Genomic DNA, 57,671 nt, shown 5'->3' with positions numbered 1-57,671 from the left:
ATCGTGCCTATCCGCCACCGTTGGAAAATGCCCGCCTTGTTTCGCAGGAACTGGTGGATGCCGATGGCAATCTCCTGCGCGCCTTCGCTACGCCGGACGGATACTGGCGACTGCAGACCACTGCCTCAGAGGTCGATCCGCAATTTATCAAGATGCTGATCGCCTATGAGGATCAGCGGTTTTACGACCACCACGGCGTCGATATCCAGGCGCTGGCACGCTCCGCGTGGCAGTTGCTGACCAATGGCCGCATCGTTTCCGGCGCGTCTACGCTCTCGATGCAGGTGGCACGGCTGATCGAGCCACGCGCCGATCGTTCTTTCAGCGCCAAATTCCGCCAGATGCTGCGCGCCATGCAGATCGAGCGCCGTTTAAGCAAGGATGAAATCCTCGAACTCTATCTCAACATCGCGCCCTATGGCGGCAATATCGAAGGCGTTCGCGCAGCAAGTCTCGCCTGGTTCGGCAAGGAGCCACGGCGGCTCGATACGGCAGAGGCGGCGCTTCTGGTGTCGCTACCGCAACTTCCCGAAAAGCGAAGACCGGATCGTTTTCCAGATGCTGCCAAAGAGGCTCGCGAGCGCGTGCTGCAAAGGCTCGCTGTCGCTCGCATTGTTGGGGAAGGAGAAGCCGAGCGTGCATCCGCCACAGCTGTTCCCAGGGATCGTTTGGCGCTGCCTGCCTTGGCTCCGCATTTGGCGCAGGCTGCGCGGACAAAGTTTTCAAGCCAGCATGTCATCGGCTCCACCTTGCGGCGCGGCATCCAGAACGAACTCGAAGCCTTGGCGCGACATGCAGCAGACAGGATTAACGACAAGGTGTCGGTCGCCATCGTCATGGCCGATAGCAGCAACGGTGAAATTCTTGCAGAAGTCGGCTCCGCCGGTTTTCTAGATAGCGACCGTCGTGGCTGGGTGGAGATGAGCCGCGCCATCCGCTCACCGGGCTCGACGCTGAAGCCCTTCATCTACGGGCTTGCTTTTGAAAATGGCCTCGTCTCGCAGGAGACGATCATCGAGGACCGCCCGGCGGATTTCTCCGGCTATCGACCGCGCAACTTCGATATGCAGTATCAGGGCGATGTCAGTATCCGCCAAGCCCTGCAATTGTCTCTCAACGTGCCCGCGGTCAAGCTTCTGGATGCCGTCAGCCCAGCCGCGTTGATGGTGCGCTTCAGGCGCGCTTCCGTCAATCTCACGCTTCCCAAGACCGAGCCACCAGGCCTTGCTATCGCGCTTGGCGGTGCGGGTTTGTCGTTGGTGGATCTCGTTCAGCTCTATGCGAGCCTTGCCAACCAGGGTCAGCCGGTCAAGCTTGGCGATGGCGTGAGAAACAGGCCAGAGGTTCTCGACGTCGAACCGATCTTTTCACGCAGCGCCATCTGGAACATTAGCGATACGCTATCCGGCGTTCTGCCGCCACTTGGCATGAAGCAGCGCGGCATCGCTTATAAGACCGGTACGAGCTACGGCTATCGCGACGCCTGGTCGGTCGGTTACGATGGCCGATATGTGATTGGGGTCTGGGTGGGACGCGCCGATAACGGGTCCGTTCCCGGCATTGCCGGTTACGCGACTGCAGCCCCTATACTTTTCGATGCCTTTGCCAAGTCCGCCGTGGCGAACACGCCTTTTGCACCCGCACCAAGCGGCGTTTTAAGGCTGAGCTACGGCGACCTTCCTGCCAATCAGCGCCGCTTCACCACAACATCCAGCGGACTTCTCTCGTCATCCAGGCGCGAGTCTTCGCCTTTGATCGTCTATCCGCCGGAGGGTGCGCGGGTCGAATTGTCAGATAGCACAGGCACAATTTCGCCGCTGGTCCTCAAACTTCAGGGTGGCCGTGCGCCGTTCCGCTGGCTTGCAAATGGAAAGCCGCTGCCGGATCTCACGCGCAAACGCAGCAACGAGTGGCAGCCGGAAGGTCAAGGCTTTTCCACGCTAACCGTCATCGACGCCGATGGCCGGGCGTCGAGTGTGCGCATTTTCGTTCAATAGAGCGGATTGCCGCCTCAGAGCGACGGCGCTTTTGCCGGGAAAACTCGGTTCTTGACGCTGTAGGCAAGGGCGAGCGCCATCGGAAAGGGCCTGCGAAGGAAAGCGACCTTGCGAACATAGGTGTCCACGCGCCACGTGGCCCACGTCCCAGCTTTGAAGTAGGCAACATCACCCGCATGGAGATGATGTACCGACCCATCGGCCGCCGTTACATGCACATCTCCCTCGATGATATGAACGGTCTCATCCCACATGAAGAACCAACGGAACGTCCCCGCCGTGCAATCCCACAGCGCGGTATAGGCAGCCCGGTCACCACTGCGAGAATGGTCCGCCATGCGCGCTTGTGGGTCACCAGATATAATCCACTCCGGATTGATCGGAGCTGGCTTCATCTCCATGTGTCCGGATGAAGCCGAAATCACCGGCGCTGTTCGTCTGCGCCCCATCGAAATCGGCATCAGTGGCATTGTCCGCGACGCCATCGCAATGGCACTCGCTATCATCATCTTTACAACCATCGTCGGTCCCCCACCTTGATCGGCTCGATTTTAGCAATGACGGGTGAGCGAAAACTTCACAAATTACGTCGAATTCGACTTATTCTCGGTGACAGATTGTCGGCGCGCCTTGACCATCAGCCCGAACACTAAGGAAAGTCGCCACACTTTTAAGTTCGTTTCAATTCAAAACTGGGTGTTGACTTCAGGCGCTCTAGACCTCTCCGCCATGCCGATCGGAGTGTTTTCCAAAACTCTCGTAAGAGCAGAACCCAGTCAACGCCGCGCGACACTTTTACCGCATAACCGAGATCAGCTTTTTGTCTCTTTTGCTGTGGGTCACTCCAGAGTTATTGCTGGACGCTTCGGTACGACTGGCTGATCTTGCCAACAAAAAGAATTTTTCACGTCATTTATCAAAGCCGTGGCAGTGAAACCGTCCGGTAAACAAATCAAGCCGCAGCAGAAAGCCTCTCACCGGCGATGCGGTAAGAAATAGCCTCCGCCAGATGCAGTCGCCCGACGACAGCCTTATCGTCCAGATCGGCGAGCGTCCTCGCAACCTTGAGGATGCGGTGATATCCGCGAGCGGAGAATTTCAGCTTCTCGGCGGCGTCGCGCAAAAGCTGAAGACCGGCTGCGTCGGGCTGGGCGTATTTTTCGATCAGTGCCGTGGTGCAGCGTGCATTGGTGCGAATGCCCTGAAAGCCTGCGGCTGCAAAGCGTTCCTCCTGCATCTGACGGGCACGCGCGACACGGCGGGCGACATCGGCGCTCGCCTCTGCTGCCATGGGGCGGATCAGGTCGGCTGCGGAGACGGCAGGAACTTCGATACGGATATCGATGCGGTCCATCAGCGGACCGGAAATGCGCGCTTGGTAATCGGAAACGCATCTTGGGCCGCGTGCGCAGATGAAGCCGGGTTCACCGGCCATGCCGCATTTGCAGGGGTTCATGGCTGCCACCAGCTGGATCTCGGCGGGATAGCTGACGCGGTGATTGGCGCGGGCGATGATGCATTCACCGGTTTCGAGCGGTTGGCGCAACGCATCCAGCACCTGCGGCGAGAATTCTGGAAATTCGTCGAGAAACAGCACCCCGTGGTGGGCGAGCGAGGCCTCGCCCGGCTTGGCGCGCAACCCTCCGCCGACAAGGGCGGCCATAGTCGCCGAGTGGTGCGGTGTTCTAAACGGGCGTCGATCGGAGAGTTTACCGCCGGAAAGTTGGCCTGCGATCGAATGTACCATCGAGACTTCGAGAAGTTCAGAAGCCGAAAGCGGTGGCAGAATTGAAGGCAGACGGGAGGCCAGCATGGATTTGCCGGAGCCGGGCGGGCCAACCATCAGGAGATTGTGACCACCGGCTGCCGCAACCTCGAGCGCGCGTTTCGCGCTCTCCTGGCCTTTGATGTCTGCCAGGTCCGGCAGATTATCCGGGTTGGCGCGAATGGCGGGAACCGGTCTTGAGAGAAGTTGCGTGCCGCGAAAATGGTTGGCGATGGCAATCAGGCTGCGCGGCGCAAGGATGTCGATATCGGCACCCGCCCATGCTGCTTCGGGTCCGCTATCGGCGGGGCAGATCAGACCCTTGTCTTGCGTGTTGGCGGCAATCGCCGCTGGAAGAGCACCTGCCACCGCACCGATCGTGCCGTCCAGATTAAGTTCTCCCAACACGACGAAGCGGTTGAGCGCCTCTGCCGGAATGGCGCCAAGTGCGGCCATAAGGCCAAGCGCGATTGGGAGGTCAAAATGCGAGCCTTCCTTGGGAAGATCGGCAGGGGCGAGATTGACCGTGACCCGCTTGGCGGGCATGGCGAGGCCGGATGCGTGAAGTGCCGCCTGGACACGTTCGCGGCTTTCGGCGACAGCCTTATCCGGCAGGCCGACGATCTGCATTCCGACTTTGCCAGGTGCGACCATGACCTGAACTTCGACAGGGACGCCCTCGATACCCTGAAACGCAATTGTATTGACGCGCGCTACCATGAATGGCCCCCACAGCCGTATTCGCCGTCCGCACGGCTCTACCCTATCGTGCAGTTAACTTGGCATGGGAAGGAGAATAAAACAAGAACATAAGGGTCAGATTCGATGTTCTTACGCCGGGTGGCGTTTGAGATCGTTCACGGCCACGGCTGGTAACCTGTATGACAACTAGACCGACCACATTATCTGCGCTGCGGCGTGCGCAAACTTGTCGGCAAAAACCCGATAAACCTGCCAGGCGGCGGCTATGTTTGCGCTTGACAGAAAAGACAAACCTCCTAATAGCTTTCGCACGAAAAGGAGCGCAACGTCATGCGACATGTTCAGCACATGACCGTCATGCAAAGCCCGGCGGGTTCAGCCGGCGATCCTGCGCGCCTTTCCTATTCCATCCGAATTACGGCCAAAACGACGATTAAAACCGTCTGACGTCTCTGGCCCGCCGCTCTCTCCCCGGTTTGGCCGGGGAAAGGAAGCCGCGGTTTGGCGGCTCCCCCTCACCAAAAAGAGGAGAGGCAGAAAGAGAGCTTGATCATGGGTTTCAAAGTTGCAATCGCAGGCGCCACCGGCAATGTCGGGCGCGAAATGCTGAATATTCTGGCGGAACGTGGGTTCCCGGCAGACGAAGTCGTTCCACTGGCCTCTGCCCGTAGCCAGGGCACGGAAGTGTCTTACGGCGACCGTACGCTGAAGGTTTCCAATCTCGAAAACTACGATTTCTCCGATACCGACATCTGCCTGATGTCTGCTGGCGGCGATGTGTCTAAGAAGTGGTCCCCGAAGATCGGAGCGCAGGGTTGCGTCGTTATCGATAACTCCTCTGCCTGGCGCTACGATCAGGACGTTCCGCTGATCGTGCCGGAAGTCAACGCCGACGCCGTCGAGGGCTTCAAGAAGAAGAACATCATTGCCAACCCGAATTGCTCGACGGCGCAACTCGTCGTGGCGCTGAAGCCGCTGCACGATGCTGCCAAGATCAAGCGCGTAGTTGTCTCCACGTACCAGTCCGTCTCTGGCGCTGGCAAGGAAGGCATGGACGAGCTGTTCCAGCAGACTCGTGCGGTCTTCGTGGCTGACCCTGTTGAAACCAAGAAGTTCACCAAGCGCATTGCCTTCAACGTCATTCCGCATATCGATGTCTTCATGGAAGACGGTTACACGAAGGAAGAGTGGAAGGTTCTGGCAGAAACCAAGAAGATGCTGGACCCGAAGATCAAGGTGACCTGCACGGCCGTGCGCGTGCCTGTCTTCATCGGCCATTCGGAATCGGTCAATATCGAGTTCGAAAACGAAATCACTGCCGATCAGGCGCGCGACATCCTTCGCGAAGCGCCCGGTTGCCTCGTCATCGACAAGCATGAAAACGGCGGCTACGTCACCCCGGTCGAGTGCGCAGGAGAAGATGCGACATATATTTCGCGCATTCGTGAAGATGCAACCGTTGAAAACGGTCTCAACATTTGGGTCGTTTCCGACAACCTGCGCAAGGGTGCGGCCCTGAACGCCGTTCAGATTGCCGAACTCCTGATCAACCGCGGTCTCATCAAGCCGCGCAAAGCCGCTGCGTGATACGTTTTTTTAACAACTATTAACTATAACCCGTCCGTTACTTTCGAGAATGGACGGGTTTTCAATTTTCGTGCCTATCACGGCCAGTTTATTTGCTGGTCATGAAGACGGTAGGCAATTTGTACCTCTTCAATTCTCGCTAGCAAGGCGAACATGGCGAGGGGCCATCCCTCGCCTTATCAAAGGCAGATACGGATGCGGGCAATAACGGCTTTTTCCCTTGGTGCAACGGTCGTTGCGATGCTGGCGGCGACGCCGCTGCAGGCAGCGCAATGTGGTAACACCTCGGCTGGTTTCGGCAACTGGGTGCAATCCTTCAAGCAGGAAGCGGCTGGCCGCGGCGTCAGCCAGTCGGTGCTTGATCGCGCTTTCTCGAACGTCACCTATAATCAGGCAACGATCCGCGCCGATCGCGGTCAGCACAGCTTCAAGCTTTCCTTCGATCAGTTCATGCAAAAGCGCGGTGGCCAGGCCATCATCTCGCGCGGCAAGGCGATGAAGAAGAATAACGCGGCGCTGTTTGCCAATATCGAGCGCGCTTACGGCGTTCCAGCCGGCCCGCTTCTGGCGATTTGGGGCATGGAAACCGGCTTTGGCGGTTTCATGGGCAACCAGCACACGCTGTCTGCCGTTGCGACGCTGTCTTACGATTGCCGCCGGTCCGATTACTTCACCGAGCAGCTTTACGCAGCTTTGAAGCTAGTGGGCAACGGTTCGCTCAACATCAACGCCAAGGGTGCTGCTCATGGCGAAATCGGGCAGACGCAGTTTCTGCCGCTAAACGTTGTGCGCTACGGCGTCGATTTCGACCGCGATGGCCGGATCGATCTCGTGGGTTCACGCGCCGATGCCCTGGCGTCGACTGCCAATTTCCTCGCCGGTCATGGCTGGCAGCGTGGGGCAGGGTATCAACCGGGTCAGCCGAGCTTTGCTGCGATTCAGGGCTGGAACGCGGCGACCGTGTACCAGCAGGCGATTGCCCATATCGGCAAGGCTATTGACGGGCAATAATCGCCACCGCGGCCCTTCGAAGACCTTTTGATACGATAGCATCCCCCGGTTTGTGCCGGGGGTCACACGTCGGGACGACGAAAATCGCCGGTCTTGCTGTCCATTACCCACAACTCGCCGGTTGAAATATCGAACCAGGCGCCATGCAGCTTTACCTTGCCGGCGTTTTCCTGCTCCTTGAGGAAGGGGAAGCCGCGCAGATTGCGGATGGAGTTTCTGATGGAGACGCGTTCGAGCGCTGTCTGACGTTCGCCAGACGTCATCACGTCATTGCTCTGGATCTGCTCCGCAGCGGATTTGACGAGATTCATCCATTTGCCGATAAAATCACCTGGCGAGAGGGATTCGAAATTCGGGTCAAGTGCCGCCTGAATGCCACCGCAGCGGCCGTGACCCATAACAACGATGTCCTTCACCTTCAGAACCATAACGGCATATTCTATGGCTGCCGAGGTCGCGTGATATTGTCCGTCGGGCTCGAAAGGCGGCACCATGTTGGCCACATTGCGCACGACGAAAAGCTCTCCCGGGCCACAATCGAAAATCGTTTCGGGTGCCGACCGGGAGTCGCAACAGGCAATGACCAAGGTCTGCGGTCTTTGTCCCGTATCGGCTAGAACGCGGTATCGGTCGCGTTCACCGGCGTAACGGCCGCTCATGAAGTTCTTGTAGCCGTTTAGAAGATAGTCTGGAAAATCTTTCATTCGATCTCGCAGTGCCGTTATTCGCTACCGGGAACGCCTTCTCATAAGGCGCATGAATTCGTCCGCTATTTGCCCTTGCCGCGAGCAGGATGCAAGAGATGCCGCATCTGAACCATCGCCATGGGTGTGGACAGGCTGGATGAGTCGGTCTCGAGGGTCAGCTCGTTGGCGCCACGCTTCATGGTGCGGGCCAGAATTTCGAAGACGCTGGCGGTTGCCAGCTGTAACGCCTTTTCGTCATCCACGCCCTGAAGCATGCGGGCGAGAAAGACTGCGGCAAGCAGGTCGCCAAGTCCGTTCGGCACATTATCGATGGCGCGGTGTTCGGCAAGCAGCGCATGGCGGCCGCTGAGAAACAGATTGCCAATGCCGTTTGCCATCATCGGAACGGCGGAGGTGACGAGCATCTTTGGCGGACCAAGCGCTAAGGCCGCATCCATGATTTCGGTATTGGTGTCGAGCGCAGCGCCACTCATCCAGGCCAGCTCATAGCGATTGGGTGTGGAAACAGTTGCAAGCGGTACAAGCTCGTCGCGGATGGCTTCTGCTGTTTCGATGGGAACATAGAGCCCGCCCTTGTCTCCCATGACAGGGTCGCAGACGTAGATCAGATCGGGATTGTTCTCTCTCAATTTTCGGATCAGACGAGCAACGGAACGCACCTGATCGACGCTGCCGAAATAGCCGGTCAGAACCGCCTTGACTTCGCCGCGCCATTTCGATGCAGCCAGATCGCCCATGGCTGCGTCGAAGGCCTCGCCATCAAAACGCAGGCGGGTGGACGGTCCTTGCCCTGGGTGCCATGGCATGACGATTGTGGGAACGGCCCAGACAGGAAAACCAAGCGTCTCCAGACCGAAAACGGCCGCTCGATTGCCGACCGAGCCGCGCATGACATGGCTGGAAACGACGATGACGGAGCCGCTGATATTGTCTTGCACGAAGGTCATTCCATATTGGAAGAGCAGGAGAGGACATTCCTCTTCTGCTTTAAACAGAGGTCTAGAAGCTTCAAGGGTTTTAAAGGGCGCGACACGCGCGCGCAAGATCAGGCGTCGTTCTGTGATTTTCATTCGCGGAGCCAGCCGCCAGACATCTCACTGAAGTCCTGCTTGCCAGTGGCGCTTAGTGAAAAAGCCCCGGAGGATCAATCCGGGGCTTTCTTGAGAGACTATTGGTTGGCTGTCACGGTGACGCCGAGAACGCTCGGGATGGTGTTCGGGGCGCCCATTGCCGCACCCATAATCATCGGGAATGGAACGGGCTTCGACGGTGCCGCCGAAATCGTGAAGTTCTTCGGATCGTCAACATAGGTGTTCACGGCTGCAGAAACTGCATTCTGCAATTCCGGAATGTTGAGCTGCGCGACCATCAGCGGGGCCATGCCCTTGATCATCTGCGAAAGCTGCTCGCTCGTCGTGTTCTGCTCCTTGGCGGCGTAATCGATGCCGCGCTTGGTGATGCCGGCATCATCGAAGCTGATCTTGGCATTATTGAATGTCAGCTGCTGCATGAGACCAAGCATTGCAAGACCGAAAGCCTGATCGGCCTGTTCCTTGTTGGGGTTGGCCTCTTTCGCGTTTACGGCGTCTTGCATCGACTTGAGGAAAGCCAGCGTATAGCCGGAGATGCTGAAGCTCATATCCAGGCGACCGACATTCTCGAGGTCGATGGCATATTGGTCGACATTGATCGTTCCGGGTGCCACTTCCCAGGAGCCGCTCATGGTAAAAACGCCACTGAGCGAGTTCAGCTGCAGCGCGTCGATCGCTTCTTTCGTTTTCGGATCCTTGGCGCCGCTCAGATCGCCCTTGAAGCCCTCTGCCGTGAGATCGAAGCTGAGCGTGCCGCCATCTTCGCTCTTGGTCAGCGTAACATTGCTCTCGGCGATCGAGAACGCTTCCTTGCCGTCGATCTTGATCGAGGCCGGGCCGGTATGGGCCTCGTCGTAAAACAGCATGCCATCAATTGTATTTGCCGTCGCCTCAGCTGGAGCCACGACGCCGGTCATGTAGATGTCGTCAACGGTGATCGCTAACTTTTCTTTGGCATAGTTGACGTTCTCGAAACCCATCTTCTCAATGGTGTAACCGCCATTGTTTTCTTCGACGCCTTCGAGCGTGATGTTGCCGATCGGAAGCTGCTGCGCCGGGCCTGCGGCGTTGCCGATGATGACGCCCGATAGTGTGACATTGTCACCGTTTGTGGCGATGGACTTGGCGGTGATTTCCGCGCCCTGCATGCGATAGGCAGCATTTATTTTCTTCAGCACATCGGCGCCGTCCAGGGCAAAAGCCGGGGACGCAAATGCCAGTACGGCCGCGCTGGCAAACAGAAAATTCCGTGTCGTTTCAAGTCTCATTCTGTTTCTTCCCTTAAGGTGCGAACATCCGCAACAACAATAGCCACACCACGTGTCCATAGCTGCAGCACGAGCGCGATTGACCGAAGTGGTACTGCGCAACGAATGGCTGAATTGCGGCACAAAAACAAGATTGTATGGAAATATAGGCTTAACGCTTGTCATCCACAGCGCAGAAAGCCCGGATTTCTTGCCCGGAGCGCCTATTTCCGATAGGCAGACGCCATGGGAAAAAATTCTGTTCCGCCATCAGGCGGGGATGACGATCATATTGTGCCGGTCGATTTGAAGGCGGCGCTCGAAGAGCGCTACCTTGCCTATGCGCTATCGACCATCATGCATCGCGCACTTCCGGATGTTCGTGACGGCTTGAAGCCCGTTCATCGACGCATCGTCCATGCCATGAGCGAAATGGGCATCCGTCCCAATTCCGCGTTCAAGAAATGCGCTCGTATCGTTGGCGATGTCATGGGTAAGTTCCACCCTCATGGCGATGCGTCGATCTACGACGCTCTCGTGCGGCTGTCTCAGGATTTTGCCATTCGTTACCCACTGGTCGATGGCCAGGGGAACTTCGGCAATATCGACGGCGATGGCGCGGCTGCCATGCGTTACACCGAAGCGCGGATGACAGACGTCGCGGCCCTGCTCCTGGAAGGGATCGAGCAGGACGCAGTCGATTTTCGCCCGACCTATAACGAGGAAGACGAAGAGCCGGTCGTTATGCCTGGCGCCTTCCCGAACCTTTTGGCAAACGGTTCCTCCGGCATCGCGGTGGGTATGGCGACATCCATTCCGCCGCACAATGCCCATGAAATCTGTGATGCGGCCCTTCATCTGATCAAGCATCCGGATGCGAGCGTCGAGACGCTGCTGGAATTCATCCCCGGTCCCGATCTGCCGACGGGCGGCATCATCATCGAGAGCCGCGAAAACATTCTCGAAGCCTACAAGACAGGTCGCGGCGGTTTCCGCGTTCGTGCCAAGTGGGAAACGGAAGATCTGGGGCGTGGCGGTTACCAGATCGTCATCACCGAAATTCCCTTTCAGGTACAGAAATCCCGCCTGATCGAAAAGATAGCCGAGCTGCTGCTTGCCCGCAAGCTGCCGCTTCTGGAAGACGTGCGCGACGAATCCGCCGAAGATGTTCGTATCGTCCTGGTGCCAAAGAACCGTACCGTGGACGCGACGCTGCTGATGGAATCGCTGTTCCGTCTGTCCGATCTGGAAAGCCGCATTCCGCTGAATATGAACGTGCTGTCGCTTGGCCGTGTGCCGAAGGTGATGGCATTGAACGAGGTGCTCACCGAGTGGCTGGCGCATCGCAAGGACGTGCTTGTTCGCCGCTCAAGATTCCGACTGGCAGCCATCGACCGTCGACTGGAAATTCTCGGCGGCCTGCTGATCGCCTATCTCAATATCGATGAGATCATCCGCATCATCCGCGAAGAGGATGAGCCGAAGCCTGTCATGATGGCGCGGTTCGGGCTGACGGATAATCAGGCCGAAGCCATTCTCAATATGCGCCTTCGCTCTCTGCGCAAGCTGGAAGAATTCGAGATCCGCACGGAGTTCGACGAACTCACCAAGGAGAAGGGCGAGATCGAGTCTCTCCTGGCATCCGATGAGAAGCAGTGGCAGGCGGTCTCCTGGGAGATCGGCGAGGTCAAGAAGAAATACGCCAAAGCAACCGAACTTGGCCGCCGCCGCACGCAGTTCGCCGATGCCCCGAACGCCGATGTCGAAGCCATTCAGCAGGCGATGATCGAGAAGGAACCGGTCACGATCGTCATCTCGCAGAAGGGCTGGATCAGAGCGTTGAAGGGTCACATGTCGGACACGTCAAGCCTGACCTTCAAGGAAGGCGACGGGCCGAAGCTCGCCTTCCCGGCGCAGACGACCGACAAGTTGCTGCTCGTGACCACCGGCGGCAAGGTCTATACGCTGGGCGCTGACAAGCTGCCTGGCGGCCGCGGCCACGGAGAGCCGGTACGCATCATGGTGGATATGGAGAATGATCAGGATATCCTGACCGCCTTCGTCCACGATGCATCCCGCAAGCTGCTGATCGTCTCGACCGGCGGAAATGGCTTTGTCATCCCGGAAACGGAAATGGTCGCCAACACCCGCAAGGGCAAGCAGATCATGAACGTTTCTATGCCGGATGAAACCAAGCTCGTGGTGCCCGTCATCGGCGATCACGTCGCTGTAGTGGGCGAGAACCGTAAGATGCTAACCTTCCCATTGTCGCAAGTGCCGGAAATGTCGCGCGGCAAGGGTGTCCGCCTGCAGCGTTACAAGGATGGTGGCGTCTCGGATGTGAAGTGCTTCACGATCGCCACCGGTCTGTCCTGGGAAGACAGCGCTGGGCGCTCCTTCTCCAAGGTCGGGGACGAGCTGCTTGAATGGATGGGTGATCGCGCCGGTGTCGGCCGCAGCGTTCCGAAGGGCTTTCCGCGCAGTGGGAAGTTCGGCGGCTAAAGGACGTCGCAAAACCGTATAGCGGTTTTGCGACGGCACAGGTCATCAGATGCTTGTCAGTGGGATAACGTGGTCTTTTAGGAAGCGTGTTGTCCCCTCTTCGTCAATTTCGCCTGCCGCCACAGCCATGACAAACGCGTAAAGCTTGGCGTCATCCGTTTCCAACATGAAGCCGTTTTCCATCAAGAAAACGCCGGTCGTCACGATCACGATTCTCTTGTTGCCATCAACAAAAGGGTGATTCCTCGCAGGGCCAAATAGATAGGCTGCCGCGAGTTCGCAGACATCGTTGCATCCGTAGCCAGCTTTGTTGATAGGCCTATTGAGCGCAGAATCGAGCAATGCACCGTCCCTAAGCCCGTGGCTTCCGCCGAAGTGCTCGATTTGCATGTGGTGCAGTTGCTCAACAAGTTTGCCGTCGAGAAAAACGAAATCCGTCATTCTGCCAGCTTCTTCAAAGCGACCTTATATTTGTCCATGAAGATCCGCGCGTGCTCTAACTGCCGCGTAAAGGCCTCATCTGCTGGCCGGATGTGCCATTCACCTTCTTTTCTTTCGAGGCTTATAGCATCGCCAGCCTTTACTCCAAGGCTTTCCAGAACCTCTTTCGGGATGATGATCCCTTCCGAATTGCCAATCTTGCGAACCGTCACGTTCATCTCGAACACTCCGTTATAACGTTGTTATAACATGGTGTGACAGATGTGGCAATTGCAGGGTCACACGGTTTCTGGCGTGTATAATTCCCAGCCGCGCGGCGTTAGATGCTCTTGGGGATGGTAGCGTGTCTTATATCCCATCTTGTCCGAGCCATCGACCCAATAGCCCAAGTACACATGGGGCAGGCCAAGCGTGCGGGTGCGGGCAATGTGATCCAGAATCATGAAGGTGCCGAGCGAGCGTTTCTCAAGTTCGGGATTGAAGAAGGAATAGACCATGGAGAGGCCATCGCCCATCAGGTCGGTAAGAGCGACAGCGATCAGTTCTCCGCGCTTGCTGTCGTCGATACCCGCGCCCGGCTCTCGCTTTCGGTACTCGATGATGCGCGTATTGACGTGGGTGTCTTCCACCATCACCGCATAATCCAGAGCCGACATGTCCGACATCCCACCCGATGTGTGACGGTGATCGAGATAGCGGCGGAAGAGCGAGAATTGTTCGGTTGATGGTTCGGCTCGATGGACTGTTGCCACGAGATCGCTGTTGGTCGCCAAGATGCGCCGCATCGATTTCGTTGGACTGAAGCCGTCAGCAAGAATTCTGACGGATACACAGGCGCGACAATTCTCGCAGGCCGGGCGGTAGGCGATGTTTTGAGAACGACGGAAGCCGCCCTGAGTCAAGAGATCGTTCATTTCCGGAGCACGTGGACCCACCAGATGTGTGAAAACCTTCCGCTCCAACTGGTTCGGAAGATAGGGGCAGGTTGCCGGTGCGGTGAGGTAGAATTGCGGCGAAGGCGTCGTCTGCGTGTTCATCGAACCCAATCGCTCCCTTCGCAAATCAGCCTTCTCGGTCAGAATGACAAAAAGGCGGAAAACGTCAACTCTCGAAGAGATCTGTCAATAAAATTGAAGCCGCCTAAGCGGCCTCAGCCTATCGTCATCGTGTTCTGACCGTGACCGTTCCGAGAAGAAAGTCGTGGACCAGTCTGGATCGCTCGGTGAAGAGCCCTGCCAGAAGAATGAACGGCGTCAGAATTGAATTGATCACCCAGAAGAGCACAATATGGGCGGTCGAAATCAGGAAGTCGATCCGGCCGCCGTCAAGCCGCGCCATCTGAATGCCTGCCATCCGCATACCAGGCGTGGCCTGCGCCGAACTGCCAAGCGTCATCCCGAAATACAGGATCGCCACGATAAAGAACAACGCCGGAAAGAGCATCCAGACTAAGCCAAGTGTAATGACACCCAGAAAGAACACGATCACCGCTGCCGGAATGCACAGAAGGAGCACCATAATGTAGTCGATGATGAATGCAACGACTCGGCGGCTCAGGACGCCGCTATAGGCGCGCCAGTCCTCTGTCGGCACATAAGTCGGGTCCGGGTTGAAGCTCATGGGCGGTTTCTCCTTTTCAACAAAGATATGGGTTGGACCACCGCAAATACAATGAGCTCGCCCCTCAGCCTTTTGCGAGCTTTTTCGCCACGTCGACGGCGAAGTAGGTGAGAATCCCATCGCATCCGGCCCGCTTGAAGCAGAGCAGCGTTTCCATCATCACCCGGTCGCCGTCGATCCAGCCATTCATCGCCGCTGCCTTCACCTGCGAATATTCGCCCGACACCTGATAGGCGAAGGTCGGGAGGCCGAACGCTTCTTTGAGGCGCCAGCAGATGTCGAGGTAGGGAAGACCGGGCTTTACCATGAGCATGTCTGCGCCTTCTTCAACGTCAAGCGCCGCGTCGCGCATCGCTTCGGTGCCATTGGCCGGGCTGATATAATAACTGTTCTTGTCGCCCTTCAGAAGGCCGCTTGTAGAGATAGCCTCGCGATAGGGCCCATAAAAACCGGAAGAGAATTTCGTCGCATAGGACATGATGCCGACACTCTGGTGGCCTGCCGCATCCAGCCCACGACGAATGGCACCGATCCGTCCGTCCATCATCTCGGAGGGGGCGATGATATCCGCCCCCGCATCCGCCTGCATGATGGCCGCTCTCACCACCTGATCGACGGTCTCATCGTTGACGATATCGTCGCCGCGCAAAATTCCGTCATGGCCGTGACTGGTAAAGGGATCGAGCGCCACATCGGTAATAACGCCGATATTGGGAACCGCCTTCTTGATTGCAGCCGTTGCCTGGTTGATCAGGTTATTGGCTTCCAGCACCTGCGAGCCTGTTTCGTCGCGAAGGTCCATTTCGATATTGGGGAAAGTCGCTATGGCGGGAATACCGAGGTCGGCTGCTTCCTTCACCGCCTCCACGAGTTTATCGACGCTCATGCGATTGACGCCCGGCATGGCTGGAATTGGATCGATGATATTCGTGCCGGGAACAACGAAGACCGGCCAGATCAGATCGTCCGCCGTCAACTGGTTCTCGCGAACGAGCCTGCGCGTCCAGTCCGCCCTGCGGATGCGGCGCATGCGGCGGTGGCCAGTGATGTGATCTACCAAATGGGTTTTGTCGGTCATGTCTTTTCCTTTGGAGTCTGTCCGGCGTACAAAGTCCACCGACCCGGCTCTCTTATGGTCTTTACGTCTGAATGGTTGAAGCCAGGCGTCTAGCCTGCTGTGATCGAATGCCAGAATGTGCTTAGGGCATACCATAAGGGAAACAGGAAGCGAATGCGACGCTGTGACCCACAGCGTGGCCGAAAATCCTGGGCGCTGCTCTATCGCGATGACGTTTCGTGTCCAGGCATTGCGGCGGCGCAGGAAAGGTTGAACTCCCCCTCGCTGAAGAGGGCTGTGGCCTTGCGCATTTATCGATTGGCAGATTGGGCCCGGCAAACGTATCTTCGCGACATGGAACCTGATTCTCCAACCTCGCCTAAAATGCCGCTGACCGAAATCCTCTATCTCGTCTTTCTCAGACTGGTGGCGGCCTCGTGTTTCTGGTTCGGGCTGCAGTACTGGGCAATGCTGACCGGCTATTCGCTAAGCGGTCATGCCCGTTTCGACATGCTCAATCTGCCCTGGCGTGTCGCAGGCACGGGCCTCGCCGTCGTCTTTCCTGTTGCAGCGCTTGGTCTTTGGCTCGGTGTGTCCTGGGGTGCGGTTATCTGGGTTATCGGCGCCGGTGCGCAGATCGCCATGTATAAGGTCTGGCCCAATATCTTCGGCAGCAACACTCTGGTTCCCGTCATGCACTGTGTTGTAGCAACCATTTATATACTATTCCAGATCGCTTTCTGGCTGGATGCGCGTCAAAATGACGAGCGCGCAAGAATTGATTCACCATAATAATAAAGCTGTTTCGGCGCGATTTTCACGTTTTTATCGGCGCAAGTGATTGAATTTGTTGGAAATCGAAAATCCGTCTCTATTCCTCTGGTGCATCGGGTTCCAGGCGCTGGTGTACGGTAACCACTCGTTAATGATGCATTTTAAGTAGAATTTTATGCGCATTGCTTAGGTTTGTTCTCAAGGCGGGAAACAAAATCAACACCGCCAAACAAACAGTGAGGCAGTCATGATCAATAGTAAAGCAAAGCCACAGGCAGTTGTAACCGACGTACAGGAAGAAGCCATCCGTTCGCTCTACATGGAGTCTCTCCACCTGGTCGAACGCCTGCACCGCCGCCTTCTCGATGTCATCAAGGACGAGTTCGACCGTCAGGGCCGTGATGACGTCAACGCCGTTCAGGCGCTGCTCCTCTTCAACATCGGCACCTCCGAACTGACCGCCGGCGAGCTTCGTTCGCGCGGTTACTATCTCGGCTCCAACGTTTCCTACAACGTCAAGAAGCTGGTCGACCTCGGCTTCATCAACCACCAGCGCTCGCGCATCGACCGCCGCTCGGTTCGTATCTCTCTCACCGATAAGGGCCAGGACATCGCCGAAACGGTTGCCCGTCTCTATGAGCGCCACATCGGCTCGATCGAAAAGGTCGGCGGCATCGGCACCGGTGAATTCGCCGAAATGAACAAGCTGCTGCAGCGCCTGGATCGCTTCTGGAACGACTCGATCGCATATCGCCTCTAAGAGCAGCGCCATCCATATTTGCAAAGCCGGATGCCAAAACGCGTCCGGCTTGTTGCATTTTTGTGCGGTTCACGTTGAAAAGGCCTGGCGACACAGCTTCGTGAGCAGTGTCAAGGTGACACGAATTGGCCATATTGGTATGGGACCGCCAAAGCGAGGGAGCCGGCGGTCTCTTCCATCATCGCATGATGCGTCAGTTTTGATTTCGCATGAAGTATTTCCTGCCGGCAGGCGTCCGAAAACGTTTGTTAATCATGTTGTTCTAGGCATCCATAAGGTTGCCTGACGAAATGGCTGGTAGGTAGAATGACTAAGAAATCCGTGCCCGAATTGCTCTCTCGCCGCGCCATGCTGCGCTCCGCCGTTTCGCTCGGCGCTGTCGCGCTGGCAGCACCTGCGCTGGCGCAGGACGCGTTCAACGATCTGATCGGATCGTCGCGCCGCGGCAACTGGGACGATCAGTTCGATGCGAACTCCTCGCGCTCGGCCGTTGGCGTCGTTTCCAACAATCCGGTTCTTGGCCCCGAGGCGCCCGCCTACATGCAACAGGCGATCATGCAGTATCAGCAGATCGTCTCCAATGGTGGCTGGCCGGAAGTGCCGTCAAGCCAGCAGCGTCTGCAGATCGGCGTCAGCGATCCGTCCGTCCAGGCGCTTCGCCAGCGTTTGATGGTTTCGGGTGACTTGCCGCGCGAAGCGGGTATTTCCAGCGCCTTCGATTCTTACGTCGATGGTGCGCTCAAGCGGTTCCAGGCGCGCCACGGCCTTCCGGCAGACGGCGTGATCGGCGAATATACGCTTAAGGCGCTGAACGTTTCTGCGCAGCTGCGCATGGCGCAGTTGCAGACCAACCTTATCCGCATTCAGACGATGGCTGGCGACCTCGGCCAGCGCCACGTGATGGTGAATATCCCGGCTGCCTCGATCGAAGCTGTCGAGAACAATCGCGTGGTTCTGCGCAATACGGCAGTCGTCGGCCGCGCCAGCCGCCCGACGCACATTATCAACTCCAAGATTTACGAGATTATTCTCAATCCATACTGGACGGCTCCGCGCTCGATCGTCGAGAAAGACATCGTTCCGCTGATGCAGAAGGACCCGACCTATCTGGAGCGCAACAACATCCGTCTTTTGGATGGTCGTGGCCAGGAAGTGTCTCCGCAGACGGTCGACTGGTTTGCGCCCAAGGCTCCGAACCTGATGTTCCGTCAGGACCCCGGCAAAAACAACGCTATGTCCTCGACCAAGATCAACTTCCACAACCCGAACAACGAATACATGCACGACACGCCGCAGCAGGGCCTGTTCAACAAGCTGATGCGCTTCGAATCCTCCGGTTGCGTGCGTGTGCAGAACGTGCGCGACCTGACGAGTTGGATGCTGCGTGACACGCCCGGCTGGTCGCGTCAGGAAATCGAGCGCGTCATTGCAAGCCGCGTCAACACGCCGATCAAACTCTCCACCGAAATCCCGGTCTACTTTGTCTACATCACCGCATGGTCGGCAAAGGATGGCGTGGTGCAGTTCCGTGACGATATCTACGGCAATGACGGCAATGCCGAACTAGCGCTCAATACGACCAACACGCAGGAGCAGCCATCCGGCTCCATCGGCGAGGATCTATTGCCGCGCAACTGATCGCTGTTCAGAAAGACAAGAAAGCCGCGCCCAATCGGACGCGGCTTTTTTCTTTGTGCATGTCGCGCATTTTGCATTTTTTTCGCGCGACGTCGCAGTTTGACGGTCAAATCTCGCTGCGCTTATTGCTCTTATACGGGTGGGGCGCTAAGACGCCATCGCATTACTGTTTCAGGAGCCTTCATCATGTCGAACACAGATGCCTTCTTCTCCAAGCCGCTTGCCGAAATCGATCCGGATATCTTTGGCGCGATCGAGAAGGAGCTGGGTCGCCAGCGTCACGAGATCGAGCTGATTGCCTCGGAAAACATCGTGTCCCGCGCCGTGCTCGAAGCCCAGGGCTCGATCATGACCAACAAGTACGCTGAAGGCTATCCGGGCAAGCGCTATTATGGTGGCTGCCAGTTCGTCGATATTGCCGAAGAGCTTGCCATCGACCGCGCAAAGAAGCTGTTCGGCGTCAACTTTGCCAACGTTCAGCCAAACTCCGGTTCGCAGATGAACCAGGCCGTTTTCCTCGCGCTGTTGCAGCCGGGCGATACCTTCATGGGTCTCGACCTGAATTCGGGAGGTCACTTGACCCACGGTTCGCCGGTCAACATGTCCGGCAAGTGGTTCAACGTCGTCTCCTATGGCGTTCGTGAAGGCGACAACCTGCTCGACATGGACGAAGTGGAACGCAAGGCTAAGGAAACCAAGCCGAAGCTCATTCTGGCTGGCGGCACTGCCTACTCCCGCGTTTGGGACTGGAAGCGCTTCCGCGAGATCGCAGACGAAGTCGGCGCTTATCTCATGGTCGACATGGCGCATATTGCAGGCCTCGTTGCCGGTGGCCAACATCCCTCACCATTCCCGCATGCGCATGTGGCAACCACCACCACGCACAAGTCTCTGCGCGGCCCGCGCGGCGGCATGATCCTGACCAACGACGAAGATCTTGCCAAGAAGTTCAACTCGGCAGTCTTCCCAGGCCTCCAGGGTGGCCCGCTGATGCATGTCATCGCCGCCAAGGCCGTTGCCTTCGGTGAAGCGCTGAAGCCGGAATTCAAAGATTACGCAGCCCAGATCGTCAAGAACGCCAAGGCGCTGTCCGAAACGCTCATCGAAGGCGGCGTTGACGTCGTTTCCGGCGGCACGGATAACCACCTGATGCTGGTCGATCTTCGCAAGAAAAACGCCACTGGCAAACGTGCGGAAGCAGCACTGGGCCGCGCCTACATTACTTGCAACAAGAACGGCATTCCTTTCGACCCGGAAAAGCCTTTCGTCACCTCCGGTATTCGCCTTGGCACGCCGGCTGGTACGACCCGTGGCTTCAAGGAAGCCGAGTTCCGCGAAATCGGTAAGTTGATCGTCGAAGTTCTCGACGGTTTGAAGGTTGCCAATTCCGACGAAGGCAATGCCGCTGTGGAAGCGACTGTACGCGAGAAGGTCGTTGCACTGACCGATCGTTTCCCGATGTACCCTTACATGTAAGAAAGCAACTGGATGCGCTGCCCTTTCTGCGGTTCTGAAGACACTCAGGTCAAGGACTCACGTCCGGCGGAGGATAACACCTCCATCCGCCGGCGGCGCATCTGCCCGGATTGCGGCGGCCGTTTCACCACCTATGAGCGCGTTCAGTTGCGCGAGTTGATGGTTATAAAGAAGAGCGGCCGCAAGCTGGCATTCGACCGGGAGAAGCTTGTACGATCTTTCGAGATCGCACTTCGCAAGCGCCCGGTCGATCGCGACCGTATCGAGCGCGCCGTTTCCGGCATCGTTCGGCGGCTGGAAAGCTCTGGCGAAACCGAAATCTCGTCGGAAGAAATCGGTCTCCAGGTGCTGGAAGCCCTCAAAAGCCTGGATGATGTGGCGTTCGTTCGCTACGCCTCGGTGTACCGCGATTTCTCTCACGCCGAGGATTTCGAAAACGTGATTGCGGAAATCAACGCCAAGATCGCCCGCGATACAGATTCCGGGACCTGATACTGTGGCTCCCCGGGCCGAAGACGAAAGATTCATGGCGCACGCCATTGAAATTTCGCGTCAGAACACTGGCTTCACCGATACCAATCCTTCCGTTGGCTGCGTTCTCGTCAAGGATGGCGTGATCGTCGCCGAAGGCATTACCTCCGTTGGCGGCAGACCGCATGCGGAGCGCAACGCGCTGGATATGGCAGGCGACGCAGCCCGAGGCGCGACAGCCTATGTCACGCTCGAGCCCTGCGCCCATTGGGGAAAGACGCCCCCTTGCGCCAATGCCCTGGTCGACAGAGGCATTGCACGTGTCGTCGTCGCCGTGGATGACCCTGATGAGCGCGTTGCGGGACGCGGCTATCGCATCCTGCGCAATGCCGGTATCGATGTCGAGACGGGGGTGCTGCGCGAGGAGGGCGAGAGGGCGCTTGCAGCCTATCTCACACGCAAGATCAGGCGACGCGCTCACGTCGTGCTGAAACTTGCTGTTTCCGCTGACGGCATGATCGGTCGCCAGGGTGAGGGCCAGATCGCTATCACAGGTCCGGAGTCGCGCCATGCCGTGCATGAGTTGCGCGCGCGTTGCGACGCCATTCTTGTCGGCATCCGAACTGCGATCGCCGACGATCCGGAACTGACGGTTCGCATTCCAGGCCTTGAGGATCGCTCGCCTGTGCGTCTGGTGCTCGACAAGCGGCTTGAACTGCCCCTGACCTCAAAGCTGGTAAAAACCGCGCGGCAGGTAAAGACCATCGTCGTAACGGACCTTCCCTACGACTATACTCACCGAAAGCTCCAGGGGCATCTGCTGGAAGCGGAAGGCGTGGAAATACTCGAGGCCTCCAGTCTCGACGCACTTTTGCGCGCGCTTGCTGAGCGGGGAATGTCGGAGCTTCTTGTAGAGGGCGGGGCCGTTGCCGCCCGCGCGTTTCTGGATGCCGGGTTCGTGGATCGGATCCTGCTGTTCGAAAGCCCGGTCGTCATCGGTGCTGATGGTATTGAAACACCGGTCCGGCGCGCCGATATCCCACAGGACTATTTCCTTGCCAGCGAGACCGTCTATGGTCGCGATCGCTGTTTCGATTATGAAAGGCCGCTTTGATGTTTACCGGGATCGTCACCGACGTCGGAACCGTGTCCGAGCTTCACCCGCTTGCTGAGGGCGTGCGCTTGCGCGTCGCAACCAACTACGATCCGAAAACCATCGATATGGGCGCGTCCATTTCCCATGGCGGCGTCTGCCTGACGGTGACGAAGTTGCCGGAAGAGGGGAGCAACGAACGGTGGTATGAAGTCGAGGCCTGGGAAGAGGCGCTTCGCCTTACCACGATCTCCGCTTGGGCGAAGGGAACCCGCATCAATCTCGAACGCGCCTTGAAGATAGGCGATGAGCTTGGCGGCCATATCGTTTCCGGTCACGTCGACGGCAAGGCGGAGATATTGTCCGTCGAGTCGGAAGGGGAGGCTGTGCGCATCCGTCTGCGCGCGCCGGAGCATCTGGCGAAGTTCGTCGCACCGAAGGGCTCGGTTGCGCTGGATGGAACATCGCTCACCGTGAACGCTGTAGAAGGACCGGATTTCGATGTTCTGTTGATCCGACACACCTTGACTGTGACCACCTGGGGCGACCGCAAGCCTGGCGATTTCGTCAATTTCGAAGTCGATACCATGGCGCGCTATGCGGCACGGCTTGCGGAATTTCCGTCGAAATAGGACGCTCATTAAATTGCAAGGGGCGTCGTTTGAGCGCCAAACCCTGCGGAGCTCACAATGGCGTCTTATGAACTGCTTGCGGCATTCCTGGTTACGACGGCTCTGTTTGCCTATGTGCCGGGACCCGCTATGCTCTATACAATCGCACAGACCATGGCGCGTGGCCGCGCTGCCGGCTTGATGGCCGTGCTCGGCGTTCATCTTGGCTGCTACATCCACATTGTTGCTGCGGTTGCCGGACTTTCGATGCTCTTTCAGGCGGTGCCTTGGCTTTATATTGCGGTCAAGTTCGGCGGCGCTTGCTATCTCATCTGGCTTGGCTTTTCCATGCTGAGAGTCCGGCTCAGTGAAGACACGACCGGCAGTTTCACGATTGGCCAAAAGTCTTCCAAGCGGGCCTTTATCGATAGCGTCGTCGTCGAAATGCTGAACCCGAAGACGGCTTTGTTCTTCCTTGCCTTTCTGCCGCAATTCGTCGATCCGGCCGCGGCATTCCCCGTCTGGCTCCAGTTCCTGATCCTCGGCGTCGCGGTGAACATCATTTTCACCTCTGCTGACTTCGTTGTTGTCATGGTGGCCGGACTGGCCGCGGGGCGGCTGAAGCGGTCGGCTTTCGCCCAGGGAGTTGCCGGCGTGCAGCAGGTGCGATTTTGATGGGGCTCGGTCTCCATCTGGCATGGCAAAGAAGCTAATCGCGCGTGAGAAATCGGGTTCACCGGGTCGCGCACGCGGCAGCAATGCGTTAAAAGTGCTTGCCAAGCGCGGCCAGCCATGGTTTGACCGCGCCAAAAGCCGGTATGATCCGGCGCAGATTTTCAGGAAACTCCCATGTCCCAGCCTCATCTTCTCATCGTGGAAGCACGCTTTTATGACGATATGGCCGACGCTCTGCTTGATGGCGCAAAGGTTGCGCTCGAAGAGGCCGGCGCCACATACGATATCATCACCGTTCCAGGCGCTCTGGAAATCCCGGCAGCGATCGCCATCGCGCTCGATGGCGCAGACAATGGTGGAACGGAATATGACGGCTTCGTCGCGCTTGGAATGGTCATCCGTGGCGAGACCTATCACTTCGATATCGTCGCCAATGAATCGTCGCGCGCCATTATGGACCTGACGGTCAGCGAGTCGCTCGCTATCGGCAATGGCATCCTGACTGTCGAGAACGACGAGCAGGCATGGGCGCGGGTTCGCCGCTCCGACAAGGACAAGGGTGGTTTTGCCGCACGTGCTGCGCTGACCATGATCGAGCTGAAGAAAAAGCTGGGTGGTTGATCGGATGACGAGTGTCGAAAACGGCGCTGAGCCGCGTCAGCCTTCCATCAAGCCCGTCAACCAGCGTGGAGCTGCTCGCCTGGCTGCGGTGCAGGCGCTCTATCAGATGGATGTCGGCGGCACCGGCGTCCTGGAAGTGGTTGCCGAATATGAGGCGCACCGGCTCGGCAAGGAAGTGGATGGCGAAACCTATCTGAAGGCCGATCCCTCGTGGTTCCGCTCCATCGTGTCCGGTGTCGTGCGCGACCAGACCAAGATCGACCCGCTGGTGCGTTCCGCCCTTCAGGAAGACTGGCCGCTCTCGCGTCTCGATACGACGGTGCGCGCCATTCTGCGCGCTGGTACTTTCGAAATCCTTGAGCGGAAAGACGTTCCGGTTGCTGTCATCGTCACCGAATATGTCGAAATAGCCCGTGCCTTCTTCGAGCATGACGAGCCGAAGCTCGTCAATGCGGTGCTGGATCGCATCGCAAAGCAGGTTCGCGGCGACGCGAAACGATAGGTTTTCCGTCCTCGCTTTTTGATTTCCCGCAAAGATGAACTGACAGTCACGTTGTAGTCTTTGCGGGAGATATCCCGGTTTGGAAGGTGGGAAACAGATGAGCGCGGTGCCAATTACCGGCCTGGAAGGTCAATTATCCGAGGCCAAGCGCAACGTTTTCCTGCTCACCGCCGCACAGGCCATTCTTGGCTCCGCCGGTCCATTGAGCTTTTCAGTCGGGGCGCTTGCCGGGTATCAACTCCTCGGCGCCGACAAATCGCTGGCAACAGCACCGCTCACCGGCTTCAACATCGGCGTCGCATTCGGCGCAGTGGCAGTTGCGCTTGCATCTCGTCTACTCGGGCGCAAGGCAGGCTTCATTCTTGGCGCACTCCTTTGCTCGACGGGCGGCGCCTTGGCGGCAGTCGCTCTCTTTCGCAGCGATTTCTGGCTCTTCGCTCTGGGTCTTATGCTCATCGGGCTTGCCGGCGGTTTCACTCAGAAAATCCGCTTTGCGGCGGCCGATGCCTCTCCTTCATACTATAAGCCTAAGGCCATCTCCTTCATTCTTGCAGGCGGGGTCGTATCCGCCATCGTGGGACCTCAGCTTGCCATCGTCGGCAAGGATGTGCTCGCTCCCGTCACCTTTGCTGGTACTTTCATCGCGCTCGTGCCGCTTGGACTTCTGGCCGCCGGGATCTTGTGTTTTCTGGAGCTGCCGGAGTTGAGGCAGTCAGTGTCCAGTGTTCCGGCACGGCCGCTTCTCAAGATCATCGCCACGCGCCGTTTCATCACTGGCATGATCTGCGGCATTGGTTCCTACGCCTTGATGACATTCATGATGACAGGTGCGCCGCTTGCTATGGTCGTGGGCTGCGGTTTTCCCAGCGAACTCGCGACACTTGGGATACAGTGGCATGTGCTCGCCATGTTCGGGCCGAGCTTTTTTACCGGGATGCTGATTACCCGCTTCGGTGCCGAAAAGGTTGTAGCGTCAGGCCTCGTCATACTGATGGCTTGCGCCGTTGTTGCGCATTTGGGTGTGGAGCTCTGGAACTTTTGGCTGGCGCTGATCCTGCTCGGGGCCGGATGGAATTTCGGATTCATCGGCGCGACTTCAATCGTATCCTCGAGCTACCGGCCGCACGAAGCAGACAAGGTACAGGGTTTTCATGACATCGTTCTGTTCGGTACGGTGGCTCTGTCGTCCTTCTCGTCAGGCCAGGTTTTCACTGCCTGGGGCTGGTCGGTGATGAACCTAGTCATATGGCCGGTCGCGGGCCTTTGCCTTCTTCTCGTGCTGTCGCTGATTTTCAGCCGGAAGCAAAAAGCCGTCTGAATCAGGACCATAAGCAGCCGGGCACTATCTTCACACTTGACGCGACGCCTCGTCGCAACGCAATCTCGCAACCGCAAGCCATTCTCCCGGGGAGGGGAACAAGTGGCTCATCCTGGTGTAAGGCGTTCTGCGCCTCACGCCCCGCATGTGGTTTCGCCCGCCGGGGAGATGTGACGAACCGGCACAATGGGAGGTAAGTGCGAATGACCGTCATTGCATTGGTAATTTTATGCGGAGCCCTTTCGATCGCATATGCGATTTGGGCAACGAAAAGCGTTCTGGATGCCGACCAGGGCACGGAACGCATGCGCGAAATAGCAGGTTATATCCGTGAGGGCGCGCAGGCCTATCTTGCCCGCCAATATCTCACCATCGCAATCGTCGGTATCATCGTTACGGTCGCCGCATGGTTTCTTCTCTCTCCAGAAGCCGCAGTCGGCTTCGTCATCGGCGCGGTTCTTTCCGGTGCTGCCGGCTTCGTCGGCATGCATGTGTCGGTACGGGCCAATCTTCGCACTGCGCAAGCTGCCTCCCATAGCCTCGCTGCAGGCCTGGACATCGCCTTCAAGTCAGGTGCCATCACCGGCATGCTTGTTGCCGGTCTCGCCCTACTCGGCGTCTCCATTTATTATTTTATCCTGACCTCGGTGCTTGGCCATCCAACCGGCTCGCGTGAGGTGATCGATGCCCTTGTCTCGCTCGGCTTCGGCGCATCTCTGATCTCCATTTTCGCACGCCTTGGCGGCGGTATCTTTACCAAGGGTGCAGATGTTGGTGGCGACCTCGTAGGCAAGGTCGAGGCGGGGATCCCGGAAGACGATCCGCGCAACCCGGCCACCATTGCCGACAATGTGGGTGATAATGTCGGCGATTGCGCAGGCATGGCAGCCGACCTCTTCGAGACCTATGCGGTGTCTGTCGTAGCGACGATGGTTCTGGCGGCCATCTTCTTTGCTGGCGCGCCCGTGCTGGAAAACGCCATGCTCTACCCGCTGGCAATCTGCGGCGTTTGCATACTGACGTCGATTGCCGGCACCTTCTTCGTCAAGCTCGGCACCAACAATTCGATCATGGGCGCCCTCTACAAGGGCCTGATCGCCACCGGTATCTTCTCGATTGCCGGGCTCGCGATTGCAACCTCGCTCACCATCGGCTGGGGTTCTATTGGAACGGTGGCCGGAATGGACATTACCGGCACCAATCTGTTCTTCTGCGGTCTTCTTGGCCTGTTGGTCACAGCACTGATCGTGGTGATCACAGAGTATTATACCGGCACCAACAAGCGCCCCGTCAACTCCATTGCCCAGGCGTCGGTCACCGGCCACGGCACCAACGTCATCCAGGGCCTTGCGGTCTCGCTGGAATCGACGGCGCTGCCTGCAATCGTGATCGTCGGCGGCATCATCTCCACCTATCAGCTCGCGGGCCTCTTCGGTACGGGCATTGCGGTCACCGCCATGCTAGGGCTTGCCGGCATGATCGTGGCGCTCGATGCCTTCGGCCCTGTCACGGACAATGCCGGCGGCATTGCCGAAATGGCCGGTCTCGACCCGGATGTGCGCAAGGCCACCGATGCGCTCGATGCTGTCGGCAACACCACCAAGGCCGTGACGAAAGGGTACGCCATCGGTTCTGCCGGTCTTGGCGCACTGGTCCTGTTTGCGGCTTACGCCAACGACCTTTCCTACTTCGCGGCGAATGGCGCGACCTATCCATACTTCCAGGATGTTGGCGAAATCTCCTTCAGCCTCTCCAACCCTTATGTGGTTGCGGGCCTGATCTTTGGTGGCCTCATTCCCTATCTCTTCGGTGGCATTGCCATGACCGCCGTGGGCAAGGCGGCAGGCTCCATCGTGGAGGAGGTCCGTCGTCAGTTCCGCGAGAAGCCGGGCATCATGCAGGGCACGGAAAAGCCGGATTACGGCAAGGCGGTGGACTTGCTGACCAAGGCCGCCATCCGCGAAATGGTCATCCCATCGCTATTGCCGGTCTTGGCGCCGATCGTCGTTTACTTCGGTGTGCTGTTGATCTCCAGCTCCAAGGCCTCGGCCTTCGCTGCCCTTGGCGCCTCACTGCTTGGCGTGATCATCAATGGGCTCTTTGTCGCGATCTCCATGACCTCGGGCGGTGGTGCCTGGGATAATGCCAAGAAGAGCTTCGAAGACGGGTTTGTCGACAAGGATGGCGTGCGCCATGTCAAAGGCTCGGATGCTCACAAGGCTTCGGTGACCGGCGATACGGTAGGCGATCCCTATAAGGATACGGCCGGTCCGGCAGTCAATCCGGCGATCAAGATCACCAATATCGTGGCGCTGCTGCTGCTGGCGATCCTGGCCGGTTGATCCAGAGGAAGCGGACCGCTCTTCAGCTTTGAGGGGCGGTCTCTGCCAACCAAGCAGTCATCGCCGCTTCTGCTTGCGTCCGCGTCGGCGTACCCGTCCGTCCGCCGAAAACCTGGCACTTCAGCGCTGCAGCCACGGACGACAGCTGAATGGCGGCGCGGCTCGCCATCCCTTCTGCGACAGCCAGGGCAAAGGTCCCATGGAACACGTCACCAGCGGCGAGCGTGTCGATTGCTTCGATCGCCATGGTGGATTGAAAATGGACCGCAGGATCGCGAGCTTCCGTCCAAAAGCATCCCGCCGGCCCGGCGGTGACCGCAATGAATGTCTCCGGGTAGCGGGCATGTAAGACCGGCAGCATCGCGGCAACATCGGAAGGACTCGTCAGCCGCTCCGCTGCGGGTTCGGAAAAGATGATGTGGCTTGCAGCGGGCGCGAGTCTTTCCAAAATCTCCACTGGCGCAACATCTCCATCCAGAATGGCGGGTTTTCCAAGCTGGCGCGCAACAGTCAGCACGTCGAGCGCCAAGTCCGGCCAGCGCACGTCAACCAGAACGGCATCGAAGGGTGCGAGATCGGCCTGTGTACAGGAGCGTTTATTCTCGTGGAGCCTGTGATCGTAGAAAGGGACGATCAGTCGCTCCCCCCGGTCATCGATCAGGATGGTAGAGAGCGCTGAGCGCGCACCCTTGGCGATCGTCATGCCGGATGTGTCGATGCCGCTTTCGGATAGATCGCGCAGGATGCGAGTTCCGGTCTCGTCATCCCCGACAGCACCCCATAGGCTTGCTCGCCCGCCCATGCGGTGGACGGTGTAGGCGGCACTCGATGCCATGCCCTCGGCAATCTGCAACATTTCATAGGGCAAGACCTTGCCTTGCCCCGTCGGCATGTCATGCACGCGAAACAGCGTGTCCAAAACGGCCGCGCCGACACATAGTACGTGGCGACCGTGGTTATCTTTCTTCGTGATGCTTTGCATTGCTGCTCAGATTCGCTTGCCGGTTTCCTTGTCGAACAGGTGTACCGAAGCAGGGTCGATGGCAATACGAACCGTATCGCCGAAGCGGATATCCAGCCGTTCGCGGAACAGGCAGGCAATTTCTTCGCCATTGCAATTGAGCTTGGCGTAGATCTCCGAGCCGGTGCCTTCCACAAGTTCGACGCGCCCCGCGATGCCCGTTTCCGAAGCACGGATATGTTCGGGGCGGATACCGTAGACAAGGTCACGCCCGCCGAGTCCTGCCGGGTTTGCCGTTGACGGCAAGGGTAGCGTTACGCCCTTGGCCGTGCGGAAAACACCTTCTTCGACACGGCCTCGAATGAAATTCATGGCGGGCGAGCCGATGAAGCCGGCAACGAAGAGATTGGCCGGGCGATCGTAGAGCTCCAGCGGCGCGCCGATCTGCTCGATGATGCCGTCATGAAGCACCACGATCTTGTCGGCCATGGTCATGGCTTCCACCTGGTCATGCGTCACGTAGATGGTGGTCGTGCCGATGCGCTGATGCATGGACTTGATCTCACCGCGCATCTGTACGCGCAGCTTCGCATCAAGGTTCGATAGCGGCTCATCGAAGAGGAAGACCTGCGGATCGCGCACCAGGGCACGACCCATGGCGACACGCTGACGCTGTCCACCGGACAGCTGGCGTGGGTAACGATCCAGAAGCTTTTCAAGCCCAAGGATGCCTGCTGCCTTGTCTACTTTTGCCTTCGTGACGGCGGCATCGACCTTCTTGAGCTTCAAAGCAAAGCCCATGTTCTCGGCAACGGTCATGTGCGGATAAAGTGCGTAGTTCTGGAAAACCATGGCGATGTCGCGGTCACGGGCGGGCAGGTGGCTCACCTCCCGCGCACCGATGTGGATTTCGCCATCGCTCAGTTCTTCCAGCCCCGCGATCATGCGCAGCAACGTGGACTTGCCGCAGCCGGACGGGCCGACCAGCACGACGAATTCTCCGTCACGAATATCGATGTCGATACCGTGGATGACATTGACCGCGCCGAAGCGTTTCTGGACATTCTGAATATTGACGGGTGCCATGATGATTATCCTGTAATGAAATTCGTTCCAGCGATCTGTCGATCAGCCACCCTTGACGGCGCCTGCGGTAAGGCCCGCGACGATCTGCTTTTGGGCAAACATGGTGAGCAACAACACCGGCAGCGTGACGATCAGCGCTGCGGCGGCAAGCGGACCCCAGCTGACCTGCTCGAAAGACAGCATGTTGTAGACCGCGACCGGAAGCGTGCGGGTTTCGCGGCTGGCCAGCACGATGCCGAAGACGAAGTTGTTCCACGAGAAGATGACGGCAAGGATGAAGGAGACCACGATGCCGGGCTTGGCGATGGGGAGCGCGACCAGGCGGAACACCTGCCAGCACGATGCGCCATCGATGCTTGCCGCCTCTTCCAACTCCTTCGGTGTCGTCTCGAAGTAGCCGATCATGATCCACACGACGATCGGAACAGTGACCACCAGATGGATGATGATCTGCGGCCAGAGCGTGCCGAGCAAGTTCAGCCATTGGAACAGCAGAAACAACGGAATGAGGAAGGAGAGGCCGGGCGTCATACGGGCGATCATGATGACGATCGCCGCCTTTTCCGCTTTCAGCCGTGCAATGCCATAGCCCGCCGGAACGCCGATAACCAGTGCCAGAATGGTCGCGGCGCCTGTGACCAGCACGGAATTCCAGAAATAGAGGAAGAAGTTGTTTTCCTCGAAGACCTTCACATAGTTCGACCAGGCGAAGCGCTCGGGGATCAGGATCGGCGGATAGGCGCCGTTATCGATCTCGAATTTCAGTGACAGCGAGATCATCCAGAGGAAGAAGAGGATGACGGGGGAAATCATCACCAGCGCAATGAAGAACAGGCCGATGCGGTCTAGGTTTCTGCGGGACATCAGCGATCCTCCATCTCGTTCCATTGGGTGCGCGCACGAACCATCAACAGGACGAAGGAGAGCGCGATAATGACGATGAAGAAGACGACGGCCATGGCCGAGGCATAGCCGATGTCGTAATAGGCGAATGCCGTATTGTAGAGATAGATATTGATCGTCTCAGATGCCGTGCCCGGTCCGCCTTGCGTCATCGCATAGATGATGTCGAAGCTCTTTACCGCATCGATGGAGCGGATAATGACGGCGATCATCAGGAACGGCGCGATCATAGGCATGGTGAGGTAGCGGAACTTCTGCCAGGCATTTGCGCCGTCAATTTCCGCACTCTCATAGGGTTCGCGCGGAACAGCTGCCAAACCACCCAGAACAATCAGCATGACGAGTGGCGTCCACTGCCATGTTTCAACAAGGACCAGCGAAGGTATGACCGTGGACTGATTGTAGATCCATTCCAGCGGGCCGATGCCGATGAAGGAGAGCAGGTAGTTCAGTACGCCCAACTGCGGGTGGAACATCATCGTCCAGACCAGCGCGATGGCGACCGGGGTCGCCATCATCGGCATGACGAAAACACCGCGCAGGAAACCGCGCAGCGGGAACTGCGCATCGAACACAAGAGCAGCCAAGGTGCCGAGGAACAGCGGCGCGACAACCGAGAGCACCGTGTAGACCAGTGTGTGCCAGAGCGATTCCCAGAACCGCGCGTCACTGGCCAGACGGATGTAGTTGTCGAAACCGATGAAACTCTGCTCTTGCCCAAGCGTCCAGCGTTGCGCGCTCATCCACAGGGTAAAGACCCAGGGGAAGACGATCACTGCGCCGATGACGACGAGAGCGGGAATGACGAAAGGCCAGTAGTTGGGAGTAAGCCGCGGCGGCTTGCTCCCCTGTGCGTCTTTCGTCACCGCTGCACTATGTTCGATGCTGATAGACACCTTTATCCCTCGCTGCGTGCCAGAACAGGTGCGAACTGTTCGGTCGCCTTCTTGAGTTCTGCAGCCGGATCGGCACCGCCGATCATATTGGTGAGACCGACGCCATAGATGTCACGGAACTCGGTCACCGGAATAATGACTGGAAGTGCGAGCTTGGACACCTTGCCGGAACCGACCACGGCATCCAGCCATTCGGCCGGCATCTTGACGCCTTCGCGTACCTTCGCATCTTCAAGGATCGACTGGCGGAACGGAACACCCGCACCGGCCTGCAGGAGACGAGCGCCCATATCGTGCGAGATTGCCCACTGGCAGAAGAGATAGGCGGCTTCCTTCTTGGTGCTGGCTTCGACAACGCCAAGGCCGTCACCGAATGTACCGGCGGCCTGCGCTGCCGGACCCTTCGGCATCACGCCATAGCCCGTCTTGCCGACGACACGGGACTTCTCCGGGTTTTCGATTGGCGGTGCGAAGCCGACGCCGTCCAGCCACATGCCGATCTTGCCCTGGAGAAACGCAGACTGCGCTTCGGCCCAGTTGAAGCCCGAGACACCGGCAGGTGCAGCCTTGGTCATCAGGCGCTGGTAGAGCTTCGCCGCTTCCACCGCTTCCTTGGACTCGGTGTTGATCTTGCCATCGGTTATCGGCTCCGCGCCGTAACCGAGCATCAGTGTGGTCCAGACCGGCGTATTGGCGTTCTTCAGGCCGCGGGCGACAAAACCGTAGGTGTTGGTGGACGGATCGGTGATCGCTTCGGCGGCGGCAACCAGTTCTTCGAAGGTCTGCGGATATTTTAGACCCTTGGCTTCAAACAGGTCCTTGTTCCAGTAAAGGATCCAGTAATCCACGGAGAAGGGAAGCGAGCGCAGGACGCCGTCACTATCCTTGGCAAACTGCATGCCGGCTGCGGCAAAATCGCTTTCGACCAGGGAAGGATCGGTCAGCGACGGGTCCTTCATGAAGCCGCTGATATCGGCCAGCCACTTGCCCTTTTCGAACTGGCGCTTCTGAACGTGATAGCTCAGGTGGACGACGTCGAAGCTCGGTTTGCCGGAAGAAAGCTCGATCACGACCTTCTGGCGCTGCTGCTGTTCGGGCGTCGCCTCGGCATTAACCTTGATGCCGGTCAGCTCTTCGAATTCCTTGATATGTTTTAGAAGCGTTTCACTACGTGGGCTCTTGACCAGATTGACCTCGAGCGTTGTGCCCGCATGCTTCTTCCAATCCACCGCAGCCGATGCGGAGCGGACGCCGAACATGGCGGCCCCGCCAAGTGCAGCGGTGCCGGCCAGGAAGGCGCGACGTGTTGGGCTCATAAATGAATGTGTCATGAAGTTCCTCCTCTTATTCGCCAGGATCTCCTCATCCAGGCTTTATGGTGATCTTTTAAACGGCGAGTGCTCTGTCCCTCGCGCTGCGAATATGGGCGACCAGTCGCTCGACGGCCTCATCGACATCGCGTCGTTCGATGGCCTCGATGATGGTGAGGTGTTCGGCCATGACCGATTTGACATGGCCTGCGATGCGGAAGCGCTCCTGATTGATCAGGCGCATCTTGATCGAATTGACGCGATAGGCATTCGAGATGATCGAGTTGCCAAGCGCATCGATAAAGGCGTCATGCATGCCCCAGTCCACGGCCTGGGCGCGCGCATCTAGCTCAGGCGAACCCTTGCCGCTATTGGCAAGTTCGGCAATCTCCCGGTGCTCCTTCAACATGTCGGCAATCGCCTCGTCGGAGGCGGTGCGCGTGAAATTTGCCACTGCTTCCTTTTCCAGCAGAATGCGGAACTGGAAGGCTTCGCGGATCAAATTGATGTCGATATGGGCGACCTGCAGCCCGCGCTGCGGCACTGTCTTGATCAGCCCATCCGCTTCAAGCCGCGGGATCGCCTCCCGGATTGCGCCGAGAGGCAGGCCGGTCAATTCGACAAGGCGGCGCTGGGAGATGAACTGACCTGGCCGAACGTCACGCGCGAGAAGATGGTGCGTAAAGCTCTCATACGCCTTCTCCCGCAACGTCGTCTGTTCGGCCACATCGTCCATTCGTTACGCCTTTCAAGCCGCCTGTTTGCTGAACAGCGATCCGAATGCCGCTTCGATCTTTTTACGATCTTCTGCGGAAATGGAAACCAGCGGCGGACGCACCGCATGCCAGATCGTTTCGCCCGTCGTGTAGGACACGAGAACTTTAACGGCAGGGGTCACGGGGAATTTCAGCAGTTCGACCACCAGATCCTGAACGCGCTCGTCATCCTTACCATCGACCGCCATTGCGCGGATTTCCGCGGGGAGGAAGTTGGCGCAGCCGGAGATCGCACCCTGACCGCCCATGCGAACGCCTTGAGCCAGATGGCGCTCGTCACCGATCAGGATGATCAGCTCGCCATGCTCCTTCAAAAGACGCTCCGTGTGCGGCCAGTTGCCGGAAGAGTCCTTTACGCCAACGACGATGCCGGGGAAGGCCTGCTTCAGGCGTCCGACGAGTTCGACCGAGAGCGTCACCATCGTTACCGACGGAATATTGTAGACGAGGATATCGCGCGCCCCCGAGCCGATCTGCGAAAACACGGAGGCGAACCAGTCGAACAGACCGTCATCGCTGACATTCTTGAAATAGGAGGGCGGGGCGAGGAGAATGTTGCGCACGCCAGCATCGAGGGCGGCAAAGGCCTGATCGGCGGCATCCTGCGCGGAATCCACCAAAACGCCCACCACGATCCTGTTCGGCGCGATACCGGCATTGAGGCACGACGCCAGAATATCGGCGCGCTCACGAGTTCCAATCGAGCTCCCTTCGCCGGTGGTACCGAAGAGCGTGATGCTGTCGCAACCCGACGACAAAGCGCGCTCGGCCTGCTTGATCATCGCATCGATGGCAATCGTTCCATCCTGCATAAAGGGTGTCGTCAACGCTGCCGAGAGGCCGAATTTACCAGTCACGTCCATGCTCCTCCAAAACTGATGAAGGAGTGATAGAGCATTAACATGTCAGTTGTAAAGTCGTCTGTGTTTAGTTTGCTGTCATGACCCGGAATTAATTTTTGGGAGAGGTTGGCCCGCTCAAAGCCGCTGCAAAAGGCTGTGGAAAACGATGCAGTAAGGACTGAAGAAAGTTGGAAGCGGAAAGCCTTGGATTTGCGTGGCACGAGCGCCACAGCTCGCTTTAACTCTGCCGAAATTCGCTTTGCTGACCGCTTTGGCAATAGGTGGTTAACCTTTATTTTTTATCTCAGTTGCTGTGCCAATTGTCCGTTTATGATGAGTGTACAGGCTGTCATGCGTTTTCCCCGATCCAATTTTAATAATCCAGGCAATGCGATAGAGGGGGGAGAGGCTGAATCGGCAGACAACATGGTTCAGCATCCCCAGATATCAGGCGTGCCGATGCAAAGCTTAACGAGTGCCGAGCGCGCTGCCGTGGGTCGTCATGCCGATCAGATCGCTGCCAATGCGATCGAAGGCCGCCCCGATATGCCCGGCTGGCAAAACGCCTTCACGCTTGGCCCGAATGTGCGCTTTTCGCGCACGCCACAGATCATTTTTGCCAAGAAGAACGCTGCCGGCGAAGATGTCGCCGTCGATCAACCGGGCGAGCAAGTGGGGTCGGAGTCTCCTAGTGGTCAAGATGCTGCCACCGACGCAACGAATTCGACTGCGCCACAGCCAGCACCGGTAGAGCGTCGTATTGCAAAACCCGCCGTCCTGCCGCAGCCTCCGGGCGCTACAGGCGCTAGAGCATTGAGTTATCGCCTGCGCCGCGAATTGGCATTACGCCAGCAGCAGGAACTTTTGCAGCAGGCCGATGCAGGTTCGTCAGGAGAAGTTCCGGCCCAGCCGGTCACTGCTGAAGCGCCGGAAGAAGCTGTCGTGCGTGAAGAAATCGACGTAGCCTGCTTCCCTGCCGATGACCAGCAGAAGCCCAGACTCGATGTACCATCCTTCGCCGCCTATCTTTCCGACGACATGTTCTGGGAAGTGATGAATCTCGACGTCGAGGGCACGATTGCGCACGACCGGCAGCCCGTGCGTCTGTCTGAACTGGCAAGGCTGAAGGCACAGCGCCTGTCCGCGACGAAACCGGCCATGGTCCCCCAGCAGCCAGCTTCCATCCATGCTCCGCTTCTGCGCCAGCCCCGCGCGGCTGAGCCTGTCGTCATTCGCCAACAGCTGCGCCCAAGCTTGCCTACGGTGCCGGCATTCCCGGACCTGGACGGATCGGCTGTCTCGCTCTACCGCGAAGTCGGTGTTCGTGGCCATCAGCCTGCTCAAGGCGAGCAGGAAGAAATCGTCGAAGCCGCACCGGTCGAGCAGACCGTGCCTTCTGTAGAGGTCGTCGAACCAGTCGCTATCGAGATGCCAGCTGCGCGCCGCGAGACCCGCACGGTGGCGCGCAACAACCAGCCTATGTTCCTTGATGCGCCTGTCTTTGGCGAGGGCGAGTACGAGTATCCGCCGATCGATCTGCTTCAGACACCGCAGGTGCAGCAGACGACGACGATGACGCCCGAAGCGCTGGAGCAGAGCGCAGGTCTGCTGGAAAGCGTGCTCGAAGATTTCGGCATCAAGGGCGAGATCATCGATGTGCGCCCTGGTCCTGTCGTCACTCTTTACGAGTTCGAACCGGCACCGGGCGTCAAGTCGTCGCGTGTCATCGGTCTGTCGGACGATATCGCCCGATCCATGTCGGCCCTCTCGGCCCGCGTCGCGGTCATTCCTGGCCGCAACGTCATCGGTATCGAATTGCCTAATCCGGTGCGCGAGACGGTCTATTTCCGCGAACTGATCGAATCTCACGATTACGCCGACACGCGGATGAATCTGGCGCTTTGCCTCGGCAAGACCATTGGCGGCGAGCCGGTGGTGGCCGAGCTTGCCAAGATGCCCCACCTTCTGGTGGCCGGCACGACCGGCTCTGGCAAATCGGTTGCGATAAACACCATGATTCTATCGCTGCTCTACCGGTTGAAGCCGGAAGAGTGCCGCCTGATCATGGTCGATCCGAAGATGCTCGAGCTTTCCGTCTATGACGGTATTCCGCATCTCCTCACCCCCGTCGTTACCGACCCCAAGAAGGCCGTCATGGCGCTGAAATGGGCGGTGCGCGAAATGGAGGATCGCTATCGCAAGATGTCGCGCCTCGGCGTTCGCAATATCGATGGATACAATGCCCGCGCTGCCGCCGCTCGCGCCAAGGGCGAGACCGTGATGTGCAATGTCCAGACCGGTTTCGACCGCGCAACGGGCGAGGCCGTCTACGAACAGGAGGAGATGGACCTCACAGCCATGCCTTACATCGTCGTCATCGTCGACGAGATGGCCGATCTTATGATGGTGGCTGGCAAGGAGATCGAAGGCGCGATCCAGCGCCTGGCGCAGATGGCGCGCGCCGCCGGTATCCATCTGATCATGGCGACCCAGCGTCCATCGGTCGATGTCATCACAGGTACGATCAAGGCCAACTTCCCCACCCGCATCTCCTTCCAGGTCACGTCGAAAATCGACAGCCGCACGATTCTCGGCGAGCAGGGAGCCGAGCATCTGCTAGGCCAGGGCGACATGCTGCACATGATGGGCGGCGGACGCATCGCCCGTGTTCACGGACCATTCGTCTCCGACGAGGAAGTCGAGAAGGTCGTCGCGCATCTTAAGACGCAAGGCCGTCCGGAATATCTGGGCACGGTAACGGAAGATGCTGACGAGGCCGATGACGGCGAGGATGAAGATAGCGCCGTCTTCGACAAGACCGCCATGGCCGAAGACGATACGGCCGACCTTTACGAAAAGGCCGTGAAGGTGGTCCTGCGCGACAAGAAGTGCTCGACCTCCTACATCCAGCGTCGTCTGTCGATCGGCTACAACCGTGCCGCATCTCTGGTGGAGCGTATGGAGCAGGAAGGCATTGTCGGCCCGGCAAACCATGTCGGCAAACGCTCTATCATCATCGGTGAACGCGATGCCCACGAGGTTCCGGGCGCTACCGACTGAGGACATGTCTCTACAGTTTCATCAACGAAAGCCGGCTGCCTAAAGCGGCCGGCTTTCGTACTTCAAGACGATGTTCTGGAAGTGTAAAGCCGCCGAGACAGCGATTTTCAGGAAGCGCCGCTTGGTCAACGCGGATACTTCAGCGCATGCCCTTTACGCCGTTCGCTCTGGATACCTCAAACGCCTCGGCGGAAACCGGGCGACCGACGAAATAGCCTTGCACATGATCGATCTTGAATTGCTGCATCAAGTGAAGTTGTTCGACTGTTTCGACGCCCTCGACGAGGATCTTTGGGCCGCGGTTGCGGATCAGGCCGATAATATCCTTGAGCATGGCTTTGCCGCGCAGACTCGTGCCGTCATGCAGAAATGACTTGTCGATCTTGACGGTATCGAATTCGATCAGTCGCAGCCAGGAGAGCCCCGCAAAACCGGTGCCGAAGTCGTCCAGCCATATCTTGATGCCGAGCATTCTCAGATCGCTGATACAGCGTAGGACATCGGAATCCATGTCCATCTCCAGGCCTTCGGTGATTTCCAGCGCGAGTTGTCCGCCTCCAATGGCAAGCTCGCCTAGAATGGCAGCCACCGACGTGGCAAAGCCCGGCCGTTTCAGTTGGATGGGTGACACGTTGACGCTGACGACCTGAACCTTGCCGGTTTGTAGCATCTGCTGGCAGGCCGTACGGATTGCCCAGAGGCCGAGATCGGTTATCTTGCCTATCCGCTCAGCGATGGGAATGAAGATACTGGGCGGAACCAGTGTTCCGTCCAGCAGCCGCAGGCGCATCAATGCTTCTGCCGCCTGGACGCGATCGTTGGCGAGGCTTCGGATCGGCTGGTAGACGAGTGAAACGAGGTTCTGCTGAATGGCGATATCCAGAAGGGCCGCAACATTTTCGGTGTCGTCGCTCGTCAGCGGATCGTCAGGGTCGAACAGCTTGATCCTGTTGCGCCCGCTTTCCTTGGCGAGATAGAGCGCCCGGTCTGCCTCATAGATCAAGCGTTCCAATTTATGCTCTGGAGCTGGACGTGTGAAGGACACGCCAACACTGACGGTGATGACGGAGGTGCCGTCTCGACGCCGTTCGTGAGCGAGGCAAAGATCCTCCACCGCGCGACGAAGCAGCTCCGCAACCTTATCCACTTCCTGTCGCGTGTTGAAGCGCAGCAGTGCAATGAACTCTTCGCCACCGTAACGCCCTATCAACGCATCGCGATCGCTGACCGCCAGTTGAAGGGCACGAGCTACCTGAACGAGACAACGATCTCCCTCTTGGTGGCCATAGTAGTCGTTATACTTTTTGAAGAAATCGACGTCGATCAGGAAAACTGCGAAGTTTCGCTTCGACGTTGTCCAGTCGCTCCAGAGGAGACGCAGCTGCGCATCGACGGCGCGGCGGTTTGCAACGCCCGTCATCGGGTCGGTATTGGAAAGCCTTAACAGTGCTTCTCCCCGCTCTTCCGCTTCACGCTGACGAATTTTTGCCTCGACAGCGCTGAGGAGAACGCGTGCGCGCTCGCGATTGAGGCGCCAATTGACGTAAGAGGTAAAGCTGAAGCAGGCGAGATAGAACGTACCGAAAGCGATCCGGTAGTAAATATCTTCATGCAGATAATTCAAGGCGCCGAAATAGATGCACAGCACCACACCGGACGCCACCAGAGAGAGAGCAAAATTGAACGTGAAGAACAGGTTCGCGCCCATCATGAAGATGGCGCCGAATACCATGTAGTAGGACATGTTGGTGGCGTAGCTCGTCATCATGGCTGGCAACAGCCAGCCGAGATAGCCGCATACCAGTGCCACGGCGCAGGTAAGGTCCATCAAGTCCGCTCTCGTTCCCGCCCTGACCTGCAGTTCAAGTGCCAAAAGGGCAGCGATGCCGACGACGAAGCGCGCAAATGTCGTGTGGATGGAAACGTCAGGAACGAGCAGAATATCGGTCAGCGAGAACAGCAGATAAATGAGAACGGCAACCCAAAGACCCCGCCGTATCGCTCGCCGGCGTGTGACGTCCGTATCGGCAAAGAATTGTCGCCGCACAGCCGCATCGGACCGATTGCGAGATGCATCCGTCTGCAGGTCGGGCTCAAAACCCTGTGCCAAACTGTGCTTCATGCACATTCCTAAAAGTTGCATTGTTTTTGGGCAAGTGATCATTCTTGCCCCTATAATACTATTCTCTATCAGCATCGCGACCTGCGCTACGCTCCATTCTCAGCCAGAGAAGGAGATGTACTAGCTTTATAAGCCTACCCGCATTCCGATTAACTTTCTTTGAATCCTAACAATCTAGTTTTAGTCATTAGTCATACATTAATGGTTAAGGCCTAGAAACGAGTTCCTCTTGCCTGGATCGTCAATCATCCGTGCCGAGCGGGCATTTTGATAAATTATTCTGTTTTAACAATAGTTTGGAAGGGGAATAACTGGTGGCTCGCAACAATGGCATGTCGTTGGACGGACAAAGCTTGGTCACGCCGGATGCAGTATATAAGGAATTGCTGACGCAAAATAGTAGTCATTTGCTCCGGGATCTTTCCGTTGCAGAAGCAGAAGTGGCACTTATTCTCAACCTGGCACAACAACAGTTTCTTGGCGGAACCGCCCCTGCCACGATAATACACGCGGTTGCAGATAGGCTTCATCAATTACGCAGAAATTACGACTATAGAGTGTGGTCAAGCCTTCTGCCCATCATCCAGCAGCACCCCGTCGCCGATTGCTTTCTGGAAGATCCCTTTACTCGGTGGTCCTTCGATAAGCCTCGCGGCTACTCAGGAGACGCGCAACTTCTCGATTTCATCTACGGGCATGAAAGTGTGGCCTGCCACATCGCCAGCGCATCTCCCCTTGGCGCTGCCCTTTACGATTATACACGCAATGCCTCGTCCTCCGTTGCCGTAAGGGAGCGGCGTGACATCCTCACGCGCTATGTGGATGAGGTCGCGGAAAAACATGCGCCTGAAACGGAGATACTGACAATTGCTGCTGGCCATCTACGGGAGGCGAACGGCTCAAGGGCACTAGCGGAAAGGCGGATCAAGCGTTGGGTCGCCCTCGATCAGGACCCGTTGAGCGTCGGTTCCATTGCGCGTGACTTTGCAGGCTCCTGCGTGGAAGCGGTCGACGGATCGGTCAAGGACATTCTGTTGCGCTCGCACGACCTCGGCTGCTTCGACTTCGTTTACGCCGCAGGGCTCTACGACTACTTGACGGAGAAGGTCGCCATCAAGCTGACTAAACGATGCCTCGATATGTTAAAGCCCGGGGGCACCTTCCTCTTTGCAAACTTTGCAGAAGAGATCGCAGTGGACGGCTATATGGAGTCCTTCATGAACTGGGCGCTTCTCCTTCGCAACAGCGCGGATATGTGGAGGATCATCAACGCCAGCGTTTCCCCATCGGCAGGCGATAGCGAGGTATTTTACGGTCAGAACCGCAACATCGTTTATGGCATCATCAGGAAACGATAAGCTGTCCTTGCCTCGGTGCGGAAGATGTGGGGACACCATGTTTTCCGCTCGTGGTGGATTCCCACCATCGGCGAAACGTTTTAAAGCTTCTCGCCTGATTTCAATTTGCCGATGTGGGGTGCATAATGGACAAGAAGCGTTACTACTCCGATTTTGGCGGTCTGCCAGGGCAGACCGAGCTGCTGTCCAGCAAGGCGGTCTTTACTGAAGGCTATGCGGTCATTCCAAAACGGGTCATGTCCGATATCGTCACCAGCGTGCTGCCCCACTGGAGCGAGACGCGCGCCTGGATTATCTCGCGTCCCATGACCGGATTTTCGGAGACCTTCGCGCAGTATATCATGGAAGTGCAGCCGGGCGGTGGCAGTGAGAGGCCTGAGCCAGACGCACGCGCACAGGCTGCGATCTTCGTGGTCGAGGGCGAATTGACCATCACGCTTCAAGGCGAAGAACAAGGGCTACGATCCGGTTCGTTTGCCTATATCCCCGCGGGAAGCAAGTGGTCGCTGCGGGCGACGGGCGAGGTCGCCGCAAAGTTTCATTGGGTGCGCAAGGTGTTTGACAAGGTCGAAGGCCTTGAATTGCCTCCTGCCATTTTCACCCATGAGGATGAGCATGAGATGTCAGCGATGCCCGATACGGAGGGTAAGTGGGCAACGACGCGGTTCATCGATCCGGCTGATGGCCGCTACGACATGCATCTCAACATCGTTACCTTCGAGCCGGGCGCCATCATTCCCTTCATGGAAACCCATGTGATGGAGCATGGTCTTTTCGTTTTGGAAGGCAAGGCCGTCTACCGGCTCAACAAGGATTGGGTCGAAGTCGAGGCGGGTGATTTCATGTGGCTGCGGGCATTTTGCCCCCAGGCGTGTTATGCTGGCGGGCCTGGACGTTTCCGCTACCTTCTTTACAAGGATGTTAACCGCCACGTGAAGCTGTGGTAGGCTCAAGACGCACGGTTGCTAAAGCCTGGTCCGCGCAAAAATGTTGAGCGGTTTTGCGATCTCGACATGCGACGAAACGAGAACTTAAAGCGTGAGGAAGCGAATCTGTAAGATCGCGACACGCTTGAAAATCAAGCCTGTTTCGAAAGCGAGGCCGATCCCTCCATGGGATCAGCCAATCATGGGGTGAGCTGAATTTCCATATTCGCGATCGTCTCCCATCTGGCTTTAACCTGCGTGGCGTCTCCCAGACGGATCATGCCGCAAAGACTGCCGGTGGTTATGACTTGGCCGCGCTTGAGACCGCCCAGATGGTCGTTCGGCGCATTGGCGTAAGCGACAAGAGGTGCCAGCGGATCGGTCTGCGGATGAGTTGGCACGGCGGCGAAAAGGACATCCTCCTCCGTTTCAACGATCAGTGGCGGCAACCCCAACTCCTGTCTGGCAAAAGCGTCTACCAGGGATGAATCGATCGGCGGTCCCATCACGAAGGAATGGTTCCCGAGCCGGTCGGCCAGAAACAGGGGGAACGGCACCCTGTTTTCTTCAGTCAGGCGATAGCTGACAAGCTCTGCGCCAATATGGACGGACGAGACAGCTTTCAGGATCGTTTCGCGCGTGTAGGTTTTGCCGATTGGCAGAGCAGGCAGATCATCGGCCAGAACGAAGCAGATCTCGATTTCCACGCCCAGCGCGCCAGGCTTCGGCACGGCGAGCATGCTGTCCTGGACCTCGTCATAAAGATCGAGCAGGGGAGCGGCGACCGGACGGCTGTTGTTGGAGCCAAGCTTCCAGCCGGCAACCTCCTTGCCGATCGTCCCGACTGCGAGTGCCTGGACCGCCATGGCGGCGTCAATGCTCGATGGCAGGAGGTCTCTGCTCTCCAGCCTCTCGGAGCTGACGGACGACTGCCGTGCTTCAGCGTCAGCCAGAATCATGCCGAGCCTGATATTCGCTTCCGTGATTGTCGTCATCCATGTCCCCGCATAGTCAGGCCCCTACAGCTTCATTGCAGGCAAATCCTGCACTGACAAGGGAACGGCAAGGAGGCAAACAAACAAAAACAGGTCTTCAACACAATATTAACCATGAAATCGCGCGAGTTTTACGCCGGCATACGCATGAAACTCGAGATAGCGATTTGGTTTTATTGTGAAACCGCGCTGCTTGACGGTTACAATCCTCGGGAAGAAGAAAAGGGGAAAGCTTCCGCCTTCCCCTCTTGGATGATCGGACGCGTCTTTCTTTCAGATGCGGCGGCCAGGCAGTTTCGGCAAGAGGACCGTCAGCAGGCCCAACAGCGGCAGGTACGAGCAGACGTGGTAGACAAACTCGATGCCCTGACGATCGGCAAACACGCCGAGAACCGCCGCACCGATGCCACCAAAACCGAACGCGAAGCCGAAAAACATGCCGGCGATCAGTCCGACACGCCCTGGCACCAATTCCTGCGCAAACACCACGATGGCGGAGAAGGCGGACGAGAAGATGAAGCCGATCACGACTACCAGAACCGCCGTCCAGAAGAGATTGGCATAGGGCAGGATAAGCGCGAACGGGATGACGCCGAGGATGGAGAACCAGATCACGACCCGCGAGCCGAAGCGATCTCCGATCGGCCCACCGAAGAAGACGCCTGCCGCAGAAGCGCCGAGGAAAAGGAAAAGCAGAATTTGCGCATTCTGCACCGTCAGGCCGAACTTTTCGATGGTGAAGAAGGTGAAGTAGCTCGAAATACTGGCGAGATACGCGTTCTTTGTCGCGGTCAAAACAACAAGCACGGCAAGTGTCATCAGCACCTTGTTTCGCGGTAGGGGCAATTCACGGCTGACCGGGCGTTTACCGGCCGCACTTCGCCTGTGACGACTATACCAGACGCTGACCCATGAGAGGATGACGAAGGCGGTCAAGGCGATAATCGAGAACCAACTGAGAACCTCTTGTCCTCTCGGGATGACGATGAAAGCTGCCAGCAGCGGTCCGATTGCCGTACCTGTATTCCCGCCCACCTGGAAGAAAGACTGCGCCAGACCATGGCGTCCGCCGGACGCCACCCGCGCGACGCGGGATGCTTCGGGATGAAAGATCGCCGATCCTACGCCGATGAGGCAGGCGCCGAGGACCAGTATGGGGAAACTATGGGCATAGGCGAGCGTGATCAGGCCGGTACAGGTAGAGAGCATCGCTGCGGGAAGCGAAAACGGCATGGGCCACTTATCGGTCGCAACGCCGACAGCCGGTTGCAATAGCGACGCCGTCACCTGGAAGGCGAATGTCAGGAGCCCGATCTGTCCGAAGTCGAGCGCGTAATTGGCTTTCAGGAGCGGATAAAGCGAGGTCAGCAGCGACTGCATGATGTCGTTCAGCATATGGCAGAAACTTGCAGCTGCGATGATGGAAAATGTGGTGACTTCGGGGGTGAAGCCGGGACTGGTCACTCTGGCCATTGGGGGATCTCCTCATACGCGTTTGCACGCGTCCATCCCTTCTGAGAGCTCAACCGTTTGTGATCAAGGTCGAATTCCCCGATTTTGAGTATTTTAGCAAAATAAGAATTTCGGTCGTTTTTGCTGCAATGAGGTACTGGAGAGCGAGCGGCTCAGGCCCGAATGGGCCGGAGCCGTGAAATGAGCAGGACGTTGGCGTGGTTTACCGGAGCGTCTTCAGGACGAGAAATGGGTAAGCCTTATCCGCGCCGGCTAGGTCTAGAACGTCACTCGTTTCAATTTCCTCGCCCGTCCAAACATCATGGAGGCGTCTGTCTCGCAGCCCGTTCGGCATCTCAAGCGTCACTTCGGCCAGCCTTGGTGGGAGAACTTGGACGCCGTCACGGTCAAGCGTGAAGCGCGCAAGGACGACAAGGACCGCCTCATCGGCATGCATCCGCGCAAAGGCGATCACATGCGCTGCCGATGAACCTTGTGGCTTTACTGGCAGATAGTCACCTTCATTGAAGAGATCGGGCGTCGATTGACGAAGGTCCAGCAATGTGGCTGTGACATACTGCTTGAGCGAACCATCGTGCCAGACAGAGATATCGTCTGCGTTCGGCTTTTGGGCTGTTGCCAGTCGTTTCGACAGGGTTTCATAATCCGGCTCGCGCCGATTGTCCGGATCGACCAGACTGAAATCGAACCCCTCGCTTCCCTGATAGATATCCGGGATGCCAGGCGCCATAAGTTTGATGATCGTCTGGGCAAGGCTGTTGGCAAGCCCGGCCTCCAGGAACGGTTTGATCGTCTTCTTGAAGTATCCAAGGAAATCTTTGTTGTCGGAAGAGAAGAGGTGCGATGCGTAGCCAAGAACCGCTTCCTCATAGTCCTCACGGGAATCCCCCCAATCGGTCCTCATTTTGGCTTCGCGCAGCGCCTTTTCAAGATAGGTCAGGAAGCGCTTTTTCAGTTCCTCGACCGCCTTTTCGTCCTGTGTGTTGAAATTCGGCGAGAGCACGCCGGCGAGTGCCTGGTAGATCATCCACTCCACTTCCGGCTCCGGGGCCGGACCGTCCGGAAGTTCGCGAACGGCTTTGGAATTGATTGCGCGCCAGTCTGCGACAGCTTCACTCCAGATGTGAGGAGCCTCCGAAATGGCATAGAGGCGCGCTCTGGCATCTTCCCCGCGTTTCGTGTCGTGCGTGGACGTCCCGGAAATACCCAACGGCTGGCGCTCTTTGCGCACCTGCATCTCCCGATGAAAGTGATCGAGGGAAAAATCCGGTCGTATCGGTTCGGCGCCCACCTCGTTCAACCCGAGCAGCATGTTGTTGCGGAAAAACAGTGTATCCTCGACCGACTTTGCCATGATCGGGCCGGTCAACTGCTGGAACTTGGTGCGGAAAGTGACCGAGCCCTGCATCGAAGAATTGGGAACATCGCCTTTGAGGATGCCGGTAATCAAGGCAAGCGCCTCGGTTGACACTGTGTGATCAGAGCCCGTGATAGTTTCGATGACATGGTCCAGAAGGGCCTTGTCATCCGCGCGCATACCCTCGGGAGTTCCGTAAGTGCGGTAGACTGGGAAGGCGATCATGATTTCGCTGAGTGCAGCCTTCAGGTCGCTTTCAGGTATTGGGCATCCGGCGTCCTCGGCGATTTTGGCTGCCAAGCCTACGAGCACCGACGCCTCACCCTCGAAATTTCTGCCGGTCATCAAGAGCTTTGCCGCGCGCAGCTGCGCCTTCGCGTCGGGATGTTCTTCCACAAGGTCTTGATAGGCAGATTGCAGGGCTTCAATTTTCTGTCCATCGACCAAGGCATTGCTGAGGGCGGCGATGAACTCGTAGCCGGTCGTGCCGGACACCGGCCAATCGGCAGGAAGTTGCTCGCCTGCGCCCAGGATCTTTTCCACCACGATATAACAGTCCTGTCCGGCAGCCCGATGTAACCTGTCGAGATAACCTTTAGGGTCTGCCAGACCGTCGATGTGGTCGATGCGAAGGCCTTGTACTGCCCCGTCACGCACCAATTCCAGAATTAAACGATGACTTTCTTCGAAGACGGCCTCGTCTTCGACCCGAACGCCAGCAAGTCCCGTCACCTCGAAAAAGCGTCGATAGGACAGGTCGCGCGCGGCATCGCGCCACGACATCAGTCGGTAGGGCTGTTTGTCATGCAGTTGCGCCAGCGCAGCCTTATCCGACGTTTCCAAAATCTCCGTACCGCGCCCGTCATATGTCGAGGGGTTCAGCGGATAGAAGGCATCGAAATATGCAAAGGCGGGCTTGCCTGTCTCAGGATCGGGCTTGATGGCGAGATCGCCTGCCTCGAGCACCGCCTCGAAGTCGTCGCCGAGAACAGGCAACGTTAAACGTCTGGACCAGTCGATATCGAAATGGTGTGCGTAACGGCTTTCCTCGCCGTGCTCGATGACGTCCTTCCACCAGGGCGTTTCGAGCGACGCGGCCATATGGTTAGGTACGATATCCAGAATGAGGCCAAGCCCGGCCTCTTTCAGTGCCGCTACCATGCGCTCGAATCCCGCACGACCGCCAATCGCGGGATCGATTTCGTTTGCGTCGGTGACGTCATAGCCATGCGTGGACTGAGACGTCGCGGTAAAAATCGGCGACGCGTAAAGATGACTGATCCCGAGTTGCTTGAGGTAAGGAACGAGGTCGCGTGCCCTGTCGAACGTCATACCGTTGCGGAACTGCAGGCGATAGGTGGCGGTCGGAAATTTCATACGACAATCCCGTCGAGTTGGCCGGAAAAGCTGGCCTGTTGAATCTGGGCGAAGGACCGATAGATAACATCGTGGGTCCGAACATGATGGCGTCTTGAGAGCGTTGCGCAAACTGCATGTGAGCTAGAGTGGTTCCACACGTCATTGCGCTTTCCCCGGGGCAGAAACGTCGCTGCGGATTTTCGTGGCTGCTCGTGAACTTTTCGCATCCGCGAATGTTCGTTGCATTGCACACATTTTCATGAGGTTTCCGGTGGCTCACACATTCGACTTCGGTCCAGCCATTTTCGATCAAGACATCGAATTTCGCCTATGGGCGCCACTGCAGGGAAAAGTTCTTCTCTGTATTGAAGGTCAGGCGCCGGAAGTGATGAAACGTGACGAGGACGGCTGGCATCGCCTGCGCAAGCCGAAAACGGGAAAGACCGTCCGCTACAGCTTTATGATGCCGGATGGACTGGAAGTTCCTGACCCCGCATCGCGTTACCAGCCGCGTGATGTGCATGGCCCAAGCGAGGTCGTCGATCTCTCAGCCTATGGGTGGAACAGTGAGGAGTGGCGGGGCCGGCCGTGGGAGGAGATGATCATATACGAACTCCACGTCGGCACCTTTAGCGATGAGGGAAATTTCCAGGGAGCGATAGCGCACCTCGATCACCTGCGTGATCTGGGAGTGACGGCAATCCAGATCATGCCCGTCGCAGATTTTCCGGGCGGCTACAATTGGGGTTATGATGGCGTAATGCCCTATGCTCCGGACAGCAGCTACGGACGACCCGAAGACCTGATGGCGCTTATCGATGCCGCCCATGAGCGCGGGCTCTGTGTCTTCCTGGATGTTGTCTATAATCACTTTGGCCCGGAGGGCAATTACATGCCCAACTACGCGCCGCTTTTTTCCGCGCGTCATGAGAACCCTTGGGGGCAGGGAGTAAATTACGATGACGAACAATCCGAGCATATACGTGAATTCATCATTCAAAACGCCATCTACTGGATCACGCAGTTCCGCTTCGACGGCTTACGCTTGGATGCCGTGCATGCGATCGTCGATGACAACGACGAACACCTGCTGACAGAGCTAGCGCGTCGTGTCCTTGCTGCAGCACCCGACCGCCATATCCACCTCATTGTCGAAAACGAAGATAATGACAGCGATCTGCTCAGCCGGGATCGACAGGGCCGGCCGGAGCGCTTTACGGCGCAGTGGAACGACGACATTCACCACGTGCTTCACATCGCAGCGACGGGTGAAACCTTCGGTTATTACAAGGCCTATTCCGGCGACGATGACAAGGTTGGCCGCGCTCTTGCCGAGGGCTTTGCATTTCAGGGCGAGCATATGCCCTATCGTGACGAGGAGCGGGGTAAGCCGAGCGCTCATCTTCCGCCGACGGCCTTCATCTCCTTTATTCAAAATCATGATCAGATCGGCAACCGGGCGCTTGGCGACAGAATGCAAGCATATGCTCCGCAAGCGTCATTGAAAGCGATCACCGCAATCTATCTGCTCGCGCCGCAAATCCCCATGTTGTTCATGGGCGAGGAGTGGGGTTCGCGCGATCCCTTCCGCTACTTCTGCGACTTCAACGAAGACTTGAACCAAAAAGTGAGGGATGGTCGCCGCGAAGAGCTGTCTCGTCTGCCAGGCTTCGATGGCGATGATCTGCCTGATCCCACTGCGAGAGAGACTTTTATAGCCAGCAAGCTCGACTGGGCGAAGCGCGAAGATGCTGAGGGTCGCAACTTGCTCAGCTTCTACCAAACGCTTCTCGAGCTACGCAAAAGGCACACCCTACCATTGCTAAAGGAAATTGTTCCAGAGACGACGCGCTACGATGTCAGCGATGGCGTTGTTACCGCGGAGTGGGGAATGCGGGATGGAGCAAGGCTGCGCCTGATTGCCAATCTTTCTGGGAAGAGCGGTACGAAGGAAGCCGAGGCAGCGGGCGAGACGCTTTTCAGTCTTGGCTCCGTAGATGCCGGGGCCATATCGCCATGGGCGGTCCGCTGGAGCTTCCATCCAGCTTGATGATGAAGGCAGGCTGCAGCTTTGCCTGCTGCTCCTCGCCAGCATCGACGACGAGAAACGGCAGTCTCTCCTGCGTCGAACGCATCTGTCTTGCAAGCGATAATCCCGTTATGCAAGCATGCAAAATTTTTAGTTGATCTTTGCGTTCAGTCGGGTGAGCATCCCTTCCGATCGATTTGCTTATTTCGCGAGCAAACGATCGGACCGCTATTTTTTTGATCGATTTCAGCGCGAGAGGGATGACAAGACTCAAAAACAAACTGCCGTCGAAATAGTCGATCCGCCGAGGCTTGAAGCTGTTTTGCAGCAATGGCCGCCTCGGTATGCAAGTCACAGAGCATTATCGGTACCGTTCGAAGAAAGGCATATTCATGGAAGTTGGAGTCTTTATCCCGATTGGAAATAATGGCTGGCTGTTGTCGGAGAACGCGCCGCAGTACAAGCCTAGCTTCGAGCTGAATAAAGAGATTACCCTCAAGGCTGAGAAATACGGTTTCGATTTCGCCTTGTCGATGATCAAGCTTCGCGGCTTTGGGGGGAAGACCGAGTTCTGGGATCATAATCTGGAGTCCTTCACGCTGATGGCAGGCCTCGCCGCCGTCACCACACGCATCAAGCTTTTTGCCACAGCCGCCTCGCTCGTCATGCCGCCGGCCATCGTCGCGAGAATGGCATCCACGATAGACAGCATTTCCAACGGACGCTTCGGCATCAACCTCGTCACCGGATGGCAACGGCCGGAATATTCGCAGATGGGAATGTGGCCGGGCGACGAGTATTTCGGCAAGCGCTACGCCTATCTTGCTGAATACGCCACGATCCTGCGCGAATTGTGGGAAAAGGGGCAGAGCGACTTCAAGGGCGATTTCTTTCAGATGGACGATTGCCGCCTCTCGCCGCAGCCGCAGGCTGATATGAAGGTTATCTGTGCGGGTTCGTCCAATGCCGGCATGGAGTTCTCGGCGAAATATGCCGATTACAATTTTTGTTTCGGTGTTGGCATCAACACGCCGACCGCATTTGCGCCCGCCGCCGAGAGACTGAGGGAAGCGACCGCGAAGACCGGACGCGACGTTTCATCCTTCGTTCTCTTCATGGTCATCGCGGATGAAACGGACGAGGCTGCACGCGCCAAGTGGGAGCATTATAAGGCCGGTGCCGACCAAGAGGCCATCAAATGGCTTGGCGTGCAGGGTGCGGCCGACACGAAATCCGGCTCGGACACCAATGTGCGGCAGATGGCCGACCCCGTTTCCGCCGTCAATATCAATATGGGAACGCTCGTCGGCTCCTATGAAACCGTGGCACGGCTTCTGGATGAGGTTCCGACTGTGCCTGGAACGGGCGGTGTGCTGTTGACTTTCGATGATTTCGTCAAAGGCGTCGAAGATTTCGGCACCAAGATCCAGCCACTGATGGCGTGCCGTAAACACATCAAGCCCCTTCTTGAGGCGGCAGAATGAGCACCATGACAACAGGATATCAAGCGCCCGCCGTTCACAGCAAAAGCGTGACATTGCCGGCGCGACCCGAGCCGATCACGCTGAAGCCCGAAGAAACCGCCGTCGTCGTCGTCGATATGCAGAATGCCTACTCCACAGAAGGCGGCTACGTCGATCTTGCGGGCTTCGACATTTCCGGCGCCAAAGGCACCATCGACAATATCCGCAAGACGCTGGATGCGGCACGTACTGCCGGTGTCCAGGTGGTTTATTTCCAAAATGGTTGGGACAAGGATTATGTCGAGGCTGGCGGTCCGGGTTCGCCGAACTGGCATAAATCCAACGCGCTGAAATATATGCGCGCCAATCCGGACGCGCAGGGCAAGCTGCTTGCAAAAGGCACCTGGGATTACGCAATCGTCGACGAGCTTCAGCCGAAACCCGGTGATATTCTGGTGCCGAAGACCCGCTATAGCGGCTTCTTCAACACGCAGATGGACAGCATCCTTCGCGCCCGAGGCATCCGCAACCTTGTCTTCGTCGGCATTGCCACGAATGTCTGCGTCGAAAGCTCGCTTCGCGACGCCTTCCATCTGGAATATTTCGGCATCATGCTGGAAGACGCCACCCATCACCTCGGCCCGGATTTCATTCAACAGGCGACCGTCTACAACGTCGAAAAGTTTTTCGGATGGGTGGCGACCGTCAATGATTTCTGCGGTGCCATTAGCCAGGCAGCACCTGCCAATTCCTGAAGGAAGAAGGACCATCTCATGCCGAAAAAGATCATCGTTCCCGAAGGCACATCGAAGCCAATCGCACCCTTTTCTCCCGGTACGCTGGCGGATGGGATTGTGTACGTGTCTGGAACGCTGCCATTCGACAAGAACAACGACGTCGTCCATGTGGGTGATGCAAGCGCCCAGACCCGCCATGTGCTGGAGACAATCAAGTCGGTGATCGAGACCGCGGGCGGCACGATGGAAGACGTAACGATGAACCACATCTTCATCACCGACTGGGCCAATTATCAGGCGGTCAATGCCGTCTATGCCGAGTATTTTCCGGGCGATAAGCCGGCCCGCTACTGCATTCAATGCGGTCTGGTGAAGCCGGACGCCTTGGTTGAAATCGCAACCGTCGCTCATATCGGCAAGCCGTAAACGCGATGCACTTCGATCTGCATGGAAGACAGGATGCCGACGCCCCGACGATTATCCTGTCGTCGGGCCTCGGCGGTTCCGCAAGTTACTGGGCGCCGCAGCTTGTGGCACTATCGAACGACTATCGGGTCGTCACCTACGATCATCGCGGTTGTGGGCGAACCGGAGGCGAAGTGCCAGATGATGGCGGGATCGCAGCCATGGCCGATGACGTGCTGGAGATTACAGAGGAACTGGGGCTCACTCGCTTCGATTTCATGGGGCATGCCTTGGGCGGCCTGATCGGCCTTGATATCGCCCTTCGCAAGCCTGGGATAATTGGGAAGCTCGTTTTGATCAACGCTTGGAGCAAGGCCGATCCGCATTCCGGACGTTGCTTTGACGTACGCATCGAGCTTCTGGAAAAATCGGGCGTTACGGCCTTCGTCAAGGCACAGCCTCTGTTCCTTTATCCGGCGGTGTGGATGTCGGAGAATGCCGAACGGCTGGAAGCCGAGGAGCGACACGCGATCGAGCATTTTCAGGGCCGCGCCAATGTCCTACGCCGTATCGCAGCGTTGCGCGCTTTCGATATCGATCTCCGCCTGCAAGATGTAGAGGTAGAAACGCTGGTTATTGCCACGCGCGATGATCTTCTGGTTCCCTACACACGGTCGATACGTCTCGCAGAGGGTTTGCCAAACAGTCAGTTGCAGCTCGTTGACTTTGGTGGTCACGCCATCAACGTCACGGCGCCAGACGCTTTCAACACCTCTGTGCTGCATTTTTTACAACCCGCCTAAGGCTCTGCCTGGACACTGTCGGGGCCAGCAGAAACACTCGTCTCCCGAAAAGAATCATGGTGCAATGAAGGGGTTGCTTTCCGCAGCCTGACGTTTCATCACCTTCTCATAGACGTGTGTCACATCTTGGATGTTTAAGGAGGAAACTATGAAGGCGCTGGTTCTGGAGGAAAAGGGAAAGCTGTCGCTTCGCGATTTCGACATTCCCGCTACACTCGGTCCGAAAGATGTGAAAATCCGCACCCACACCATCGGCATTTGCGGTTCGGACGTGCATTATTACACCCATGGAAAGATCGGTCATTTCGTCGTCAACGCGCCGATGGTGCTCGGCCACGAGGCGGCCGGCACGATCTGCGAGGTTGGCTCAGACGTCACGCATCTCAAAGTCGGAGACCGCGTCTGCATGGAGCCCGGCATTCCCGACCCCACCTCGCGTGCGGCCAAACTCGGCATTTACAATGTCGATCCGGCTGTGACCTTCTGGGCAACGCCGCCGGTCCACGGTTGCCTGACGCCGGAAGTCATCCATCCGGCCGCCTTTACTTACAAACTGCCCGATAATGTTTCCTTCGGCGAAGGCGCCATGGTCGAGCCCTTCGCCATTGGCATGCAGGCAGCGCTTCGGGCACGGATTCAGCCGGGCGATGTAGCGGTCGTCACGGGGGCGGGTCCGATTGGTATGATGGTTGCGCTTGCAGCACTTGCAGGCGGTTGCGCCAAGGTCATTGTTGCCGATCTCGCTCAGCCCAAACTTGATATCATCGGCGCGTATGATGGTATCGAGACGGTGAATATCCGCGAAACGTCCCTGCCGGATGCAGTCTCTAAAGTGACGGACGGTTGGGGCTGCGATATCGTATTTGAATGCTCTGGTGCTGCTCCTGCCATTCTCGGCATGGCAAAGCTCGCGCGTCCTGGCGGGGCAATCGTGCTTGTCGGCATGCCAGTCGATCCGGTGCCGGTGGATATCGTTGGATTGCAGGCCAAGGAGCTACGTGTCGAAACTGTCTTCCGTTACGCCAATGTCTATGACCGGGCGCTCGCGCTGATCGGTTCCGGCAAGGTGGATCTGAAGCCCCTGATCTCGGCCACCATCCCCTTCGACGACAGCATCGCCGGTTTCGACCGCGCGGTGGAAGCCCGCGAAACCGATGTGAAGCTGCAAATCCTCATGCCGCAATGATGATGGCGATGCCGCAGGCAAACCCCTTCGGCATCCTTTCAACAATTTCGCTCGAAAGGTCCGTTCAGCTATTGACCTAGAGTGCGCTCTAACTTGTAGCTTCCTCTGCGTTATGACGAAGAGGTGCTCATGAAGATCGGTGAACTGGCAAAACGCTCTGGCCTTTCGGCCTACACGATCCGCTATTACGAGCGGATCGGGCTTTTGCCCTATGCCGATCGTGACCGCTCGAGCAGGCGCGATTACGATCCCGACATTCTCGTTTGGATCGAATTTCTCGGAAGGCTGAAAACGACCGGAATGCCGATCAGGGATATGCTGCGCTATGCCGCTTTGCGAAAGCAGGGTGGTGCTACCGGGCCTGAACGGCAGGCGATGCTGGAAGCGCATCGCGACGAGGTTCGTGATCGGGTTGCCGAACTCCAGCAGTGCCTCCTCGTCCTCGACCAGAAGATCGCCGGATATGCCGGCGAAGATCAGAGGATGACGGATGATGACGCAGTCACACAAAATCCCAAACGAAACTCGCCTGGAAAGGGGCAAGCGCGCACTCGCGGAGATTGACGGGGAGGCCGGAGAAAAGGTGATGGCGGCGCTCGCCGACATCGCGCCCGACTTTGCCACCTACCTGCTCGAATTTCCCTTCGGCGACATCTACAGCAGGCCTGGACTCAATACCAAGGCAAGGGAAATCGCAACCATCGCCGCACTGACAGCCATGGGCAATGCCGCGCCACAATTGAAGGTGCACATCGAAGCGGGTCTGAATGTCGGGCTCTCGCGTGACGAGATTACCGAAATCATCATGCAGATGGCGGTCTATGCCGGATTTCCAGCCGCGTTGAATGGTCTGTTTGCCGCCAAGGATGTGTTTGCTTTGGTTGCCGAGCGCGAGGCGGCGGTGGCGTGACGACAAGCGTTCGAGGCCCGCTCGGTGTAGACTGATTACGGGCGCTATTTCTCCATCTTCCTGTAGCAATGGGAGAAAAAGGGATATAGCGTCCCGCCGCCCAACCAGAGTTGCCTTCGAGGATGTCATGCCCTTATCCGACCAGCAGATTGCCGCACTCAACACGCCCGCCGTTGTCGTGGACCTTGACATCGCCAAGGAAAATATCTCCCGTTTTCAGGACTATGCCGATATCCACGGAATGAAGGTGAGGCCGCATATCAAGACGCACAAGCTACCGGCTGTTGCGGAAATGCAGCTCGCCGCCGGGGCGGTCGGCATCACCTGTCAGAAGGTGTCGGAAGCCGAGGCGATGGTTGCGGGAAGCGATGCGATCAAGGACGTTCTCATCACCTACAACATTCTCGGATCTACCAAATTGAAGCAACTTCGCGCGCTGGCAGGTAAGGTTCGTCTGTCGGTCGTTGCCGATAGTGCCGACGTTATCCAGGGTCTGACGCGAACCTTTGCTGACAGCGCCGCGACGCTGAACGTTCTGGTCGAGTGCGACACCGGCGCGAATCGTTGCGGCGTATCAACGCCCGAAGCCGCCGCCGAACTGGCTGCGATCATCGATCAAGCACCGGGCTTGGTATTTGGCGGTTTGATGACCTATCCAGCGCCTTCGGGCGAGGCGAATGTCCAAAATTTCATGACAGACGCCAAGCGAATGATCGAAGACAAAGGCATTGCGGTTCCTGTGATCACCTCTGGCGGCACGCCGTCGATGATGCATGCGGCCAAGGCACCGGTTGTTACGGAATATCGTCCCGGAACGTATGTCTATAACGATCGATCGCTTGTAAGCCGCGGCGTATGCGGCTGGGACGAATGCGCCTTGAACGTGGTTGCAACCGTTGTTTCGGTCCCGGCAGAAAACCGCGCCATCATTGATGCCGGCTCGAAGGCGCTGACTTCGGATCTTTTGGGTCTTACTGGCTATGGCCATGTGCTTGGCCGTGAGGACATTACCATCGATCAGTTGTCAGAGGAGCATGGGCGCCTCGTGACCGAGGGAGCGATCGGGCTCAAAGTCGGCGATAAGCTTCGTATTGTCCCGAACCACGCCTGCGTCGTTACCAACCTGGTCGATAGCTTGACGGTAATCAGCCAAGGGATGTCTGAGCCGGAAGTCTGGCCGGTCGCGGCCCGCGGCCGCATTGTCTGAAATTTTGATTAGCCAGATGAACCGGAGAGCGGCTTACGCGTTTGCGTGCCTGATTGACCTCTGTGAGTTTTGATGATCACGACCCCTCAGCCCGAGCGCTTCGTTTTACTGGATGGGATTCGAGGCGTCGCGGCGGTCGCGATCGTTCACCGTCACGCCGAATTCTTTTTCGGACGTCCAGATGCATCCAGCTATCTTGCCGTCGATCTGTTCTTCGCCCTGAGTGGCTTCGTTCTTGCGCATGCCTACGGCGAAAGATTGCGCACCGGCAAGATTTCCACCTTCACCTTCATGAAGGCCCGCTTCTACAGACTCTACCCGCTCTACATCATCGCACTGACGATGATGGCCGCCTTCTTCGTGTGCCTCTCCGCGCTTGATCTGCCGACCCCGATTGATGACTTGCACAGAAAGATCAGCCTCGGTGAGCTGGCTTTCGCTTTGCTTACAAGTATTCTCTTCCTGCCTGCGCCATTCACCCTCACGCTCAACGGTGCGCTCTTTCTGGTAAGCCCCGCATGGTCCCTGTTCAATGAACTTGTGGCCAACGTCATCTACGCAAGGTGGGGTGCGCGCTGGAAAAGCGGCGCGTTGGCGATCATCATCTCAGTCGCCGCTGTGGGTCTAGTGATTGCCGCCATCGAATTCGGCAAATTGCACGCAGGTTTTCGCTGGCATGAAATGTATGCCGGGATGGCCCGAGTGTTCTTTTCCTTCTTCGTCGGCCTGATGATCTATCGCTATCACAGCGGTGCGCAGATCATTCATCAGTACCTGGCTCTTCTGTGCCTGGCGCTGGTCTGCCTGATCCTCTTCCTTCCGATCACGAAGGATGTCCGCCCCTTCTTCGATCTCTTCGTCGTCTTCCTGGTCTGGCCTGTGCTGCTGACGGTTGCCAGCAAGATAGCGCCGGATGGCTGGCTTGCAGCGGTTTCCGCATTTCTCGGCACAGCGTCCTATGGTCTCTATGTGCTCCACATTCCGCTGCTTGCATGGGCTGCTTTCCTCATGCCTTGGTCAGGAATCGGATGGATCGCCTACCCTTCGGGGTTGCTCTTCACTGCATTCGCGACCGTCTTTGCGTGGGTTCTAACGCGATACTTCGACCAGCCGATGCAGAGGCGCTTGAGACAACGGGTAAAGATGGCGAATGCAACGCCTTTCTGATGAGCTGTGCGGTTTGTTCAACAGCGACGAGAGGCAGGCCAAAGTCGCCAACATCCTGACAGTTCGAAAAACACCATTAATTACGTGCACTTACGGAAAAACGACAGATTTATGAAAAACATGTGTTGACTTGTTTGGGGGTGTTCTCTTATAAGTCCGCTCACTGACGAGGGCGGCGGCGCTGCTGGCGACGAAGTCCTTTGTTCTTGTAAAAATCGGAAAAGATGAGCTGATGCTTGTTGCTCTTGGGTCGAGGTTGACTTGAGGGGTTTGATTTTTTGACACTTTTGAGGTGTCTGTTTTTTGACAATTGAATATGAGAAGAAAGAGAA

General features: G+C 57.6%; 50 protein-coding genes and 1 pseudogene (1 of these 51 running past the window's edge). 30 read left to right on the top strand and 21 right to left on the bottom strand.

What is annotated here, in order from left to right:
• Positions 1–1,997 carry the 3' portion of a penicillin-binding protein 1C gene (gene pbpC / locus ACQZ5M_RS19785; RefSeq protein WP_449080630.1) on the top strand. Its footprint begins 85 nt before the window's first position, so 1,997 of the gene's 2,082 nt are visible here — the last part of the coding sequence; its start codon lies beyond the left edge, outside the window; the stop codon is at positions 1,995–1,997.
• 14 nt (positions 1,998–2,011) lie between these two features.
• On the opposite strand, the gene ACQZ5M_RS19780 is transcribed toward pbpC, so the two are convergent.
• Positions 2,012–2,446 (bottom strand): cupin domain-containing protein, encoded by a 435-nt coding sequence (locus ACQZ5M_RS19780; protein WP_449080663.1) that lies wholly within the window; start codon positions 2,444–2,446, stop codon positions 2,012–2,014.
• On the opposite strand from ACQZ5M_RS19780, the gene ACQZ5M_RS19775 reads away from it, so the two are divergent.
• Positions 2,397–2,537, top strand: a complete 141-nt coding sequence (locus ACQZ5M_RS19775; RefSeq protein WP_296013915.1) for a hypothetical protein — start codon at positions 2,397–2,399, stop codon at positions 2,535–2,537. The two genes, ACQZ5M_RS19780 and ACQZ5M_RS19775, sit on opposite strands and share 50 nt — an antisense overlap.
• A 412-nt stretch (positions 2,538–2,949) precedes the next feature.
• Here ACQZ5M_RS19775 and ACQZ5M_RS19770 read toward each other — a convergent pair whose 3' ends face one another.
• Positions 2,950–4,482, bottom strand: coding sequence for a YifB family Mg chelatase-like AAA ATPase (locus tag ACQZ5M_RS19770; protein WP_449080629.1), 1,533 nt, complete (start codon positions 4,480–4,482; stop codon positions 2,950–2,952).
• A gap of 534 nt (positions 4,483–5,016) precedes the next feature.
• Here ACQZ5M_RS19770 and ACQZ5M_RS19765 point away from each other — a divergent pair.
• Positions 5,017–6,051 (top strand): aspartate-semialdehyde dehydrogenase, encoded by a 1,035-nt coding sequence (locus tag ACQZ5M_RS19765; RefSeq protein ID WP_296038358.1) that lies wholly within the window; start codon positions 5,017–5,019, stop codon positions 6,049–6,051.
• Between the two features lie 195 nt (positions 6,052–6,246).
• Complete coding sequence (locus tag ACQZ5M_RS19760) at positions 6,247–7,062, top strand: lytic murein transglycosylase (protein WP_296038355.1); 816 nt, start codon at positions 6,247–6,249, stop codon at positions 7,060–7,062.
• 62 nt (positions 7,063–7,124) lie between these two features.
• On the opposite strand, the gene ACQZ5M_RS19755 is transcribed toward ACQZ5M_RS19760, so the two are convergent.
• From ACQZ5M_RS19755 to ACQZ5M_RS19745, 3 genes are all read right to left on the bottom strand, one after another.
• Positions 7,125–7,766, bottom strand: a complete 642-nt coding sequence (locus tag ACQZ5M_RS19755) for a carbonic anhydrase (RefSeq protein WP_296013902.1) — start codon at positions 7,764–7,766, stop codon at positions 7,125–7,127.
• 65 nt (positions 7,767–7,831) lie between these two features.
• Positions 7,832–8,716 (bottom strand): pyridoxal kinase PdxY, encoded by an 885-nt coding sequence (gene pdxY, locus ACQZ5M_RS19750; RefSeq protein ID WP_449080662.1) that lies wholly within the window; start codon positions 8,714–8,716, stop codon positions 7,832–7,834.
• A 221-nt stretch (positions 8,717–8,937) separates the two neighbouring features.
• The gene (locus tag ACQZ5M_RS19745; RefSeq protein WP_449080628.1) at positions 8,938–10,128 is read right to left on the bottom strand and encodes a hypothetical protein; all 1,191 of its coding nucleotides are present in this window, start codon (positions 10,126–10,128) and stop codon (positions 8,938–8,940) included.
• A 225-nt stretch (positions 10,129–10,353) separates the two neighbouring features.
• Between ACQZ5M_RS19745 and parC the strand changes: the two genes are divergently transcribed.
• On the top strand, positions 10,354–12,609 hold the full coding sequence (parC, locus tag ACQZ5M_RS19740) for a DNA topoisomerase IV subunit A (RefSeq protein WP_449080627.1): 2,256 nt from the start codon (positions 10,354–10,356) through the stop codon (positions 12,607–12,609).
• A 45-nt stretch (positions 12,610–12,654) separates the two neighbouring features.
• Here the strand turns inward: parC and ACQZ5M_RS19735 are convergent, their stop codons facing one another.
• The 5 genes from ACQZ5M_RS19735 to hemB form a co-directional block, all read right to left on the bottom strand.
• Positions 12,655–13,050 carry a type II toxin-antitoxin system death-on-curing family toxin gene (locus ACQZ5M_RS19735; protein ID WP_449080626.1) on the bottom strand — a complete coding sequence of 132 codons (396 nt, stop codon included), beginning with the start codon at positions 13,048–13,050 and terminating at the stop codon, positions 12,655–12,657.
• The gene (locus tag ACQZ5M_RS19730) at positions 13,047–13,268 is read right to left on the bottom strand and encodes an AbrB/MazE/SpoVT family DNA-binding domain-containing protein (protein ID WP_062600515.1); all 222 of its coding nucleotides are present in this window, start codon (positions 13,266–13,268) and stop codon (positions 13,047–13,049) included. The genes ACQZ5M_RS19735 and ACQZ5M_RS19730 overlap by 4 nt, the downstream gene beginning before the upstream one ends.
• Positions 13,269–13,328: 60 nt before the next feature.
• Entirely contained in the window at positions 13,329–14,087 is a 759-nt protein-coding gene (locus ACQZ5M_RS19725) for an arginyltransferase (RefSeq protein ID WP_296084458.1), read from the bottom strand.
• Between the two features lie 124 nt (positions 14,088–14,211).
• Positions 14,212–14,670, bottom strand: coding sequence for an RDD family protein (locus ACQZ5M_RS19720; RefSeq protein WP_449080625.1), 459 nt, complete (start codon positions 14,668–14,670; stop codon positions 14,212–14,214).
• Between the two features lie 64 nt (positions 14,671–14,734).
• Positions 14,735–15,748: a porphobilinogen synthase gene (gene hemB / locus ACQZ5M_RS19715; protein ID WP_449080624.1), complete on the bottom strand. Its 1,014-nt coding sequence runs from the start codon at positions 15,746–15,748 to the stop codon at positions 14,735–14,737.
• Between the two features lie 333 nt (positions 15,749–16,081).
• On the opposite strand from hemB, the gene ACQZ5M_RS19710 reads away from it, so the two are divergent.
• The 12 genes and pseudogenes from ACQZ5M_RS19710 to ACQZ5M_RS19655 all read left to right on the top strand — a co-directional run bounded on the left by ACQZ5M_RS19710 (position 16,082) and on the right by ACQZ5M_RS19655 (position 28,008).
• Positions 16,082–16,519, top strand: a complete 438-nt coding sequence (locus ACQZ5M_RS19710) for a DUF6163 family protein (RefSeq protein WP_296013891.1) — start codon at positions 16,082–16,084, stop codon at positions 16,517–16,519.
• Positions 16,520–16,751: 232 nt separating this feature from the next.
• Positions 16,752–17,261, top strand: a complete 510-nt coding sequence (gene ldtR, locus ACQZ5M_RS19705; RefSeq protein WP_186330162.1) for a transcriptional regulator LdtR — start codon at positions 16,752–16,754, stop codon at positions 17,259–17,261.
• Positions 17,262–17,567: 306 nt separating this feature from the next.
• Positions 17,568–18,899, top strand: coding sequence for a L,D-transpeptidase family protein (locus tag ACQZ5M_RS19700; protein WP_296101073.1), 1,332 nt, complete (start codon positions 17,568–17,570; stop codon positions 18,897–18,899).
• A gap of 186 nt (positions 18,900–19,085) precedes the next feature.
• Positions 19,086–20,375, top strand: a complete 1,290-nt coding sequence (gene glyA / locus ACQZ5M_RS19695) for a serine hydroxymethyltransferase (RefSeq protein ID WP_296038337.1) — start codon at positions 19,086–19,088, stop codon at positions 20,373–20,375.
• A gap of 12 nt (positions 20,376–20,387) precedes the next feature.
• The gene (gene nrdR / locus ACQZ5M_RS19690; RefSeq protein WP_296013887.1) at positions 20,388–20,867 is read left to right on the top strand and encodes a transcriptional regulator NrdR; all 480 of its coding nucleotides are present in this window, start codon (positions 20,388–20,390) and stop codon (positions 20,865–20,867) included.
• Positions 20,868–20,871: 4 nt separating this feature from the next.
• Complete coding sequence (gene ribD / locus ACQZ5M_RS19685) at positions 20,872–21,960, top strand: bifunctional diaminohydroxyphosphoribosylaminopyrimidine deaminase/5-amino-6-(5-phosphoribosylamino)uracil reductase RibD (RefSeq protein WP_449080623.1); 1,089 nt, start codon at positions 20,872–20,874, stop codon at positions 21,958–21,960.
• Complete coding sequence (locus ACQZ5M_RS19680) at positions 21,960–22,571, top strand: riboflavin synthase (RefSeq protein WP_449080622.1); 612 nt, start codon at positions 21,960–21,962, stop codon at positions 22,569–22,571. The genes ribD and ACQZ5M_RS19680 overlap by 1 nt, the downstream gene beginning before the upstream one ends.
• A 57-nt stretch (positions 22,572–22,628) precedes the next feature.
• A pseudogene (locus tag ACQZ5M_RS19675) lies at positions 22,629–23,263 on the top strand (LysE family translocator).
• 136 nt (positions 23,264–23,399) lie between these two features.
• The gene (gene ribH, locus ACQZ5M_RS19670; protein ID WP_449080621.1) at positions 23,400–23,846 is read left to right on the top strand and encodes a 6,7-dimethyl-8-ribityllumazine synthase; all 447 of its coding nucleotides are present in this window, start codon (positions 23,400–23,402) and stop codon (positions 23,844–23,846) included.
• A 4-nt stretch (positions 23,847–23,850) separates the two neighbouring features.
• Positions 23,851–24,348, top strand: a complete 498-nt coding sequence (gene nusB / locus ACQZ5M_RS19665; RefSeq protein WP_296013880.1) for a transcription antitermination factor NusB — start codon at positions 23,851–23,853, stop codon at positions 24,346–24,348.
• A gap of 97 nt (positions 24,349–24,445) precedes the next feature.
• Positions 24,446–25,666 (top strand): MFS transporter, encoded by a 1,221-nt coding sequence (locus ACQZ5M_RS19660; RefSeq protein ID WP_449080620.1) that lies wholly within the window; start codon positions 24,446–24,448, stop codon positions 25,664–25,666.
• Between the two features lie 203 nt (positions 25,667–25,869).
• Complete coding sequence (locus ACQZ5M_RS19655; RefSeq protein WP_449080619.1) at positions 25,870–28,008, top strand: sodium-translocating pyrophosphatase; 2,139 nt, start codon at positions 25,870–25,872, stop codon at positions 28,006–28,008.
• 22 nt (positions 28,009–28,030) lie between these two features.
• Here ACQZ5M_RS19655 and ACQZ5M_RS19650 read toward each other — a convergent pair whose 3' ends face one another.
• Genes ACQZ5M_RS19650 through ACQZ5M_RS19620 form a run of 7 tightly spaced genes read right to left on the bottom strand, consistent with a single transcriptional unit; the run spans position 28,031 to position 34,797 of the window.
• Positions 28,031–28,990: a sugar kinase gene (locus ACQZ5M_RS19650; protein ID WP_296101068.1), complete on the bottom strand. Its 960-nt coding sequence runs from the start codon at positions 28,988–28,990 to the stop codon at positions 28,031–28,033.
• 6 nt (positions 28,991–28,996) lie between these two features.
• Entirely contained in the window at positions 28,997–30,055 is a 1,059-nt protein-coding gene (locus tag ACQZ5M_RS19645; protein ID WP_296013874.1) for an ABC transporter ATP-binding protein, read from the bottom strand.
• 42 nt (positions 30,056–30,097) lie between these two features.
• Positions 30,098–30,919 (bottom strand): carbohydrate ABC transporter permease, encoded by an 822-nt coding sequence (locus tag ACQZ5M_RS19640; RefSeq protein WP_449080618.1) that lies wholly within the window; start codon positions 30,917–30,919, stop codon positions 30,098–30,100.
• Positions 30,919–31,860, bottom strand: coding sequence for a carbohydrate ABC transporter permease (locus ACQZ5M_RS19635; RefSeq protein WP_449080661.1), 942 nt, complete (start codon positions 31,858–31,860; stop codon positions 30,919–30,921). The genes ACQZ5M_RS19640 and ACQZ5M_RS19635 overlap by 1 nt, the downstream gene beginning before the upstream one ends.
• Positions 31,857–33,185, bottom strand: a complete 1,329-nt coding sequence (locus tag ACQZ5M_RS19630; RefSeq protein WP_449080617.1) for an ABC transporter substrate-binding protein — start codon at positions 33,183–33,185, stop codon at positions 31,857–31,859. Before ACQZ5M_RS19630 ends, ACQZ5M_RS19635 begins: the two co-directional genes overlap by 4 nt.
• A 55-nt stretch (positions 33,186–33,240) precedes the next feature.
• A complete protein-coding gene (locus ACQZ5M_RS19625) occupies positions 33,241–33,900 on the bottom strand; it encodes a GntR family transcriptional regulator (RefSeq protein WP_296013867.1) in 660 nt (219 codons plus the stop codon).
• A 12-nt stretch (positions 33,901–33,912) separates the two neighbouring features.
• Positions 33,913–34,797, bottom strand: a complete 885-nt coding sequence (locus tag ACQZ5M_RS19620; protein WP_296013865.1) for a dihydrodipicolinate synthase family protein — start codon at positions 34,795–34,797, stop codon at positions 33,913–33,915.
• Between the two features lie 315 nt (positions 34,798–35,112).
• Between ACQZ5M_RS19620 and ACQZ5M_RS19615 the strand changes: the two genes are divergently transcribed.
• Positions 35,113–37,842 (top strand): DNA translocase FtsK, encoded by a 2,730-nt coding sequence (locus tag ACQZ5M_RS19615; RefSeq protein ID WP_449080616.1) that lies wholly within the window; start codon positions 35,113–35,115, stop codon positions 37,840–37,842.
• 139 nt (positions 37,843–37,981) lie between these two features.
• Here the strand turns inward: ACQZ5M_RS19615 and ACQZ5M_RS19610 are convergent, their stop codons facing one another.
• Positions 37,982–39,964, bottom strand: coding sequence for a putative bifunctional diguanylate cyclase/phosphodiesterase (locus ACQZ5M_RS19610; protein WP_449080615.1), 1,983 nt, complete (start codon positions 39,962–39,964; stop codon positions 37,982–37,984).
• Between the two features lie 332 nt (positions 39,965–40,296).
• Here ACQZ5M_RS19610 and ACQZ5M_RS19605 point away from each other — a divergent pair, with 332 nt between their 5' ends.
• Together ACQZ5M_RS19605 and ACQZ5M_RS19600 are read left to right on the top strand one after the other, a co-directional pair.
• Positions 40,297–41,322: a class I SAM-dependent methyltransferase gene (locus ACQZ5M_RS19605; RefSeq protein WP_296103124.1), complete on the top strand. Its 1,026-nt coding sequence runs from the start codon at positions 40,297–40,299 to the stop codon at positions 41,320–41,322.
• Between the two features lie 125 nt (positions 41,323–41,447).
• Entirely contained in the window at positions 41,448–42,269 is an 822-nt protein-coding gene (locus ACQZ5M_RS19600) for a bifunctional allantoicase/(S)-ureidoglycine aminohydrolase (RefSeq protein ID WP_296013859.1), read from the top strand.
• A gap of 179 nt (positions 42,270–42,448) precedes the next feature.
• Here the strand turns inward: ACQZ5M_RS19600 and ACQZ5M_RS19595 are convergent, their stop codons facing one another.
• From ACQZ5M_RS19595 to treY, 3 genes are all read right to left on the bottom strand, one after another.
• Positions 42,449–43,243: a 2-keto-4-pentenoate hydratase gene (locus tag ACQZ5M_RS19595; protein WP_296013857.1), complete on the bottom strand. Its 795-nt coding sequence runs from the start codon at positions 43,241–43,243 to the stop codon at positions 42,449–42,451.
• A 273-nt stretch (positions 43,244–43,516) separates the two neighbouring features.
• On the bottom strand, positions 43,517–44,716 hold the full coding sequence (locus ACQZ5M_RS19590; protein ID WP_449080614.1) for an MFS transporter: 1,200 nt from the start codon (positions 44,714–44,716) through the stop codon (positions 43,517–43,519).
• A gap of 202 nt (positions 44,717–44,918) precedes the next feature.
• A complete protein-coding gene (gene treY / locus ACQZ5M_RS19585) occupies positions 44,919–47,450 on the bottom strand; it encodes a malto-oligosyltrehalose synthase (RefSeq protein ID WP_449080613.1) in 2,532 nt (843 codons plus the stop codon).
• 241 nt (positions 47,451–47,691) lie between these two features.
• Here treY and treZ point away from each other — a divergent pair, with 241 nt between their 5' ends.
• The 10 genes from treZ (at position 47,692) to ACQZ5M_RS19535 (ending at position 57,339) form a co-directional block, all read left to right on the top strand.
• Complete coding sequence (gene treZ, locus ACQZ5M_RS19580; RefSeq protein ID WP_449080612.1) at positions 47,692–49,482, top strand: malto-oligosyltrehalose trehalohydrolase; 1,791 nt, start codon at positions 47,692–47,694, stop codon at positions 49,480–49,482.
• A 371-nt stretch (positions 49,483–49,853) separates the two neighbouring features.
• Positions 49,854–50,945, top strand: coding sequence for a pyrimidine utilization protein A (rutA, locus tag ACQZ5M_RS19575; RefSeq protein ID WP_296084504.1), 1,092 nt, complete (start codon positions 49,854–49,856; stop codon positions 50,943–50,945).
• The gene (gene rutB / locus ACQZ5M_RS19570; RefSeq protein ID WP_449080611.1) at positions 50,942–51,679 is read left to right on the top strand and encodes a pyrimidine utilization protein B; all 738 of its coding nucleotides are present in this window, start codon (positions 50,942–50,944) and stop codon (positions 51,677–51,679) included. The genes rutA and rutB overlap by 4 nt, the downstream gene beginning before the upstream one ends.
• A gap of 18 nt (positions 51,680–51,697) precedes the next feature.
• Complete coding sequence (gene rutC / locus ACQZ5M_RS19565; RefSeq protein WP_062423499.1) at positions 51,698–52,087, top strand: pyrimidine utilization protein C; 390 nt, start codon at positions 51,698–51,700, stop codon at positions 52,085–52,087.
• Positions 52,088–52,092: 5 nt separating this feature from the next.
• Positions 52,093–52,869, top strand: a complete 777-nt coding sequence (gene rutD / locus ACQZ5M_RS19560; RefSeq protein ID WP_296102994.1) for a pyrimidine utilization protein D — start codon at positions 52,093–52,095, stop codon at positions 52,867–52,869.
• Positions 52,870–53,017: 148 nt separating this feature from the next.
• Positions 53,018–54,055 carry an NAD(P)-dependent alcohol dehydrogenase gene (locus tag ACQZ5M_RS19555; RefSeq protein WP_449080610.1) on the top strand — a complete coding sequence of 346 codons (1,038 nt, stop codon included), beginning with the start codon at positions 53,018–53,020 and terminating at the stop codon, positions 54,053–54,055.
• A gap of 129 nt (positions 54,056–54,184) precedes the next feature.
• On the top strand, positions 54,185–54,619 hold the full coding sequence (locus ACQZ5M_RS19550) for a MerR family transcriptional regulator (RefSeq protein ID WP_449080609.1): 435 nt from the start codon (positions 54,185–54,187) through the stop codon (positions 54,617–54,619).
• Positions 54,549–54,965: a carboxymuconolactone decarboxylase family protein gene (locus ACQZ5M_RS19545; protein ID WP_449080608.1), complete on the top strand. Its 417-nt coding sequence runs from the start codon at positions 54,549–54,551 to the stop codon at positions 54,963–54,965. The genes ACQZ5M_RS19550 and ACQZ5M_RS19545 overlap by 71 nt, the downstream gene beginning before the upstream one ends.
• A 127-nt stretch (positions 54,966–55,092) precedes the next feature.
• Positions 55,093–56,172: a D-TA family PLP-dependent enzyme gene (locus ACQZ5M_RS19540; protein WP_449080607.1), complete on the top strand. Its 1,080-nt coding sequence runs from the start codon at positions 55,093–55,095 to the stop codon at positions 56,170–56,172.
• A 75-nt stretch (positions 56,173–56,247) separates the two neighbouring features.
• Entirely contained in the window at positions 56,248–57,339 is a 1,092-nt protein-coding gene (locus ACQZ5M_RS19535; RefSeq protein ID WP_449080660.1) for an acyltransferase family protein, read from the top strand.
• Positions 57,340–57,671: the final 332 nt, after the last annotated feature.

Source organism: Rhizobium sp. 22-785-1, assembly GCF_053521965.1.
Note: the sequence above shows the minus strand (reverse complement) of the source record. Positions and strands in the feature narration are given on the sequence as shown.

Excerpts from the sequence above, each read along its gene's own strand:
- ACQZ5M_RS19730 (WP_062600515.1), bottom strand. The coding sequence starts at position 13,268 with ATGAACGTGACGGTTCGCAAGATTGGCAATTCGGAAGGGATCATCATC.
- ACQZ5M_RS19595 (WP_296013857.1), bottom strand. The coding sequence starts at position 43,243 with ATGACGACAATCACGGAAGCGAATATCAGGCTCGGCATGATTCTGGCT.
- ACQZ5M_RS19745 (WP_449080628.1), bottom strand. The coding sequence starts at position 10,128 with ATGAGACTTGAAACGACACGGAATTTTCTGTTTGCCAGCGCGGCCGTA.
- ACQZ5M_RS19640 (WP_449080618.1), bottom strand. The coding sequence starts at position 30,919 with ATGTCCCGCAGAAACCTAGACCGCATCGGCCTGTTCTTCATTGCGCTG.
- ACQZ5M_RS19655 (WP_449080619.1), top strand. The coding sequence starts at position 25,870 with ATGACCGTCATTGCATTGGTAATTTTATGCGGAGCCCTTTCGATCGCA.
- ACQZ5M_RS19700 (WP_296101073.1), top strand. The coding sequence starts at position 17,568 with ATGACTAAGAAATCCGTGCCCGAATTGCTCTCTCGCCGCGCCATGCTG.
- ACQZ5M_RS19605 (WP_296103124.1), top strand. The coding sequence starts at position 40,297 with ATGTCGTTGGACGGACAAAGCTTGGTCACGCCGGATGCAGTATATAAG.
- rutC (WP_062423499.1), top strand. The coding sequence starts at position 51,698 with ATGCCGAAAAAGATCATCGTTCCCGAAGGCACATCGAAGCCAATCGCA.
- ACQZ5M_RS19725 (WP_296084458.1), bottom strand. The coding sequence starts at position 14,087 with ATGAACACGCAGACGACGCCTTCGCCGCAATTCTACCTCACCGCACCG.
- treY (WP_449080613.1), bottom strand. The coding sequence starts at position 47,450 with ATGAAATTTCCGACCGCCACCTATCGCCTGCAGTTCCGCAACGGTATG.
- ACQZ5M_RS19550 (WP_449080609.1), top strand. The coding sequence starts at position 54,185 with ATGAAGATCGGTGAACTGGCAAAACGCTCTGGCCTTTCGGCCTACACG.
- ACQZ5M_RS19545 (WP_449080608.1), top strand. The coding sequence starts at position 54,549 with ATGACGCAGTCACACAAAATCCCAAACGAAACTCGCCTGGAAAGGGGC.
- ACQZ5M_RS19615 (WP_449080616.1), top strand. The coding sequence starts at position 35,113 with ATGATGAGTGTACAGGCTGTCATGCGTTTTCCCCGATCCAATTTTAAT.
- ACQZ5M_RS19775 (WP_296013915.1), top strand. The coding sequence starts at position 2,397 with ATGTGTCCGGATGAAGCCGAAATCACCGGCGCTGTTCGTCTGCGCCCC.
- ACQZ5M_RS19650 (WP_296101068.1), bottom strand. The coding sequence starts at position 28,990 with ATGCAAAGCATCACGAAGAAAGATAACCACGGTCGCCACGTACTATGT.
- glyA (WP_296038337.1), top strand. The coding sequence starts at position 19,086 with ATGTCGAACACAGATGCCTTCTTCTCCAAGCCGCTTGCCGAAATCGAT.
- ACQZ5M_RS19735 (WP_449080626.1), bottom strand. The coding sequence starts at position 13,050 with ATGACGGATTTCGTTTTTCTCGACGGCAAACTTGTTGAGCAACTGCAC.
- ACQZ5M_RS19625 (WP_296013867.1), bottom strand. The coding sequence starts at position 33,900 with ATGGACGATGTGGCCGAACAGACGACGTTGCGGGAGAAGGCGTATGAG.
- ACQZ5M_RS19720 (WP_449080625.1), bottom strand. The coding sequence starts at position 14,670 with ATGAGCTTCAACCCGGACCCGACTTATGTGCCGACAGAGGACTGGCGC.
- treZ (WP_449080612.1), top strand. The coding sequence starts at position 47,692 with ATGAGGTTTCCGGTGGCTCACACATTCGACTTCGGTCCAGCCATTTTC.
- pdxY (WP_449080662.1), bottom strand. The coding sequence starts at position 8,716 with ATGACCTTCGTGCAAGACAATATCAGCGGCTCCGTCATCGTCGTTTCC.
- ACQZ5M_RS19710 (WP_296013891.1), top strand. The coding sequence starts at position 16,082 with ATGGAACCTGATTCTCCAACCTCGCCTAAAATGCCGCTGACCGAAATC.
- ACQZ5M_RS19630 (WP_449080617.1), bottom strand. The coding sequence starts at position 33,185 with ATGACACATTCATTTATGAGCCCAACACGTCGCGCCTTCCTGGCCGGC.
- ACQZ5M_RS19610 (WP_449080615.1), bottom strand. The coding sequence starts at position 39,964 with ATGAAGCACAGTTTGGCACAGGGTTTTGAGCCCGACCTGCAGACGGAT.
- rutB (WP_449080611.1), top strand. The coding sequence starts at position 50,942 with ATGAGCACCATGACAACAGGATATCAAGCGCCCGCCGTTCACAGCAAA.
- ACQZ5M_RS19660 (WP_449080620.1), top strand. The coding sequence starts at position 24,446 with ATGAGCGCGGTGCCAATTACCGGCCTGGAAGGTCAATTATCCGAGGCC.
- ACQZ5M_RS19765 (WP_296038358.1), top strand. The coding sequence starts at position 5,017 with ATGGGTTTCAAAGTTGCAATCGCAGGCGCCACCGGCAATGTCGGGCGC.
- rutA (WP_296084504.1), top strand. The coding sequence starts at position 49,854 with ATGGAAGTTGGAGTCTTTATCCCGATTGGAAATAATGGCTGGCTGTTG.
- ACQZ5M_RS19755 (WP_296013902.1), bottom strand. The coding sequence starts at position 7,766 with ATGAAAGATTTTCCAGACTATCTTCTAAACGGCTACAAGAACTTCATG.
- parC (WP_449080627.1), top strand. The coding sequence starts at position 10,354 with ATGGGAAAAAATTCTGTTCCGCCATCAGGCGGGGATGACGATCATATT.
- hemB (WP_449080624.1), bottom strand. The coding sequence starts at position 15,748 with ATGACCGACAAAACCCATTTGGTAGATCACATCACTGGCCACCGCCGC.
- ACQZ5M_RS19680 (WP_449080622.1), top strand. The coding sequence starts at position 21,960 with ATGTTTACCGGGATCGTCACCGACGTCGGAACCGTGTCCGAGCTTCAC.
- ACQZ5M_RS19780 (WP_449080663.1), bottom strand. The coding sequence starts at position 2,446 with ATGGGGCGCAGACGAACAGCGCCGGTGATTTCGGCTTCATCCGGACAC.
- ACQZ5M_RS19600 (WP_296013859.1), top strand. The coding sequence starts at position 41,448 with ATGGACAAGAAGCGTTACTACTCCGATTTTGGCGGTCTGCCAGGGCAG.
- ACQZ5M_RS19590 (WP_449080614.1), bottom strand. The coding sequence starts at position 44,716 with ATGGCCAGAGTGACCAGTCCCGGCTTCACCCCCGAAGTCACCACATTT.
- ACQZ5M_RS19555 (WP_449080610.1), top strand. The coding sequence starts at position 53,018 with ATGAAGGCGCTGGTTCTGGAGGAAAAGGGAAAGCTGTCGCTTCGCGAT.
- ACQZ5M_RS19540 (WP_449080607.1), top strand. The coding sequence starts at position 55,093 with ATGCCCTTATCCGACCAGCAGATTGCCGCACTCAACACGCCCGCCGTT.
- ACQZ5M_RS19645 (WP_296013874.1), bottom strand. The coding sequence starts at position 30,055 with ATGGCACCCGTCAATATTCAGAATGTCCAGAAACGCTTCGGCGCGGTC.
- ACQZ5M_RS19770 (WP_449080629.1), bottom strand. The coding sequence starts at position 4,482 with ATGGTAGCGCGCGTCAATACAATTGCGTTTCAGGGTATCGAGGGCGTC.
- rutD (WP_296102994.1), top strand. The coding sequence starts at position 52,093 with ATGCACTTCGATCTGCATGGAAGACAGGATGCCGACGCCCCGACGATT.
- nrdR (WP_296013887.1), top strand. The coding sequence starts at position 20,388 with ATGCGCTGCCCTTTCTGCGGTTCTGAAGACACTCAGGTCAAGGACTCA.
- ACQZ5M_RS19760 (WP_296038355.1), top strand. The coding sequence starts at position 6,247 with ATGCGGGCAATAACGGCTTTTTCCCTTGGTGCAACGGTCGTTGCGATG.
- ribH (WP_449080621.1), top strand. The coding sequence starts at position 23,400 with ATGTCCCAGCCTCATCTTCTCATCGTGGAAGCACGCTTTTATGACGAT.
- nusB (WP_296013880.1), top strand. The coding sequence starts at position 23,851 with ATGACGAGTGTCGAAAACGGCGCTGAGCCGCGTCAGCCTTCCATCAAG.